Source organism: Pseudomonas fluorescens, assembly GCF_000802965.1.
Lineage (GTDB): Bacteria > Pseudomonadota > Gammaproteobacteria > Pseudomonadales > Pseudomonadaceae > Aquipseudomonas > Aquipseudomonas fluorescens_A.
In genome coordinates this window covers 1-57,671 of sequence record NZ_JSAK01000011.1, presented here as the reverse complement: position 1 = coordinate 57,671, position 57,671 = coordinate 1, and the positions used below count along the sequence as shown (strand labels likewise).

Annotated in this window: 50 protein-coding genes and 1 pseudogene (1 of these 51 running past the window's edge); 31 read left to right on the top strand and 20 right to left on the bottom strand. The window is 60.6% G+C overall.

Features of this window, described 5'->3' with window-relative positions; all coding sequences use genetic code 11:
• Both NL64_RS10510 and NL64_RS10505 read right to left on the bottom strand, forming a co-directional pair.
• A protein-coding gene (locus tag NL64_RS10510) for a DUF72 domain-containing protein (protein WP_034148060.1) crosses the window boundary here: on the bottom strand, positions 1 to 17 show its 5' portion. It extends 910 nt beyond the left edge of the window; 17 of the gene's 927 nt are visible here — the first part of the coding sequence; its start codon is at positions 15 to 17; its stop codon lies off the left edge, out of view.
• A gap of 178 nt (positions 18 to 195) precedes the next feature.
• On the bottom strand, positions 196 to 1,398 hold the full coding sequence (locus NL64_RS10505; protein WP_034148059.1) for an MFS transporter: 1,203 nt from the start codon (positions 1,396 to 1,398) through the stop codon (positions 196 to 198).
• A 345-nt stretch (positions 1,399 to 1,743) separates the two neighbouring features.
• Between NL64_RS10505 and NL64_RS10500 the strand changes: the two genes are divergently transcribed.
• Positions 1,744 to 3,876: a mechanosensitive ion channel family protein gene (locus tag NL64_RS10500; protein WP_034148058.1), complete on the top strand. Its 2,133-nt coding sequence runs from the start codon at positions 1,744 to 1,746 to the stop codon at positions 3,874 to 3,876.
• A gap of 114 nt (positions 3,877 to 3,990) precedes the next feature.
• On the opposite strand, the gene NL64_RS10495 is transcribed toward NL64_RS10500, so the two are convergent.
• The gene (locus NL64_RS10495; RefSeq protein ID WP_034148057.1) at positions 3,991 to 8,295 is read right to left on the bottom strand and encodes a DEAD/DEAH box helicase; all 4,305 of its coding nucleotides are present in this window, start codon (positions 8,293 to 8,295) and stop codon (positions 3,991 to 3,993) included.
• 309 nt (positions 8,296 to 8,604) lie between these two features.
• Between NL64_RS10495 and NL64_RS10490 the strand changes: the two genes are divergently transcribed.
• Both NL64_RS10490 and NL64_RS10485 read left to right on the top strand, forming a co-directional pair.
• Complete coding sequence (locus NL64_RS10490; RefSeq protein WP_034148056.1) at positions 8,605 to 9,489, top strand: sugar nucleotide-binding protein; 885 nt, start codon at positions 8,605 to 8,607, stop codon at positions 9,487 to 9,489.
• Positions 9,482 to 10,411: an NAD-dependent epimerase/dehydratase family protein gene (locus NL64_RS10485; protein WP_034148055.1), complete on the top strand. Its 930-nt coding sequence runs from the start codon at positions 9,482 to 9,484 to the stop codon at positions 10,409 to 10,411. Before NL64_RS10490 ends, NL64_RS10485 begins: the two co-directional genes overlap by 8 nt.
• 92 nt (positions 10,412 to 10,503) lie before the next feature.
• Here the strand turns inward: NL64_RS10485 and NL64_RS10480 are convergent, their stop codons facing one another.
• From NL64_RS10480 to NL64_RS10460, 5 genes are all read right to left on the bottom strand, one after another.
• Entirely contained in the window at positions 10,504 to 11,202 is a 699-nt protein-coding gene (locus NL64_RS10480; protein ID WP_034148054.1) for an OmpW/AlkL family protein, read from the bottom strand.
• A 222-nt stretch (positions 11,203 to 11,424) separates the two neighbouring features.
• A complete protein-coding gene (locus NL64_RS10475; protein ID WP_034148086.1) occupies positions 11,425 to 11,943 on the bottom strand; it encodes a DUF3299 domain-containing protein in 519 nt (172 codons plus the stop codon).
• Between the two features lie 11 nt (positions 11,944 to 11,954).
• Complete coding sequence (locus NL64_RS10470; protein ID WP_034148053.1) at positions 11,955 to 13,220, bottom strand: ABC transporter permease; 1,266 nt, start codon at positions 13,218 to 13,220, stop codon at positions 11,955 to 11,957.
• A gap of 1 nt (position 13,221) precedes the next feature.
• A complete protein-coding gene (locus tag NL64_RS10465) occupies positions 13,222 to 13,932 on the bottom strand; it encodes an ABC transporter ATP-binding protein (protein WP_034148085.1) in 711 nt (236 codons plus the stop codon).
• Positions 13,933 to 14,063: 131 nt separating this feature from the next.
• Complete coding sequence (locus NL64_RS10460) at positions 14,064 to 14,654, bottom strand: DUF2796 domain-containing protein (RefSeq protein ID WP_034148052.1); 591 nt, start codon at positions 14,652 to 14,654, stop codon at positions 14,064 to 14,066.
• Positions 14,655 to 14,788: 134 nt separating this feature from the next.
• Here NL64_RS10460 and NL64_RS10455 point away from each other — a divergent pair, with 134 nt between their 5' ends.
• Complete coding sequence (locus NL64_RS10455) at positions 14,789 to 15,133, top strand: hypothetical protein (protein WP_034148051.1); 345 nt, start codon at positions 14,789 to 14,791, stop codon at positions 15,131 to 15,133.
• An 88-nt stretch (positions 15,134 to 15,221) separates the two neighbouring features.
• Here NL64_RS10455 and trxA read toward each other — a convergent pair whose 3' ends face one another.
• The 3 genes from trxA to NL64_RS10440 form a co-directional block, all read right to left on the bottom strand.
• Positions 15,222 to 16,094, bottom strand: coding sequence for a thioredoxin (gene trxA, locus NL64_RS10450; RefSeq protein ID WP_034148050.1), 873 nt, complete (start codon positions 16,092 to 16,094; stop codon positions 15,222 to 15,224).
• A gap of 123 nt (positions 16,095 to 16,217) precedes the next feature.
• On the bottom strand, positions 16,218 to 16,871 hold the full coding sequence (locus tag NL64_RS10445; protein WP_034148049.1) for a class I SAM-dependent methyltransferase: 654 nt from the start codon (positions 16,869 to 16,871) through the stop codon (positions 16,218 to 16,220).
• Positions 16,868 to 17,332: a YbaY family lipoprotein gene (locus tag NL64_RS10440; protein WP_034148048.1), complete on the bottom strand. Its 465-nt coding sequence runs from the start codon at positions 17,330 to 17,332 to the stop codon at positions 16,868 to 16,870. The genes NL64_RS10445 and NL64_RS10440 overlap by 4 nt, the downstream gene beginning before the upstream one ends.
• 118 nt (positions 17,333 to 17,450) lie before the next feature.
• On the opposite strand from NL64_RS10440, the gene nrdR reads away from it, so the two are divergent.
• From nrdR to NL64_RS10380, 12 genes are all read left to right on the top strand, one after another.
• The gene (nrdR, locus tag NL64_RS10435) at positions 17,451 to 17,915 is read left to right on the top strand and encodes a transcriptional regulator NrdR (protein ID WP_003228656.1); all 465 of its coding nucleotides are present in this window, start codon (positions 17,451 to 17,453) and stop codon (positions 17,913 to 17,915) included.
• Positions 17,912 to 19,045 (top strand): bifunctional diaminohydroxyphosphoribosylaminopyrimidine deaminase/5-amino-6-(5-phosphoribosylamino)uracil reductase RibD, encoded by a 1,134-nt coding sequence (ribD, locus tag NL64_RS10430; protein WP_034148047.1) that lies wholly within the window; start codon positions 17,912 to 17,914, stop codon positions 19,043 to 19,045. Before nrdR ends, ribD begins: the two co-directional genes overlap by 4 nt.
• A 47-nt stretch (positions 19,046 to 19,092) precedes the next feature.
• Positions 19,093 to 19,755, top strand: coding sequence for a riboflavin synthase (locus tag NL64_RS10425; RefSeq protein ID WP_008033746.1), 663 nt, complete (start codon positions 19,093 to 19,095; stop codon positions 19,753 to 19,755).
• 30 nt (positions 19,756 to 19,785) lie between these two features.
• The gene (gene ribBA / locus NL64_RS10420; RefSeq protein WP_034148046.1) at positions 19,786 to 20,877 is read left to right on the top strand and encodes a bifunctional 3,4-dihydroxy-2-butanone-4-phosphate synthase/GTP cyclohydrolase II; all 1,092 of its coding nucleotides are present in this window, start codon (positions 19,786 to 19,788) and stop codon (positions 20,875 to 20,877) included.
• 243 nt (positions 20,878 to 21,120) lie between these two features.
• Positions 21,121 to 21,597, top strand: a complete 477-nt coding sequence (ribH, locus tag NL64_RS10415; RefSeq protein ID WP_003228649.1) for a 6,7-dimethyl-8-ribityllumazine synthase — start codon at positions 21,121 to 21,123, stop codon at positions 21,595 to 21,597.
• A complete protein-coding gene (gene nusB / locus NL64_RS10410; RefSeq protein ID WP_003185935.1) occupies positions 21,594 to 22,094 on the top strand; it encodes a transcription antitermination factor NusB in 501 nt (166 codons plus the stop codon). Before ribH ends, nusB begins: the two co-directional genes overlap by 4 nt.
• Before the next feature lie 18 nt (positions 22,095 to 22,112).
• Positions 22,113 to 23,078 (top strand): thiamine-phosphate kinase, encoded by a 966-nt coding sequence (thiL, locus tag NL64_RS10405; RefSeq protein ID WP_034148045.1) that lies wholly within the window; start codon positions 22,113 to 22,115, stop codon positions 23,076 to 23,078.
• Complete coding sequence (locus NL64_RS10400; protein WP_034148044.1) at positions 23,075 to 23,578, top strand: phosphatidylglycerophosphatase A family protein; 504 nt, start codon at positions 23,075 to 23,077, stop codon at positions 23,576 to 23,578. Before thiL ends, NL64_RS10400 begins: the two co-directional genes overlap by 4 nt.
• A 38-nt stretch (positions 23,579 to 23,616) precedes the next feature.
• Positions 23,617 to 24,354 (top strand): substrate-binding periplasmic protein, encoded by a 738-nt coding sequence (locus tag NL64_RS10395; protein WP_034148043.1) that lies wholly within the window; start codon positions 23,617 to 23,619, stop codon positions 24,352 to 24,354.
• Positions 24,355 to 24,610: 256 nt separating this feature from the next.
• The gene (ribA, locus tag NL64_RS10390; protein ID WP_034148042.1) at positions 24,611 to 25,228 is read left to right on the top strand and encodes a GTP cyclohydrolase II; all 618 of its coding nucleotides are present in this window, start codon (positions 24,611 to 24,613) and stop codon (positions 25,226 to 25,228) included.
• Positions 25,225 to 25,644, top strand: coding sequence for a hypothetical protein (locus tag NL64_RS10385; protein WP_034148041.1), 420 nt, complete (start codon positions 25,225 to 25,227; stop codon positions 25,642 to 25,644). Before ribA ends, NL64_RS10385 begins: the two co-directional genes overlap by 4 nt.
• The gene (locus NL64_RS10380) at positions 25,644 to 26,444 is read left to right on the top strand and encodes a cobalamin-binding protein (RefSeq protein WP_034148040.1); all 801 of its coding nucleotides are present in this window, start codon (positions 25,644 to 25,646) and stop codon (positions 26,442 to 26,444) included. Before NL64_RS10385 ends, NL64_RS10380 begins: the two co-directional genes overlap by 1 nt.
• A gap of 127 nt (positions 26,445 to 26,571) precedes the next feature.
• Here the strand turns inward: NL64_RS10380 and NL64_RS10375 are convergent, their stop codons facing one another.
• The 5 genes from NL64_RS10375 to NL64_RS10355 all read right to left on the bottom strand — a co-directional run bounded on the left by NL64_RS10375 (position 26,572) and on the right by NL64_RS10355 (position 33,080).
• A complete protein-coding gene (locus tag NL64_RS10375; protein WP_034148039.1) occupies positions 26,572 to 28,458 on the bottom strand; it encodes a TonB-dependent receptor domain-containing protein in 1,887 nt (628 codons plus the stop codon).
• 115 nt (positions 28,459 to 28,573) lie between these two features.
• On the bottom strand, positions 28,574 to 30,472 hold the full coding sequence (dxs, locus tag NL64_RS10370) for a 1-deoxy-D-xylulose-5-phosphate synthase (protein ID WP_034148038.1): 1,899 nt from the start codon (positions 30,470 to 30,472) through the stop codon (positions 28,574 to 28,576).
• Between the two features lie 91 nt (positions 30,473 to 30,563).
• Positions 30,564 to 31,451, bottom strand: a complete 888-nt coding sequence (ispA, locus tag NL64_RS10365; protein WP_034148037.1) for a (2E,6E)-farnesyl diphosphate synthase — start codon at positions 31,449 to 31,451, stop codon at positions 30,564 to 30,566.
• Positions 31,448 to 31,690 carry an exodeoxyribonuclease VII small subunit gene (locus tag NL64_RS10360; RefSeq protein WP_007894317.1) on the bottom strand — a complete coding sequence of 81 codons (243 nt, stop codon included), beginning with the start codon at positions 31,688 to 31,690 and terminating at the stop codon, positions 31,448 to 31,450. The genes ispA and NL64_RS10360 overlap by 4 nt, the downstream gene beginning before the upstream one ends.
• Before the next feature lie 244 nt (positions 31,691 to 31,934).
• Positions 31,935 to 33,080, bottom strand: a complete 1,146-nt coding sequence (locus NL64_RS10355; protein WP_034148036.1) for a Fic family protein — start codon at positions 33,078 to 33,080, stop codon at positions 31,935 to 31,937.
• Positions 33,081 to 33,358: 278 nt separating this feature from the next.
• Between NL64_RS10355 and NL64_RS10350 the strand changes: the two genes are divergently transcribed.
• The 14 genes from NL64_RS10350 to NL64_RS30580 all read left to right on the top strand — a co-directional run bounded on the left by NL64_RS10350 (position 33,359) and on the right by NL64_RS30580 (position 50,023).
• On the top strand, positions 33,359 to 34,147 hold the full coding sequence (locus NL64_RS10350; protein WP_034148035.1) for a YfaP family protein: 789 nt from the start codon (positions 33,359 to 33,361) through the stop codon (positions 34,145 to 34,147).
• Positions 34,148 to 34,183: 36 nt separating this feature from the next.
• On the top strand, positions 34,184 to 35,896 hold the full coding sequence (locus NL64_RS10345; RefSeq protein ID WP_034148034.1) for a DUF2138 domain-containing protein: 1,713 nt from the start codon (positions 34,184 to 34,186) through the stop codon (positions 35,894 to 35,896).
• Complete coding sequence (locus NL64_RS10340) at positions 35,866 to 36,531, top strand: DUF1175 domain-containing protein (RefSeq protein WP_034148033.1); 666 nt, start codon at positions 35,866 to 35,868, stop codon at positions 36,529 to 36,531. The genes NL64_RS10345 and NL64_RS10340 overlap by 31 nt, the downstream gene beginning before the upstream one ends.
• Complete coding sequence (locus tag NL64_RS10335) at positions 36,528 to 41,084, top strand: alpha-2-macroglobulin family protein (protein WP_034148032.1); 4,557 nt, start codon at positions 36,528 to 36,530, stop codon at positions 41,082 to 41,084. The genes NL64_RS10340 and NL64_RS10335 overlap by 4 nt, the downstream gene beginning before the upstream one ends.
• Before the next feature lies 1 nt (position 41,085).
• Positions 41,086 to 42,705, top strand: coding sequence for a DUF2300 domain-containing protein (locus NL64_RS10330; RefSeq protein WP_034148031.1), 1,620 nt, complete (start codon positions 41,086 to 41,088; stop codon positions 42,703 to 42,705).
• Between the two features lie 3 nt (positions 42,706 to 42,708).
• Complete coding sequence (locus NL64_RS10325; protein WP_034148030.1) at positions 42,709 to 43,521, top strand: YfaP family protein; 813 nt, start codon at positions 42,709 to 42,711, stop codon at positions 43,519 to 43,521.
• 209 nt (positions 43,522 to 43,730) lie between these two features.
• Complete coding sequence (locus NL64_RS10320) at positions 43,731 to 44,990, top strand: tyrosine-type recombinase/integrase (protein WP_034148029.1); 1,260 nt, start codon at positions 43,731 to 43,733, stop codon at positions 44,988 to 44,990.
• Complete coding sequence (locus NL64_RS10315; protein WP_034148028.1) at positions 44,983 to 45,486, top strand: hypothetical protein; 504 nt, start codon at positions 44,983 to 44,985, stop codon at positions 45,484 to 45,486. The genes NL64_RS10320 and NL64_RS10315 overlap by 8 nt, the downstream gene beginning before the upstream one ends.
• Before the next feature lie 140 nt (positions 45,487 to 45,626).
• A complete protein-coding gene (locus NL64_RS10310; RefSeq protein ID WP_253277083.1) occupies positions 45,627 to 45,794 on the top strand; it encodes a helix-turn-helix transcriptional regulator in 168 nt (55 codons plus the stop codon).
• On the top strand, positions 45,794 to 46,093 hold the full coding sequence (locus NL64_RS10305) for a hypothetical protein (protein WP_034148026.1): 300 nt from the start codon (positions 45,794 to 45,796) through the stop codon (positions 46,091 to 46,093). The genes NL64_RS10310 and NL64_RS10305 overlap by 1 nt, the downstream gene beginning before the upstream one ends.
• A 3-nt stretch (positions 46,094 to 46,096) precedes the next feature.
• On the top strand, positions 46,097 to 47,167 hold the full coding sequence (locus NL64_RS10300) for a toprim domain-containing protein (protein ID WP_052321236.1): 1,071 nt from the start codon (positions 46,097 to 46,099) through the stop codon (positions 47,165 to 47,167).
• The gene (locus NL64_RS10295; protein ID WP_034148025.1) at positions 47,164 to 48,852 is read left to right on the top strand and encodes a DUF3987 domain-containing protein; all 1,689 of its coding nucleotides are present in this window, start codon (positions 47,164 to 47,166) and stop codon (positions 48,850 to 48,852) included. The genes NL64_RS10300 and NL64_RS10295 overlap by 4 nt, the downstream gene beginning before the upstream one ends.
• Complete coding sequence (locus NL64_RS10290) at positions 48,849 to 49,421, top strand: hypothetical protein (RefSeq protein ID WP_034148024.1); 573 nt, start codon at positions 48,849 to 48,851, stop codon at positions 49,419 to 49,421. Before NL64_RS10295 ends, NL64_RS10290 begins: the two co-directional genes overlap by 4 nt.
• Positions 49,418 to 50,023 (top strand): hypothetical protein, encoded by a 606-nt coding sequence (locus NL64_RS30580; protein WP_253277082.1) that lies wholly within the window; start codon positions 49,418 to 49,420, stop codon positions 50,021 to 50,023. The genes NL64_RS10290 and NL64_RS30580 overlap by 4 nt, the downstream gene beginning before the upstream one ends.
• 136 nt (positions 50,024 to 50,159) lie before the next feature.
• On the opposite strand, the gene NL64_RS30095 is transcribed toward NL64_RS30580, so the two are convergent.
• Positions 50,160 to 50,432, bottom strand: a complete 273-nt coding sequence (locus tag NL64_RS30095; protein WP_155292744.1) for a hypothetical protein — start codon at positions 50,430 to 50,432, stop codon at positions 50,160 to 50,162.
• A 683-nt stretch (positions 50,433 to 51,115) separates the two neighbouring features.
• On the opposite strand from NL64_RS30095, the pseudogene NL64_RS29525 reads away from it, so the two are divergent.
• Positions 51,116 to 51,274 (top strand): annotated as a pseudogene (locus NL64_RS29525) (HU family DNA-binding protein); the annotation flags it as partial.
• 79 nt (positions 51,275 to 51,353) lie between these two features.
• Here NL64_RS29525 and NL64_RS10270 read toward each other — a convergent pair.
• From NL64_RS10270 to NL64_RS10260, 3 genes are all read right to left on the bottom strand, one after another.
• Complete coding sequence (locus NL64_RS10270) at positions 51,354 to 53,567, bottom strand: UvrD-helicase domain-containing protein (RefSeq protein ID WP_034148023.1); 2,214 nt, start codon at positions 53,565 to 53,567, stop codon at positions 51,354 to 51,356.
• A 2-nt stretch (positions 53,568 to 53,569) separates the two neighbouring features.
• On the bottom strand, positions 53,570 to 54,433 hold the full coding sequence (locus NL64_RS10265) for a hypothetical protein (protein WP_034148022.1): 864 nt from the start codon (positions 54,431 to 54,433) through the stop codon (positions 53,570 to 53,572).
• 719 nt (positions 54,434 to 55,152) lie between these two features.
• On the bottom strand, positions 55,153 to 57,261 hold the full coding sequence (locus NL64_RS10260) for a hypothetical protein (protein WP_034148021.1): 2,109 nt from the start codon (positions 57,259 to 57,261) through the stop codon (positions 55,153 to 55,155).
• Positions 57,262 to 57,671: the final 410 nt, after the last annotated feature.

Below are 57,671 nucleotides of genomic sequence, written 5' to 3'. Positions count from 1 at the left end.
ATGTGAATCGCCGCCATGTCGCCTCCCGTCTGACTGCCCCCTGATCTTTTGATGACTGCGGGGCGGTGGCGAAAGTTTCGGCGAGGCTACGGACGGTCAAAGCGAAACACCTGTAGGAGCTGCCGAAGGCTGCGATCTTTTGATCTTGAAGAACAAAATCAAAAGATCGCAGCCTGCGGCAGCTCCTACAGGGGATCAGTGGCCGGCGACGATGCGGGTTGAGCCTTGGGAATAGACCGGGCCGAGGCGATCCAGACGTCCGCTCCACGCGGTCAATGCCAACGCCACCAACACCACCAAACCACCGATCCACGCGGTATGGATCAATCCCATGTGGGCGACGATCAAGCCACCACCCCACGCGCCGCCAGCAATACCGAGATTGAACGCGGCGATGTTCAGGCCGGACGCCACGTCCACCGCATGGGGCGTGTGATGTTCAGCCTGGCGCACCACATACACTTGCAGCCCCGGCACGTTGCCGAACGCCACGGCGCCCCAGACCAGCACGGTGGCCAGTGCCAGCCATGGGTTGCCGGCGGTGAAGGTCAGGACAAACAGCACGGCGGCGAGCAGGGCGAAGATGATTTTCAAGGCGCTGATCGGGCCGCGTTTGTCCGCCAGCTTGCCGCCCCAGATGTTGCCGACAGCCACCGAGACGCCGTAGACCAACAGCACCAGGCTGACGGTGCTGGCGCTGAAGCCGGAGATGTCCTGAAGGATCGGCGCCAGGAACGTGAACGCGATGAACGATCCACCGTAACCGACCGCCGTCATGGCGTAGACCAGCAACAGGCGTGGCTGCTTGAGCACTTGCAACTGCTGCAACAACGAAGCGGGTTTGCTGTGGGCGATGTTTTTCGGCACGTAGAGCAGGCTGCCGATAAAGGCAATGACACCCAATGCCGACACGGCGAGGAAGGTTTCACGCCAGCCGAAATGTTGGCCGATAAAAGTACCCAACGGCACGCCGGTAACCAGTGCCACGGTCAGGCCGGTGAACATGATGGCGATGGCGCTGGCGGCTTTTTCCTTGGACACTAGACTGGTGGCGATCGTCGAGCCGATCGAGAAGAACACCCCATGGGCCAGCCCGGTGACGATTCGCGCAATGATCAGCGATTCATAACCTGGCGCTTTCCAGGCCAACAGATTGCCGAGGGTAAACAGCACCATCAGCGACAACAACAGCAATTTGCGCGGGACTTTGCCAGTCAGGGCGGTCAGCACCGGAGCGCCGACGGCGACGCCCAGCGCGTACAGGCTGACCAACAGGCCGGCGGACGGCAGACTGACCCCGAGGTCGGCGCCGATGGTCGGTAACAGGCCAACGATGACGAATTCGGTCGTCCCGATGGCAAAAGCGCTGAGGGTCAGCGCGAGCAAGGCAATGGGCATGGCTGCAACTCCGGTGGGTTGATTCGATGGCGCGCAGTGTCAGGGTTTGGGTTGTGCGGAAAAATACAGGGATGAGCATTTGATATTTGCGTGTAGATCAAATATTGCAGGTGACACGGGAGCACTGTGGCGAGGGAGCTTGCTCCCGCTCGGCTGCGAAGCAGTCGCAAAACCAATGTATGCGGTGTGTCTGAAGCAACCGGTTTGGGGGCGCTTCGCACCCCAGCGGGAGCAAGCTCCCTCGCCACGGAAGCGTCAAACACCCGATCATCTGTGGGCCAACAGCGAACTTGCCCGGCATTTTCCGATCAGTTCCTTACAGTCTTGTCCAAGGGAGCGGGTACGTTGATCAAGCTCAAGACCGCGATGCTATTGGGGGCGCTGCTGTTTTTCGGCAGCGAGGAACTGGAAGCAGCAGCAATACCAGGCGTGCCGGCAGCCACCACCACCGCGACACCGCCAGCCCATCCGCAACCGTTGGTGCAGGGCGGGTTGCTAGGCGCTATCAGTTCGAGCATCGATGGTATCCAGAACAAGCTCAATCTCAACAAGGACCTGCTCGACGCCTGGCGTTTGCGCGCTGACCGTGCCGCCGATGAGGTGGATCAACTGGTCAATCGTCCATCGGCCCGTTCGAGCTGGGCCGTGGCCGGGGATTTTCTGCTGCTGACGGCGGTGTGGGTCGGTGTTTTCGGGCTGCTTTGGCTGTTCGGCAAGTTCTTGACCGAACGCCTGTGCCGCCATCGACTGCTGCTCAGTCGAGAGCGTGGGCAGGCGTTGCTGGGTTATGTGTTGCCCTACAGCATTCCGGCGGTGATTAGCTTGCCGCTGACGATTTATGTCAGCCAGTTTTTGCCTGTTTCGGCCGGCCGCGCACTGGCACTGTGTTTGGCTTATGCCACCAGCAGTGGTGTGTTCGCCGCGTCATTGGTGATGTCCCTGGCGGTGCTGTTCAACGTTGGGCACAAGCGCCGGGCGGTACAGATCATTCGCCATGACAGCCCACGGCCGCTGTTCGCGATCGGTTTCCTCGTGGCCCTGAGCGATGCGTTGACCAGCCCGCAGATCGCCCATCAATTGGGTAACAACCTCACCAGCAGCATCGCGGTGTTTACCGGTCTGGCGGCCTCGATTTCCTTTGGTTTGCTGGTGATCCGCATGCGCCGCCCGGTCGCCCATGTGATCCGGATTCTGCCGCTGGCCCAACGTCGATCGCAGCCAGCGTTGCGCGAAACCCTGCGGATTTTTTCCGGGCTCTGGTATTGGCCGATTCTGTTGATGGTGCTGGTCTCGATCATCAACCTGATTGGCATCGGCGATGACAATCAGCAAGTGCTGCGCAGCGCGCTGTTTACTACGGTGTTGCTGATTGCGACGGTGTTTCTCAGCACCACGCTGCACCATTTGTTCAAGACCCGCAGCGAGACCGACGTACGCCGCAATGGCGCCTACAAAGAACGCTTTCTGAGCCTTTCCCACGCGTTACTGCGCATCGCCATGGCTATCGTGTTCATCGATATCCTCGGGCGAATCTGGGGCGTGTCGCTGTTCGAATTCGCGGTGAGCAATGCGGTGGGTCGGGCGATCAGTGATTCCCTGAGCCACATCGGGCTGATCTTCCTGGTGACCTGGATGGTCTGGGTTGTGCTCGACACGGCGATCCAGGAAGCCCTGAAACCTCCGGCCAGCAAACGCGGCGCACGCCAGCCGAGTACGCGGGTGAAAACCATCCTGCCGTTGCTGCGCAACGCGGTCAAAATCATCCTGGTGGTGATCTGCGCCATCACCACCATGGCCAATCTGGGCATCAATGTTGCGCCGTTCCTGGCCGGTGCCGGGGTCATCGGTCTGGCGATCGGTTTCGGTTCCCAGCAACTGGTCCAGGACGTGATTACCGGGTTGTTCATCATCATCGAAGACACTCTGTCCATCGGCGATTGGGTGGTGCTCGACTCCGGGCACGCCGGTACCGTCGAAGGCCTGACCATCCGCACCTTGCGCCTGCGCGACGGCAAAGGGTTCGTGCACTCGGTGCCCTTTGGCCAGATCAAGGCTGTCACCAACCAATCGCGGCAATTTGCCTATGCGTTCTTCTCGGTGCAGTTCACTTACGACACCGATGTCGACAAGGCCATCGAACTGATTCGCGAGGCCGGGCATTCCATCAGTGACGACCCGTTCCTCAAGTACAACCTGCAAGGGCCGCTGGATGTGTTCGGCGTCGACAAGATGGACCTCAACGGCGTGGTGCTGACGGCGCAGTTTCGTACCGTGTCCGGTGGGCAATATGCGGTGAGCCGGGCGTTCAACCAGCGTTTGAAAAAGCTTGTGGATAACAGCCCGTGGGTGCATTTCGCGCAGACTTATCCACAGCAGGTTTTGATGCCGAGGCAACATGCGACTGAGCCGTTCCAGGATGGGACGGCTGAGCCGGAGCATTCGGCGGTGTTATTGCCGGAGGGGGCACGGCCTCAGTAAATGTGTCGGTTGTGATGGCCTCATCGCTGGCAAGCCAGCTCCCACAGGGTTTTGTGAACAACAGAAATCTCTGTGGGAGCTGGCTTGCCAGCGATGAGGTCCGCCCAGCCAACATCAATGCCGGATCAGTTTGCTGTGTACTTCAGCACTGGCCTGCTGATCCAGTTCCAGCCAAAAATACGGCTGACCCGCAATCTGCCCAGCCGCCGGCAAACCATCGCGATACACCAGCCGATTACTCGCCAGCGCCGGCACTTTCACGCCGGGTAACAGCGTGCCGGCGAGGTTCAGCGGATCGACCCCGCACACCGCGATCAAGCTCCCGTCATGGGGTCGACGCCGTACCTCGCGTAGCAGTGGAATCGCCTCGGGCAACGCGAACTGCTCGCCCGCCAAACCACTGACAAACCGCCCGCCGCGAATTTCTCCCCGGGCTTCCAACCGATGGAAGGTACGCAGCAATTCCCGCCAGCTCGGCAGCCAGTCCGCCTCGCGCTCCAGCAAGCGCCAGAACACTACGCCGTAGCGGCGCAGCAGCGTCATGGCGATGTGTTCCAGGGTCTCGGCAGGCGTGGGCGCCGGACGTTGGTTATCCACAACCGGCGCGCCAACACCACGTCGCAACAGCGCCCAGCGCCCGGCATCGTCCATGCCGCCGACAAACGCGCCGCGCCCACGTCGGCTACTGCGCTGCTGGCGCTTGCTGGCCGGCGTGATCAGCGCCCGCAGGCCGGCGAAGCTGTCGGCATTCACCAGCCCGGCGCCCACCAATTCCTGCAAGGCGATTTCCAGTTCCGCGCGCAGCAGATGCGCCTCGTGAATCAACTCATCGAAAAACAGCGCGCCGTGTTGGCTGAGCGCGGCGTGGACCTTTTGTGTTTTCGGCGACAGTTCGCTGACTGGCGTCTGTTCGGTCAAGTCGCTCCAGAGCCCGACCCGATTGCGCGGCAACAACAGAATCGGCGTGCTGCGCAGGGCCGTGCCGGTGCTTTTGTTGCGCGCAGTGAGCCGAGTCCAGACCAGTTTGCCGCTGCGGCACAGCTCGTCCAGCCAGGTCGGCGAATAATCCTTGAGACGCGCTGGCAGGACGTCGCTGTCCCAGGCCGACGCGGCGGCGGGGTAGCCTTCGAACTGCGCGATGATCGCCGGCAACACCGCGTTGCCCTGGCCGCGGGTGGCGCTGGACAAGTGCTGCCAGTCGAACAGAAAACGCATGAAATCCTGCAACGCCACCGGCTCGATTTCCCGGCGCAGGCGCTTGACTGTGTAGCGGTGAATCCGCGCCAGCAGATGCCGTTCGCACCATTCATCTTCATGGCTGCCCGGCGTGAAGCGGCCGCGCAATACATAACCTTCGCGCTCCAGATGCGCCAGTGCGTGGGTGACTTGTGTCGTCGGCAATAGCAGCGGTTCGGCAATCGCCGGCAGTCGCAGGGGACCAAACGCGCTGAGCCGGGCGCGAATTACTTCGAGTACGGCGTCGTCTGCTTGCCAAGCTTCATCGAATCCCGGCAACGCCTCCAGCGGCGGCGAAAAAATGGCCTGTGGATAAATCGCCCGCAGGCAGGTCAGTCGTTCCCGCGCCAGCCAAAGTGAGTGATTGATGCGACAGGCACGGCCGCTGTCGGCCAGGGCATTTAACCAATCGAGCCAACCGGCGTTGGCGCTGGCTTCGGCCTCGGTGATGCAGGCCAGGCTCATCAACGCCTCGTGCATTTCGTCGACGCTACCTGGTGCCGGCCATGCTTCTTCGCCCACGGCGGCAATCGCCTCGGCGTCCAGTGCTCCGAGGTCGTCGGTGGACTGTGGATCGCTCCAGCGCCGGTTGATAACGGCTTGGGTCCGGCGCTCTTCCAGCGGCGCGTCGTCAAGAAAGGTGTAGGGCCGGGCGCTGAGAATTTCCGCCGCCAGTGGCGAAGGCGCGGGCAGGTCGCGGCTGATCAACCGCACCTCACCACGCTCCATGCGCCGCAACAAGGTCAGCCAGCCTTCGCTGTCCATCGCTTCGTGCAGGCAATCGTCGAGGGTTTGCTCCACCAGCGGGTGGTCGGGAACTTCCCGTTCGCCGACGAGGTTTTCCACGCAGGCAATCTGATCGGGAAACACACTGGCGATCAGGTCCTCGCTTTTCATCCGTTGGATCTGCGGCGCAACTTTGCGCCCGCCGGTATAACGCGGCAACGCCAGGGCCACGCCGGCATTCCAGCGCCAGCGCACACCGAACAGCGGCGCATCGAGCACGGCCTGGATCAGCGTGTGCTCGGCGCTGTTGCTGTGCAGGTAACGCCAGACGTCATCCAGTTCAAAACTGTGGCTGGTGGACAGCGACAGGACGATGGCGTCCTCGCTGGCGGCGGCCTGCAATTCGAAGTTGAAGGTGCGGCAAAAACGCTTGCGCAGAGCCAGGCCCCAGGCGCGGTTGATGCGGCTGCCGAACGGGCTGTGGATGATCAGTTGCGTACCACCGGACTCGTCGAAAAACCGCTCCATCAGCAGCGTGTCTTGTGAGGGCAGGGCGCCGAGGGTCTGGCGCGCACGGGCGAGGTATTCGACCAGTTGTTCGGCGCTGGCCAGGTTCAAACCGAGGGTGTCGGTCAGCCAGTCGAGGCTGGGCTGCAAGTTGCCCGGCGTGGCACCGAGCAGTTCATCAAGCTGCGCTTGCAAGCGGGCCACGGCAAATGACAGTTCGGCACTGCGCCCCGGCGCTTCGCCGAGCCAGAATGGAATGGTCGGTGGCTGACCGTGGGCATCTTCGACTCGAACCTTGCCGGTTTCGACCCGCAGGATCCGGTACGAGGTATTGCCCAGCTGGAACACATCGCCGGCAATGCTTTCAACGGCAAAATCTTCGTTGACGCTGCCGATGTTCAACGCTTGCGGCTCCAGCAGTACGCTGTAATCGGCGTTGTCCGGAATGGTCCCGCCGCTGGTCACGGCGGTCAATTTGGCACCCCGACGACCGCGCAGGGTACTGCTGACGGCGTCGCGGTGCAGGTACGCGCTGCGGACACCCTGGCGCCCGTTGTAGCCTTCGGCGAGCATCTGTAGCAGCGCTTGATAGTGCTTTTCGTCGAGCGCGGCGTAGGGTGAAGCCTGACGGAACAGTGCGAGCAACGCGTCCTCCGACCACTCCCGGCAACTGACTTCAGCGATGATCTGTTGCGCCAGCACGTCCAGCGGCGCTTCGGGAATCAGCAGCGTGTCGAGTTCGCCCCGACGCACGCAGTCGAGCAGGGCAGCGCATTCGATCAGATCGTCGCGGGTGGTGGCGAACAAGCGGCCCTTGGGCGTGCCACCGACCTGGTGCCCGGAGCGACCGACTCGTTGCAGAAACCCAGCAATAGAGCGCGGTGAGGCAATCTGGCAAACCAAATCGACATCGCCAATATCGATGCCCAGTTCCAGCGACGCCGTGGCGATCAGCACTTGCAGTTCGCCGCGCTTGAGTCGCTGCTCGGCGTCCAGGCGAATCTCCTTGGCCAGACTGCCGTGGTGCGCGCCCACGGCGTCCTTGCCGAGGCGTTCGCTCAAGTGTCGGCTCAAGCGTTCGGCGAGGCGTCGGGTGTTGACGAAAATCAGCGTGGTGCGGTGTTCGCGGGCGAGGGCGGCGAGGCGGTTGTAGACCAGTTCCCAGACATCGTTGGCCATCACCGCCGACAGCGGCACGGGCGGCACTTCGATGCCCAGGTCTCGCGGGCGGGCGTGGCCGATGTCGATGATCTCGCAGGGGCGATCACGACCAACCAGAAATCGAGAGACCGCTTCGATGGGTTTTTGCGTGGCCGACAGCCCGATGCGCACCAACGGCTCAGTACACAGCGCCTGCAGGCGTTCGAGGCTCAGGGCCAGGTGACTGCCGCGTTTGCTGGCGGCGATGGCGTGGATTTCATCGACGATCACCGTGCGCGTGGTCTTGAGCATTTGCCGTCCGGAGTCGGAGCCGAGCAGCACGTAGAGCGATTCCGGGGTGGTGACCAGAATATGCGGCGCTGTTTTGCGCATCGCCGAGCGGTCTTTTTGCGGCGTGTCGCCGGTGCGCACGGCGGTGGTGATCTGCAAGGGCGGCAGGCCCATGGCGTGCAATTGCTCGGTGATGCCGGCCAATGGATTTTGCAGGTTGATGCGGATGTCGTTGGACAGCGCCTTGAGCGGCGAGACGTAGACCACCAGGGTCTCGTCAGGTAAACCTTCAGGGTGCTCCAGGCCTCGATGGACCAAGTCGTCAATCACGGCGAGGAACGCGGTAAGCGTCTTGCCGGATCCGGTGGGCGCGGCGATCAGGGTCGAACGGCGCTGCCGGATCAACGGCCACGCCCGGGCCTGGGCGGCGGTCACCGTCGCGAAGGTCTTGCTGAACCAGGCGCTGACGGCGGGGTGGAAGCCTGTCAGGGCACTGTCTGCGGGGATGGGCAGGTTCATGTGCTGATTTATGCGGGTGGGGCGGGGAAGTTGCAAGTACCGCTCGGTTGTCACAGCCCCTGTGGCGAGGGAGCTTGCTCCCGCTGGGCTGCGAAGCGGCCCCAAATTGTTGGCGACTGCTTCGCAGTCGAACGGGAGCAAGCTCCCTCGCCACTGGGGCTGCATTGAAATCCCGCACATCTACACTTTACGGATGACGGTTGCGCACTAAACCCGCAAAATGCAACGATTCCGGCATCTATCGACGACAGCGCCCGCAAGCGTTGTCGACAAAGCCATTGTTTCAATCAGATTGGGCCTGCTGACTCTATGCGAATGCGCCTTATGTTACTGGGCGGCGGAAATGCCCTTGGGCAGGCGCTGATTCGCCTCGGTGCGGAGGAAGACATCGGTTTCCTCGCCCCCCGCCCACCCCAAGACGGCTGGGATGCCGCGAGCCTGACGCAACTGCTCGACGACACCCGCCCGGACGCGTTGATCAACCTCGCCTACTACTTCGACTGGTTCCAGGCCGAGGCGGTCAGCGAACAGCGTCTGGCCGGGCAGGAGCGGGCGATCGAGCGCCTGGCCGAACTGTGCCAGCACCACAACATCGTTCTGCTGCAACCGTCGAGTTATCGCGTGTTCGACGGTTCCCGCGCGACCGCCTACAGCGAAAAAGACGAGCCAGTGCCGCTGGGCCTGCGCGGTCAGGCCTTGTGGCGGATCGAACAGAGCGTACGCGCCACGTGTCCGCAACACGTACTGCTGCGTTTCGGCTGGCTGCTCGATGACAGCCCCGACGGCACCCTTGGGCGCTTCCTCGGCCGGGCGGAAAATCCGGAAGAGCTGCTGATGGCCGACGATCGTCGCGGCAATCCGACCCCGGTGGATGACGCCGCCCGGGTGATTATTTCGGTACTCAAGCAACTCGACTGCGCCGCGCCGTTGTGGGGCACCTATCACTACGCCGGGCATGAGGCGACGACGCCGCTGGCGTTGGGTCAGGCGATCCTCACCGAAGCGCGCGCCCTGCATCCGCTGGCCATCGAAGCCCCGACCGCCCAGGCCCATGCCGCGCGGCCGGACGCCGCCGAAGAACCGCAACACGCGGTGCTGGCCTGCAAGAAAATTCTGCACACCTTCGGGATCAAGCCACGCGCCTGGCGTGCGGCGCTTCCCGGCTTACTGGACAGGTTCTATCGTCATGGCTGACCGCCCCGTTTTAATCACTGGCGGTGCCGGTTTCATTGGTTCGCACCTGACCGACGCGTTGCTTGCCAAGGGCCATTCGGTGCGGATTCTCGATGACCTGTCGACCGGCAAGCGCAGCAATCTGCCGCTGGACAATCCCAAGGTCGAACTGATCGTCGGCGACGTTGCCGATGCCGCGTTGGTTGCCCAAGCGATGCTCGGTTGCAGCGCCGTGGCGCACCTGGCGGCAGTGGCCTCGGTGCAGGCTTCGGTGGACGACCCGGTGAAGACCCATCAAAGCAATTTCATTGGCTCGCTGAATGTCTGCGAAGCCATGCGCCAGACCGGCGTCAAACGCGTGCTGTTTGCTTCCAGCGCGGCGGTCTATGGCAATAATGGTGAAGGCGAGTCGATCAACGAAGACACGCCCAAGGCACCGTTGACGCCTTACGCGTCGGACAAACTGGCCAGCGAGCAGTACTTCGATTTCTATCGGCGCCAGCATGCCCTGGAACCGGTGATTTTCCGCTTCTTCAACATCTTCGGGCCGCGCCAGGATCCGTCCTCGCCGTACTCCGGGGTGATCAGCATTTTCAGCGAACGCGCGCAGAAAGGTCTGCCGATCACCGTGTTCGGTGACGGTGAACAGACGCGGGATTTTGTCTACGTCGAGGATCTGGTCGACTTGCTGGTGCAGGCCATCGAGAAAACTCAGGTGGAAGAGGGCGCGGTCAACGTCGGCTGGAACCAGGCGACCAACCTCAAGCAAATGCTGGCAGTCCTTGAAGTCGTGGTCGGCAAACTGCCGCCCGTGAGCTACGGCCCGGCGCGCTCCGGTGACATCCGTCATTCACGGGCGGACAACCGGCGCTTGCTGGAACGCTTCGACCGTCCGCAGCAGACGCCGATGAGTGTCGGGCTGGCGCGGTTATTGGGCCAATAGAAAAAGGCGCCTGTTGAGGCGCCTTTTTTTGTTGCTGATCGTTCCCGACCACAGAGCATGGAACGATCAATTCACCACCACGTGAATGTTCTTTAGAACTTGTAACCCAACCCCACCATGTAGATGAACGGGTCGACATCCACATTGACGCGGGCGCGTGTGCCGGGTGCGACCGCGTCGTTTTCCGCGGTCGCACGGGTGTCGATGTCGATGTAGCGCACCTGGGCGTTGAGCATGATGTGGTCGGTGATCATGTAGTCCGCACCAACCTGGAACGCCATGCCCCAGGAGTTTTCTGCCTTGAAGTTGCTCCAGCCTTTGGCCTGGGCTTCGCTGCCGACATGCTCGTCGTAGATGTACGTGTAGTTGATACCGGCGCCGACGTACGGCTGAAAGTCGGATTTGGAATCCAGCGGGTAGTACACAACGCTGAGGGTCGGTGGCAGGTGTTTCAGCGTGCCGAGTTTGCCGTTGGCCGCACCAAGGGAGGTGCCCTTGAGTTTGACGTCATGCTCGAACGGCGTGGCCGCGAGCAACTCGATCCCCCAGTTGTTGGTGATCATGTAGGCAACGTTCAAACCCAGCTGAGTGTCGCTGCTCATGGTCGCCTTGCCACCCAGGTCGGCGCCGCTCAGCGGACCCTGATCGACCTTGACCGAGGAACTGTCGGCTTCCGGGTTGACGGTAATTGCACCGGCACGAAGGATGAGGTCACCGGCTTCGTGGGCGTGGGCGAACGGGGCTGCAAGCGCTAGCGCTACCAGCGAGGCGCCGAGCAAGGACTTGTTCATGGGAGCTCCAGAGGACGTTAAAAATGTTCGATGACCAATAATAAGGCGGCTAACGATTCGATCTTTTGATGCAGCTCAATGAAATCGTGATGGCTGTGGTTTTTGTGGTGTTTTCAATGGCCTCATCGCAAGCCGGCTCGTTCCCACAAGGGAAATGCGATTCCCCATGGGAGCGAGCCGGCTCGCGATGACTATAGATCAAACATTTCGTAACGCCCGGAATTACTCCGGCAGTTCATACACATAAATCTTGTCCGCCTCCATCTGATACCCGGCGTCCGCGAGTTCGCTGGTGGACGGTTTGACCTGCATCGCGCCTTCGATCCAGTACGGCTGATACAACTCGTCGAGCTTCACGCCGACTTCGCTTTTGACGTGCACGATCTGGTTCGACGGCGGTGGCGGCACATGGATGCAAGCGCCGAAATACGGCACCAGCAGGAACTCGGTGGTGCGACCTTCCTCGCTCACTTCCAGCGGCACGATGTATCCCGGCAGACGAATGTTCTTCCCATCGAGCGCCTTGACCACCGGCGCGTTGGGCATGTCCTGCCGGGCCGCTGGCGCCGACTCGGCGGACAGGGCGTCACTCATTTTCGACATGTCATGCAACGGTGTCATGTTCGGCACTTCCGCCGGGGCATCCGGCGGGATCATTTCCGACCAGGTCAGCTCTTTCGGCTCGGCCGCCCACAGGGGCAGGGCGACCAGCATCAACAGCGCAAGCAGAGCGCGGGGCATTTTCAACATCCTCATAAACGGATCGACAGGCCATCGGCCAGGGATTGGCGATACGCGCGCCAGGCCGGCACGCTGCCCATCAGCAGCGCGGCGATCAGGATGCCACCGAGCAGCGTCCATTCATATTCGCTGGGCCAGGCCAGCGGTAAAAACAGGCCGTAATTGGCTTGCACATAACCCTGGGCGGCGGCGATGCCCACGTAAAGCAGGGCAACTCCGGCGACCACGCCGGACAGTGCCAGGGCGAACGCCTCTAGCACCAGCAGCGTCGCAACATGCCACGGCCGCGCGCCGACCGAACGCAGAATTGCCATCTCGCGCCGACGTTCGTTGAGGCTGGTTAGGATCGCCGTGAGCATGCCAATCAACCCGGTCAACACCACAAACAACGACACCACGAACAAGGCTTTTTCCGCCGTGCTCATCAAACTCCACAACTCTTGCAGCGCCACGCCCGGCAGGATCGCCAACATCGGTTCGCCACGGAATTCGTTGATTTCGCGCTGCAAGGCGAAGGTCGAAATCTTGCTGTTGAGGCCGAGCATGAACGCGGTGATCGCCTGCGGCGTCAGGTCCATGTTGCGCGCCTGATCGGCGCTGACTCGGCCCTCGCCACGGGCCGGAACGCCGTTGTGCCAGTCGATGTGAATCGCTTCCATGCCGCCGAGGCTGATGTGTAACGTGCGATCTACCGGCGTGCCGGTGCGTTTGAGAATACCGACCACGGTGAACGGTTTGTCGTCGTGCTTGACCAGGCTGATCGCCGCCACGCCGTGGGCCAGCACCAGTTTTTCGCCGAGCTTGTAGTGCAGCGCCTCGGCCACTTCTGCACCGAGTACCACTTCAAACGGATCGGTGGCGAAGGCGCGGCCATCGGCCAGTTCCAGGTGTTGCTGGCGGCCGTATTGGTAATGCTCGAAGTAGGCTTCGGTGGTACCCATCACGCGATAACCGCGATGGGAATCGCCGAGGGACATCGGGATCGCCCACTTCACTTTCGGGTTGTTGGCGAAGTGTTCGAAGCTGTCCCAGCGGATGTTGTTGGTGGCGTTGCCGATGCGGAACACCGAGTACAGCAGCAGGTTGACCGAACCGGAACGGGCGCCGACGATCAGGTCGGTGCCGCTGATGGTGCTGGCAAAACTGGCCTTGGCCTCGGTGCGCACGCGTTCCACGGCCAATAGCAGGCAGACCGAAAGGGCGATGGCGAATGCGGTGAGGATCGCGGTGAAGCGGCGGTTAGCCAGGCTGGCCATGGCTAGACGAAACAAATACATCTCAGACCTCGGACGGGGTGGCGGCGCGATTGAGTTCGGCCAGCGACAGGTGGCGGTCGAACAGCGGCGCGAGGCTCTGGTCATGGCTGACAAACAACAGGCTCGACCCGGCGTCGCGGCATTCGGCGAACAGCAGGCGAATGAAGTTTTCGCGGGCGTCGTAATCCAGGGCCGAAGTCGGTTCATCGGCAATCACCAATTCTGGCTGACCGATCAATGCGCGTGCGGCGGCGACCCGTTGCTGTTGGCCGATGGACAACGAATCGGCGCGGCGGCTGAGGATGCTTTCATCTTTCAGGCCTAAATGCGCAAGCAGGGTGGCGGCGGCCTGATCGACGCTGCCGTGGCGCTGGATCGCCCGTTTCGCCCGCAACTTGGAGAAGTGGCATGGCAGTTCGACGTTTTCACGCACCGACAGAAACGGCAGCAAATTGAACTGCTGGAAAATGTAGCCGGTGTGGTCGACGCGAAAGTGATCGCGGGCACCGGCGGAGAGTTCGGTCAGTTCCTGGCCGAGCAGGCGAATGCTGCCGCGATTGGGCTTCTGCACGCCGCCGAGCAGGCCGAGCAGGGTGGTCTTGCCGCTGCCGCTGGGGCCTTTGAGGAACAGGGTTTCCCCCGGTTCCAGGCGAAACGCCGGAATGTCCAGCAACGGCGGGTGACCGGGCCAACTGAACCCCAGGTCGGACAATTCGATGAGTGCTTGGGTCATAGCGCCGATTTCATAAATGTTGATGACCTGTGTAGGAGCCGGTTTGCTGGCGATGGCTACGACGCGGCCTGTAAATTGAACCGCGTTATCGTTCATCGCCAGCAAGCCGGTTCCTACGGGATAGGGTGATTTCAGAATTTGAGGGCAGCAGCCTTCGATGTCACTTCAACCCCTTGCTGCCCGCTCGGGCCGATCAGTTGTAGCTGAATTTTTTGGGTGGCCGGGAAAGTGTTGAAAATATTCGCCAGATCCAGGGTTTTCAGCGCACCCGGCGTGGCGCAGGTGAAGTGGTAGTGGGCGTGGATTTCGCTGTGGTCGTGGTGATGCTCGTCCTTGGCGTCTTCGTCATGATCGTCATCGGCATCCGGTTTGCCGCCGAACAGCGGGCTTTCCAGTTCCTGGCTCGCCACCACGCAACCGGCGGCTGTTGGCAGGTTGAACAGCGCCAGCGGTTTTTCGAGTTGAGCGCGAACGGCGGCGACTTTGGCTTTGTCGGCATCGCTGGTGGCGGCATGTTCGAAGCCCACCAGGTTCATTGCCGGGCTTTCCAGTTCCAGCTCTAAAGTCTGACCGTCCAGCGCCGCGTTCAGGCGACCCACGCCATGTTCGTGAGCGCTGAGGCTGCCGTGCTCATGGTCGTGATCATGATCATGCTCGTCAGCCGCGTGTGCGACGGCCAGCGGCAACAAGGCAAATGGCAAAGCGAGCAGCAGACGGCGCATGAGGAATCTCCGGAAGTAAAATGAAAAGATTGTTATGTAATCTTATAACGTAAGTGCGGAGAGTTTGACCGTCTGCTTGGCGTTGCACAAGTCCCATGGGAGCATGCAAGTCAGAAATGTGCAGGAGCAGACCTATGTTGCGAATTCGCGGAAGCATCGGCGACTGGCCGGTGGATTTGACCCTGGAAATGGATGACGCCGACTGGGCGCGGCTCGGCGCGCAGTTGCAGGTGGAAAAAACCGAAGTCACTGCGACGCCGGCACCCAGGCCGCTGAATCAGGATGATGCACCGTGGCAGATCGCCAGGGATTTGCTGCGCAAGGCGGGGCAGTTGAGTGGGCCGGATTTGCTCGAACAACTGGAAGGGTTGACCGGCAGCGCGGCGGCGGGAAAACGCCTGTTGGTGCGTTTGCGCCATAGCCCGGATGTGAAGGTGGAAAGCGGCGCAGATACGCCGCTTTACCGCTGGATCGAATAAACCGCAAAAGATCGCAGCCTGCGGCAGCTCCTACAGGAGGAACGCATACCCCTGTAGGAGCTGCCGCAGGCTGCGATCTTTTGCTCTTTTAATAAAGCGCAGCAAACAACTTGCGACGGTACGTGGTCACCAACGGGTGATCGTTACCCAGCAATTCGAAGACCTGCAGCAAAGTCTTGTGCGGCAAGCCTTCGCTGTAGCTGCGGTTGCGGACGAACAGCTTGAGCAGGCCATCCAGCGCGGCGTCGTACTGCTGACGGGCCAGTTGCTGAACCGCCAGTTGATAGACCGCTTCATCGTCCTGCGGATTTTTTGCCAAACGCGCTTTCAAATCGGCGGCGTCCGGCAAGTCCTTGGCCTGGCCAAGAAACTTGATCTGCGCCTTGGCACCGGCCAATGCAGCCTTGTGTTCATCACTCTTGACCGCGTCGAGCACGGCTTGCGCTTCGTCCAGTTCGCCACGCTCGGTGAGGCAGCGCGCATAGAGGATTAGCGCCTTGGCGTTGGTGTTGTCTTCGCCCAGCAGCACTTTGAGGATGGCTTCGGCGTCGGCAAAACGACTGTCGTCGAACAGCGCCTGGGCCTGTTCGAACGGATCGGCGGCGGCCGGTGGTGGCATTTGCACGTGTGGCTCAAGCAGCGCCCGCACGGCCGATTCCGGTTGTGCACCGGCAAAACCGTCGACCGGCTGACCATCCTTGAACAACACCACGGTCGGCAGGCTGCGAATGCCGAAACGAGCGACGATGTCTTGTTCGATGTCGCAGTTGACCTTGGCCAGCAGCAATTCGCCCTGATAGCTCTCGGCGATGGTCTGCAGCATCGGCATCAGCACTTTGCACGGCGCACACCATTCGGCCCAGAAATCCACCAGCACCGGTTTGTGGAAAGAGTTCTCGATCACCGACTGGTCGAAATCGGCAGTCGTGGCGTCGAAGATGTACGGCGTTTCCTGACTCATGGGCAATCTCGTAAAAGCGTGGATAGATGCACTATAAGGCGTGGCGCAAAAGATCGCAGCCTTCGGCAGCTCCTACAGGTTAAACCGTGTTCCCCTGTAGGCGCTGCCGCAGGCTGCGATCTTTTACCGGATTGCGTGGTAGAGGCTCACATGCCGAAACTCTTCCGGCTCGGCCAGATCCGGCAAGGTCATCGCTTCGAGCATTTCAATGCGCCGATACAGCGGATGGCGAAAATCCCTCACCCGCGAATCGGCCACCAAGGCTTCCTTGCCACGACTCAAGAATTCATCGAGTAACGGCAGGTTTGCCCGGTCGTACAAGACATCGGCCACCAGGATCAGATCAAAGCGATCGGCTTCGGCGAAAAAGTCGCTCGAGTAGGTGAACTGCACGTCATTGAGTTCAGCATTCGCCCGACACGCGGCAATCGCCAGCGGGTCGAGGTCGCAGGCCACCACTTCCCGTGCGCCAGCCTTGGCCGCGGCAATTCCCGCGACGCCGGAACCGGCACCGAAATCCAGCACCCGTTTGCCTTTGACCCACTCCGGGAACTCGGCGAGATAACGCGCCACCGCCAAACCGCTGGCCCAACAGAAACTCCAGTACGGCGGCTCATGCAGGATGCGCCGAGTTTCTTCCGGGCTGAAAGCGCGGTCCATGTTGTCGCCGTCAATCAGCCACAACTTCAGATCGGTTCCCGGCAGCTCACACGCTACCAGCCGTGCATCGCCCAGCAGTTCACCCAAGGCCTGTTGCAGGTCGAGCGGTGCACTCATGGGGCTTTGACGAATTGCAGCTGGCCCAACGCCTGAGTGGTCGCTTGGGAAATCACTTGCGACGGCAAATGCAGGATCAACTGACCGGACTGGCTGGCGCGACCACGCAGTTCAACGCGGGCACCGGCCGGAAAGGATTCCGGGTTGAAGCGCAGGTGGAACGGCAGAATCTGATTGGTGCCGATCAGGCTGGAACTTGCGAGCAATTGTTGCGGGCGGTCTTTTTCATCGATCACCAGCAATGCCAGCTCGACTTCGGCACCAGCCGGCACGCCTTGCAAGGTGCCGCTCAATTCACGCTGATACGCCGGCAGCGGCCCGAGGTTGGCCGATTCCCTGGCTTTCTTCTGTGCCTGCTCCGGCGCGGGGCCCGGGGTCGGCGGCTGAGGCTTGGGTGCGTCGCTGCTGCAGGCCACCAGCAGGCTGAAAACACTGAGCAAAACGAGCGGTCTTAGGGACATTTGCGGCTCCGGCAAGACGTGATCCATATATAGCCAGTCTGTATACCGCAAACCCTATGGCTTGTCTTGCCACGGGGATGCGCTACCATGGCCCTCCCTTTTTTTGTTGCCTGCCACCATGCACTGTCCCTTCTGCGGTGCCAACGACACCAAGGTCATCGACTCGCGTCTGGTCGCCGAGGGCGAACAGGTGCGCCGCCGGCGTGAATGCCTGGCCTGCGGCGAGCGTTTCACGACGTTCGAGACGGCTGAACTGGTGTTGCCGCGCCTGATCAAAACCGACGGCAGTCGCCAGCCGTTCGACGAAGAAAAACTCCGCGCCGGCATGCAGCGTGCGCTGGAAAAGCGCCCGGTGAGTGTCGAGCGTCTAGAATCGTCGCTGGTGCACATCAAACACAAACTGCGCGCCACCGGCGAGCGCGAGGTCAAATCCCTCGTGGTCGGCGAACTGGTGATGGCCGAGCTGCAAAAACTCGATGAAGTCGCCTATATCCGCTTCGCTTCGGTGTATCGCCGCTTCCAGGACCTCAACGAGTTCCGCGAAGAGATCGATCGCCTGGCCCGTGAACCGGTGAAAGAATGACCACGTCCACCGAGCAATCCATCCTCGACGCCCATTACATGGCCCGCGCGCTGGAACTGGCGCGCAAAGGTCATTACACGACGCACCCCAACCCTAGGGTCGGTTGCGTCATCGTGCGTGACGGGCAGATCGTCGGCGAAGGCTGGCACGAGCGGACCGGTGAGCCCCATGCCGAAGTCCATGCCTTGCGCGCCGCCGGTGAATTGGCCCGGGGCGCGACGGCTTACGTCACTCTCGAACCTTGCAGCCACCACGGCCGTACGCCGCCATGCGCCGATGCGCTGGTGAATGCCGGTGTGGCACGGGTTGTCGCGGCGATGCAGGACCCGAACCCGGAAGTCGCCGGTCGTGGTCTGCAACGCCTGGAGCAGGCCGGTATCGCCACCGAAAGCGGCGTGCTGGAAGGCGAGGCGCGCAAGCTCAATCAAGGCTTCCTCAAACGCATGGAACACGGTTTGCCGTTCGTGCGGGTCAAGTTGGCCATGAGCCTCGACGGTCGCACGGCGATGGAAAGCGGCGAGAGCCAATGGATCACCGGCCCGGCGGCGCGTTCGGCGGTTCAACGCCTGCGCGCCCAGGCCAGCGTGGTGTTGACCGGCGCCGACACGGTGCTGGCGGACAACGCCCGCCTGACCGTGCGCGCCGATGAACTCGGCCTGGACGCCGAACAAACCGCCCTGGCCATGAGCCGACCGCCGCTGCGCGTGCTGGTCGACGGTCGCCTGCGGGTGCCGCTGGATACGCCGTTTTTCAAGGCCGGTCCGGCGCTGGTTGCCACCTGCGTGGCAGTCGAAGAGCAATATGCCAACGGCCCGGAATGCCTGATCGTGCCCGGCTACGACGGTCAGGTCGACCTGCATCAGCTGCTGGTCGAACTTGCCGCTCGTGGGGTCAACGAAGTGCTGGTCGAGGCCGGTCCGCGTCTGGCCGGTGCGTTTGCCCAGCTCGGGTTAGTGGACGAGTTCCAGATTTTCATCGCCGGCAAGTTCTTGGGCTCTTCGGCGCGGCCGCTGCTGGACTGGCCGCTCGCGCAAATGAAGGATGCGCCGGAACTCAAAATCACCGAAATTCGTGCGGTTGGCGATGACTGGCGAGTCATCGCCATTCCTGTGCCAGTAGCGAGCGTATAATTCCCGGCCATCGCTACAGCGCTGGCTTTGTTCTCGAGGAGAACCTCATGTTTACCGGCATCATCGAATCCATCGGCAGTATTCGTGCATTGACCCCAAAGGGCGGTGATGTACGGGTTCACGTCGAAACCGGCAAGCTCGACCTGAGCGACGTCAAACTGGGCGACAGCATCGCGGTCAACGGCGTGTGCCTGACCGCCGTTGAACTGCCGGGCAACGGCTTTGCGGCGGACGTCAGCCGCGAAACCCTCGACTGCACCGCCATGAACGACCTGAAAAGCGGCAGCCCGGTCAATCTGGAAAAAGCCCTGACCCCGACCACTCGCCTCGGCGGGCATCTGGTCAGCGGTCACGTCGATGGCGTGGGCGAAGTGGTTGCCCGCACCGAGAACGCCCGTGCCGTGGAATTCCGCATCCGCGCGCCGAAAGAACTGGCCAAGTACATCGCCCATAAAGGCTCGATCACCGTCGACGGCACCAGCCTGACCGTGAACGCAGTCGATGGCGCCGAGTTTTTGCTGACGATCATTCCGCACACCCTGAGCGAAACCATCATGGCGTCGTATCAGCCGGGTCGCCGGGTGAACCTGGAAGTGGACTTGCTGGCCCGTTATCTGGAGCGCTTGCTGTTGGGCGACAAGGCCGCAGAGCCGACTTCCAGTAACATTACCGAAAGCTTTTTGGCCGCCAACGGCTACCTCAAATCCTGAGCTCTAATTTCGAAAGAAGGGGGGTGCCTTGTGGCGCTCAATAGCATCGAAGAACTGGTTGAAGACATCCGCCAAGGCAAGATGGTCATCCTCATGGATGACGAAGACCGCGAGAACGAAGGCGACCTGATCATGGCCGCCGAATGCTGCAAGCCCGAGCACATCAACTTCATGGCCAAGCACGCCCGTGGCCTGATCTGCATGCCGATGAGCCGCGAGCGCTGCGAACTGCTCAAGCTGCCGTTGATGGCGCCGCGCAACGGTTCCGGTTTCGGCACCAAGTTCACCGTCTCGATCGAAGCCGCCACGGGCGTGACCACCGGCATTTCCGCCGCGGATCGCGCACGCACCGTACAAGCGGCCGCCGCCCGTGATGCCAAGGCTGAAGACATCGTCAGCCCTGGCCACATCTTCCCGCTGATGGCCCAGGCTGGCGGTACGCTGGCCCGCGCCGGCCACACTGAAGCCGCGTGCGATCTGGCGCGCATGGCCGGTTTCGAGCCAAGCGGCGTGATCTGCGAAGTGATGAACGACGACGGCACCATGTCCCGTCGCGCCGAACTGGAAGCTTTCGCTGCCGAACACGACATCAAGATCGGCACCATCGCCGACCTGATTCACTACCGGATGATCCACGAACGTACCGTTCAGCGGATTGCCGAGCAGCCACTGGACAGCGAACTGGGCCAATTCAACCTGGTGACCTATCGTGATTCCGTGGAAGGCGACGTGCACATGGCACTGACCCTGGGCAACGTCTGCGCTGAAGAGCCGACCCTGGTTCGCGTGCATAACATGGACCCGCTGCGCGACCTGCTGATGGTCAAGCAACCGGGCCGCTGGAGCCTGCGCGCCGCCATGGCTGCGGTCGCCGAGGCCGGTAGTGGCGTGGTGTTGTTGCTCGGTCACCCGCTGGATGGCGACGTGTTGTTGGCGCACATCCGCGAAACCGCCGACCACGCGGTCGTGAAAAAACCGACCACCTACAGCATTGTCGGTGCCGGTTCACAGATCCTGCGTGACCTCGGTGTGCGCAAAATGCGCCTGATGTCGGCACCGATGAAATTTAATGCGATATCCGGTTTCGATCTGGAAGTTGTAGAATACGTGCCCTCCGAATAATGCACCGGGTTTTGGCATCGTTGTTCACTTAAGGCTTGTTTGATTTATTGTGGCGAGGGAGCTTGCTCCCGCTTGGGTGCGCAGCGCCCACAAGAGGCCGCTACGCAGCCAGCGGGAGCAAGCTCCCTCGCCACGACGATTTATAAGTGAACACCGATGTGGGATCCGGCGCTGTATTCGCGGTTCAAATATCACTGAGGGACGCGTACGAGACGCGTCCCGGCTCTTTAAGAGATCTAACGAATGACCCTGAAGACCATCGAAGGTACCTTCATCGCCCCTAAAGGCCGCTACGCTTTGGTAGTGGGCCGTTTCAACAGCTTCGTCGTTGAAAGCCTGGTCAGCGGTGCAGTTGATGCCCTGGTTCGCCATGGCGTGAGCGAAAGCGACATCACCATCATCCGTGCGCCTGGCGCCTTCGAAATCCCGCTGGTTGCGCAGAAAGTCGCTCAGAAAGGCGAGTTCGCAGCAATCATCGCCCTGGGCGCAGTCATTCGTGGCGGTACTCCGCACTTCGAATACGTGGCGGGCGAATGCACCAAGGGCCTGGCCCAGGTGTCCATGGAGTTCGGCGTTCCGGTCGCTTTCGGCGTCCTGACCGTTGATTCCATCGAGCAAGCCATCGAACGTTCCGGCACCAAGGCCGGTAACAAAGGTGCCGAAGCTGCCCTGTCCGCTCTGGAAATGGTCAGCCTGCTGGCGCAGTTGGAGGCCAAGTGATTAGCGACGAAAGCGATCGTTTCAACCCGCGCGATCCAAAGCCTGCGGACGCCGGCAAGCCATCGAAAAGCGTCAAGCGTCGCGAAGCTCGTCAGCTCGCGACCCAAGCGCTGTACCAATGGCACATGGCCAAGCAATCGCTGAACGAGATCGAAGCGCAGTTCCGGGTCGATAACGATTTCAGCGATGTCGATGGCGCGTACTTCCGCGAGATCCTGCACGGGGTTCCGCAGTTCAAGACCGAAATCGACACCGCACTCACGCCTTGCCTCGATTTGACCATCGAAGAGCTGGACCCGGTTGAACTGGCGGTTTTGCGCCTGTCCACCTGGGAACTGCTCAAGCGCGTCGACGTGCCGTACCGCGTTGTGATCAACGAAGGTATCGAGCTGGCGAAGGTCTTCGGTTCCACCGACGGCCACAAGTTCGTCAACGGTGTACTCGACAAGCTGGCCCCGCGTCTGCGTGAAGCTGAAGTGAAGGCGTTCAAGCGCTGATTGGCGTTTGAATCAGCAATGGGCGAGTTTGAGCTGATCCGCAATTTCTTCGCCGCCGCGCCTTGTGCGCAGGGCGGCGAAGGCGTTGCCCTCGGGATCGGCGATGACTGCGCCTTGCTGGCTGTTCCCCCAGGGGAGCAGTTGGCGATTTCCACCGACACCCTCGTGGCCGGTGTGCACTTCGCAGATCCTTGCGACCCCTTTCTGCTCGGTCAGCGCTCGCTGGCCGTGGCCGTCAGCGACCTGGCCGCCATGGGCGCCACTCCCGTTGCCTTTACCCTTGCCCTGACCTTGCCGACGGTGACCGCCGATTGGCTGGATGCCTACGCCCGTGGTTTGAATCGCATGGCGCAAAGTTGCGGCGTGGCATTGGTGGGTGGCGACACCACTCGCGGGCCGTTGAGCCTGACCGTGACTGTGTTTGGTCGAGTGCCGTCCGGCCAGGCACTGACACGCAGCGGCGCGCAACCAGGCGACTTGCTGTGTGTCGGTGGCGGCCTGGGCAATGCTGCCGGCGCGTTACCACTGGTGCTGGGCGAGCGCAGCGCTGATGCGGCCATCGCCGATACGTTGCTGGCGCATTACTGGTCGCCACAACCGCAACTTGGATTGGGCCAGGCATTGCGCGGCAAGGCGACTTCGGCGCTGGACATCTCCGACGGCTTGCTCGCGGACTGTGGGCACATTGCCCTCGCGTCGCAGGTCGGACTTCAGGTGGACATTGAGCGCTTGCCGTTGTCGAAAGCGCTGGTTGCCTTCCTCGGCCAGTCGGGCGCACAAATTGCGGCCCTGAGTGGTGGCGATGATTACGTGCTGGCCTTCACCTTGCCGTCCGGCGAGTTACCGGCGTTGCTGGCTGAAGGCTGGCCAATCCATGTGGTCGGGCGAGTCGTTAGCGGGCAAGGCGTGACACTGCTGGACGCCGCTGGAAAAGACATCACCCCGCAGAGCCGGGGCTATCAACATTTTCGGGAGACACCGTGACAGATCATCCCAAACAGGTCCCGGCGGAATTCGTACCGCCGTCGGTCTGGCGCAATCCATGGCACTTCCTGGCGTTCGGCTTCGGCTCGGGCACCTTGCCAAAGGCACCGGGCACCTGGGGGTCGTTGGTCGCGCTACCTTTCATCCCGTTGTGGCAGATGTTGCCCGATTGGGGCTATTGGCTGATGCTGGGCATCACCATGCTGTTTGGCTTCTGGCTGTGCGGCAAGGTGGCCGATGATTTGCGCGTGCACGACCACGAAGGCATCGTCTGGGACGAAATGGTCGGGATGTGGATCACCCTGTGGCTGGTGCCGGAAGGTTGGCAGTGGTTGCTCGCGGGTTTCCTGGTGTTCCGCTTCTTCGACATTCTCAAGCCATGGCCGATTCACTGGGTCGACCGGCATGTGCACGGCGGCGTCGGGATCATGCTCGATGACGTTCTGGCCGGGGTGTTTGCGTGGTTGGCGATGCAAGGACTGGTGTGGTTTTTCGCCTGACCAGAGAGGTTTTGGGGCGTTAAGTGGGAGAACTAGGGATGGCTCTACGCGGTTTGATGGTGATGGTGTTCGCGTTGTGTTGCTCGCTTGCCTGCGCGGGGGAGGCCGCGCCGACGCCGTCGGTGATTCACCTGGCCAGCGAGGACTGGGAAGACTACACCGCTGCCGACGGTCATGGGCTGGGCTGGGACGTGCTGCGGCAAGTCTTCGAGCCGGCGGGCGTCAAACTGGATATCCGCACCGAGCCTTACGTGCGCTCCATGGGCCTGGCCGAGCGTGGTGAAGTGGATGCCTGTGTCGGTTCCTATCGTGACGAGTCGGATGAGCTGCTTTACCCGCGCTGGAACTTCGACACCGATCACATTTATGCCCTGGGCCTGACCACCAGTCCGGTGCCGACCCGGGAAACCCTGGGTAATTTTCGTCTGGCCTGGGTCCGCGGCTACGACTACCAGCATTACCTGCCCAACGTTCGCCGCTATAACGAAGTGCTACGGCGTACCGGCATCGTCTCGATGCTGACTCAAAATCGTGCCGATTTTTACATCGATGCACTGACTGAAGTCGATTACGTCGTCAGACGGGCGAAGGATCCATCGCAGTTGCGCCGCACCCATATCGCCGAATTGCCGCTGTATCTGTGCTTTGCCAAGACCCCGCAGGCTCGCACGCTGATGGCGTTGTTCGACCAGCGCATGGAGCAACTGGTGAAAAGTGGCGAGTTGAAGCCGATCTTCGAGCGCTGGAAACAACCCTATCCATTTGAAGAGCATTAACACGGATTTTACGGTCGTCGGCGATTACCCCCTGTAGGAGCGAGCCTGCTCGCGATAGCGGACGTCCAGTTGACGAATATTTGTCTGACACACCGCTATCGCGAGCAGGCTCGCTCCCACAGGGGATGGTGTAATCAGGGTGGACATCAAACTTTTTGATAGTTATCGCCGATAATTCAGCCTAAGCGTCGTCAGGAACCTGCTGTTACAATGCCGGCCTGCGAATCTTCAGACTCTTTAGATCAGGAGCACACCGGTGCCTGTCGTTTTTGTCGCCGCTTCCAAGCTGCCAACGCCTTTTGCGCAATTCACCATGCACGGCTTTCTCGATGAAGCCACCGGCCGCGAGCACGTCGTGCTGAGCCTGGGTGAGATCGCCGACGGTGCCCCGGTACTCGGCCGGTTGCACTCCGAATGCCTGACGGGCGATGCCTTGTTCAGCCAGCGTTGCGACTGCGGTTCGCAACTCGAAGCCGCGTTGCAAGCCATTGCCCGCGAAGGTCGCGGCGTATTGCTGTACTTGCGTCAGGAAGGCCGTGGCATTGGCCTGCTGAACAAGATCCGCGCGTATGAGCTGCAGGATGGCGGTGCCGACACCGTCGAAGCCAACGAGCGCCTGGGTTTTGCCGCCGACCAGCGTGATTACGCCATGTGCCTGCCGATGCTGGAACATCTGGGCGTTAAGTCCCTGCGCCTGATGACCAACAACCCACGCAAGGTCAAGGCCTTGACCGATATGGGTATCGTGGTCGCCGAGCGCGTGCCGTTGCACACCGGCCATAACCCGCACAACAAACTCTACCTGGCGACCAAGGCCAGCAAACTCGACCACATGATGGGCAACGAACATCAGGGCGAGGTAGGCCGGGCGTGACCCGCGGTCAGGTGCGGCGTCGACTGTCCGTCAACTGGTGGCAATACCTGGCGCTGGCCTTGGTGCCGCTGTTCGTGATCAACGGCGTGTTCGGCCAGGGCGAGGCTATCTTGCCGGTGCTGGCGATGCCGTTGTTCATCGCCGGTGTGGCTTCGATGTTTGTCAGCCTGAAATTTTTCGGTGGCTACAAGCATGCATTGATCGCCACCCAGAAAGCCCTCGATACCCCTGAAGAACCCGCCGCCTGGATCAGCCTGGCGGCCAAGCGTCGTACGGCATTTCTTGCTGCCGGTTTGCCAGCATGGATCGGTGCATTGGCGGTGTTCGTCGGCCTCGAAGCAGTGCCGCTGTTCCTGCTGGCGCTGTCGACCACCGTGCTGTTTTACCTCTACCGTATCCCGCGTCAACTCGGCTGATGCGTCCTGTCTGGCTGGCGGTTTTGCTGCTGGCCGTCAGCGGCTCGGCAGCGGCAGTCGAACGGGTGGTCAGCCTCGCGCCGTCCCTCTCTGAAATCGTTGTCGAGCTGGACTCTGCGGATCTTTTGGTGGGTGTGCTGGATGCTGGTGAGCGTCCTGTGCAACTCAAGAACCTGCCATCCGTTGGCCGCTACGGCCAGTTGGACATGGAGCGACTGCTCAGCCTGAAGCCGGATTTACTGCTGCTCTGGCCCGGCAGCGTCGGCCCGGCCCAGCGTGAACAACTCAAGCGCTTGAACATCCCGACCTACGTCGCCGAACCCCACAACTTGGAACAGCTCACTGCGCAGATTGAGGCGATAGCCAAGCAGCTCGGGCGGCCTGAGCGTGGGGCTTCACTGGCGGCGGGTTTGCGTCAGCGGCTGGATGATCTGCGCCAACGCTACCGCCGGGATCAGCCGTTGCGGGTGTTCTATCAGGTCTGGGATCGACCGTTGTACACCGTTGGTGGCGGGCAGATCATCAGCGATGCGCTGGAAGTGTGCGGGGCGAAAAACGTGTTTGATGACCTGACACTCCCGGCGCCGCAAATCAGTGTGGAAGCGGTGCTGCAGCGTAATCCCGAAGTGATTCTGGCCAGTGATCAGGCGCAGTTGGATGCGTGGAAGGCGTGGCCGCAGGTGAGAGCAGTGGAGCAGGGGCAATTGCGGCTGGTGACGGACAAAGGCCTGGAGCGGCCGAGCGGGCAGATGATCGAGGCGACGGCCAAGTTGTGCGAGTTGATCGCACCAGAGCGCTGAGATGGCACCCCGCCCCCTGTAGGAGCTGCCGAAGGCTGCGATCTTTTGATCTTGCTTTTGACAGATTCGAAAGCGCCGAGGATCAAGATCAAAAGATCGCAGCCTGCGGCAGCTCCTACAGGTGATCTCAGCGGACTTCAGGTGTCCACGTCACCCCAAACATCCATGCCCGACCTTCCTCGCGATACCCATATTGGCTGCCTTCATGGCTGTACAACGCCCGGCTGTAATCCTTGTCCAGCAGGTTATCGACCTTCAGTTCCAGTTTGATCTCGCGGTTGAGCTCCCAACTGCTGCGCAGCCCCAGCAACGCATAACCACCCAATGGCTGCTGATTGTTCAGGTCGTCATAGCTGCTGCTCACCGCTTGCCAGCTCGCACCCAAGCCCAACCGGTCAAACTGTCGGTCCAGATCCCAGCTCAATGTACGTCGAGCCCGACGGGCCAAGGTATGGCCGGTGTCGCGGTCACGCGGGTCGATGATCGCCACGCCAAGGTTGCTCTGCCAGCCGAACAGTTCCTGCTTCAACGCCGCTTCGAAGCCGTTGATCCGTGCCGAGGCGACGTTCTGCGGGCGCGAGTTGCTACCGAAGATGATCGCGTCTTCCAGGTCCGTGCGGTACAGCGAAGCTTCGAGGCGACTGTTCTCAGTCAGCTGACTGCGCCATTGCAGCTCATAGCTTTTTGAGGTTTCAGGCTTCAGGTCCGGGTTGCTGAAGTCCGGGTAGTACAAGTCGTTGAAGGTCGGCGCGCGGAAGCCTTCGCTGTAGCTCAGCAGCACGTCGTTGTCCGGGTTCATCGGCAAGGTGAGGGTGCCGCTCCAGCTGTTCTGGCCGCCGAACTGCTGGTTCTGGTCGCGGCGCAGGCCCAGTTCGGTGGAGAAACTGTCGGTCTGAAAGCGATGCTGGATAAACGCCGCGCGGTTCCAGCGGCTGTCTTCGTCGAAGTCCGTGGTGCTGTTGACCCGGTCTTCGTACCAGTCGCCGCCGAGGATCAAGCTGTTGCGTTCATTGAGCTTCAGATCGTTCTGCCACGTTACCGAGTCGCGGTAGGTGTTGAACACGCTGCGTTCATCGCTGAGTTTGTCGAAGGTTTTCTCGCGGTTTTCGCTGTGGCCGAATTCGATCCGGGTTTTCCACAGGTCATTGACCCGCGCGTCCACATAGCTGCTGACGCTGCTCACATCGAATTTGTTGTACGGCTGCTCCTGGACTGACTCGAAGGTATTCAGGTCGAAGCGGCCGAACGGGTTGTCGTATTCACTTTTGCCGCGGTTATCCAGCACGTTGGCGCCGATTTCAATGTCATCGGTCAAGGCATGGCTGAGGCTCAGGCTGAACGATTTATTACGGTACGCGTCGTGATCGCTGTCGCTGGGATAGGACTCATGAGTGCGGTCGATCCCAGCGGTTTCATCGAGGCTGGCGCCGAGGTTGAAGCGGGTCTGCGCATCGCCGCCGGACAAACCGACGCTACGCTCCCAAGTCTGGTTGCTGCCAAAACCTACGTGCATTCGGGGTTGCAGGCCTTGTTCGCCGCCGCGCCGGGTGAAGATCTGGATCACCCCGCCAATCGCATCGCTGCCGTAAATCGCTGAACGGGAACCGCGCAGCACTTCCACGCGCTCGACCTGTTCGATATTGATGTGTTGCAGGTTGCTGTCGCCGGACGTCGAGTTGCCGATCCGTTGTCCGTCCACCAGCACCAGACTCTGGGCCGATTGGGTGCCACGGATATACACCCCCGGCAGGCTGCCACGGCCGCCGGTTTGCGCGATTTGCACGCCCGGTACGCGACGTAGCAGGTCGGTGACGCTGTTTGGTTGCAGTCGGTCGATGTCTTCACGAGTGAACACGGTGTTGGCGGCGCTGCTGTCATTGCGTGCCTCGACCTGACGGTTGGCGCTGATCAGTACGTCCGGCAGCTTCAGGGCCTGGTCGCGTTCGAAGGAGTCGGCCAGCAGGGGGCCGGACGGCAGAAGAGTCAGCGTCAGGGCGAGGCGAGAGAGTTTCATAATTTATTCGTGAAAGCGAAGGAGTACACAGTCCCTGTAGGAGCCGGCTTGCTGGCGATGGCGTCCTTGAAAACGCCATCGCCAGCAAGCCGGCTCCTACAGGGGTGAGATCGGGTTACAGGTTGAGCAGTTGCAGGCGCGCGCGGATCGATGCCTCGATCCCGGCCTCATCCAGCCCGCACTCGGCCAGCATCTGCGCAGGCTTGGCGTGTTCGACGTAGATGTCCGGCAAGCCCAGGTGCAGCATCGACTTGAGAATATTCTCGCGAGCGAGGAACTCACTGACCGCTCCACCGGCACCGCCCATGATCGCGTTTTCTTCGACGGTCACCAGCAACTCGTGACTGGCGGCGATTTTGCGTACCAGTTCTTCGTCGAGGGGTTTGACGAAACGCATGTCGACCACGGTGGCATCCAGCGTCTCGGCGACTTTCAGCGCTTCGGCCAGTTGCACGCCGAACACCAGCAGGGCGACTTTGTTGCCCTGACGACGCACCACACCCTTGCCGATCTCGATTGGCTCGAGGTCTTTCTCGATGGTCGCATTCGGGCCGTTGCCACGCGGATAACGCACAGCCGCCGGACCTTCGTACAGATGGCCGGTGGTGAGCATTTTGCGCAGTTCGTTTTCGTCGCTCGGGGTCATCACCAGCATGCCGGGGATACAACGCAGGAACGACAAATCGAAGCTGCCAGCGTGGGTCGGGCCGTCTTCACCCACCAGGCCGGCGCGATCAATGGCGAACAGCACGTCGAGGTTTTGCACAGCGACGTCATGCACCAACTGGTCGTAACCGCGTTGCAGGAAGGTCGAATAGATCGCCACTACCGGTTTCGCGCCTTCGCAGGCCATGCCGGCGGCGAGGGTCACTGCGTGCTGCTCGGCAATCGCCACGTCAAAGTAGCGCAGCGGGAAGCGTTCGCTGAAGGCCACCAGGTCGGAGCCTTCCTTCATCGCCGGGGTAATCCCGACCAGACGCGGATCAGCCGCGGCCATGTCGCACAGCCATTCGCCGAACACGCCGGAATACTTCGGACCGCTGGCTTTTTTCGGCGCGGCGGCAGGAGCATCCAGTGGTTCGAGTTTGGTGATGGCGTGGTAACCGATCGGGTCGACTTCCGCCGGGGCGAAGCCTTTGCCTTTCTTGGTGACGATGTGCAGGAACTGCGGGCCTTTCAGATCGCGCATGTTGCGCAGGGTGGCGATCAGGGTCGGCAGGTCGTGGCCATCGATCGGGCCGATGTAGTTCCAGCCCAGCTCTTCGAACAGCGTGCCGGGAACCAGCATGCCTTTGGCATATTCTTCGGTACGACGGGCGATTTCCCAGGCACCGGGCAGGCGCGACAGCACTTTTTTGCTGCCCTCGCGCATGCTCGCGTAGGTGCGGCTGGAAAGGATTTTCGCCAGATAGTTCGACAGCCCGCCGACGTTGCGCGAGATCGACATGTCGTTGTCGTTGAGGATCACCAGCATGTTGGCATTCACTTCCGGCGCATGGTTCAGCGCCTCGAAGGCCATGCCGGCGGTCAACGCGCCGTCGCCGATCACCGCAATCGCCTTGCGATCACTGTTTTGCAGGCGGGCGGCAATCGCCATGCCCAGCGCGGCACTGATCGAAGTGCTGGAGTGGCCGACGCCAAAGGTGTCGTACTCGCTCTCGGAGCGACGCGGGAAGGCGGCAATGCCGTCCTTCTGGCGCAGGGTGCCCATGCGGTCGCGACGACCGGTGAGGATCTTGTGCGGATAAGCCTGATGACCCACGTCCCACACCAGCCGGTCGTCCGGGGTGTCGAAGACGTAATGCAGCGCGATGGTCAGCTCGATCACGCCCAGGCCGGCACCAAAATGCCCACCGGTCTGACCGACCGTGTAGAGCAATTCCAGGCGCAACTCATCGGCCAGGGTTTCCAGCTCGGCTTCGCCTAACCGGCGCAGGCCGTCCGGCGTGTTCGCGCGGTCGAGCAGGGGCGTGGTCGGGCGCTTGCGGGGAATCTCATGAAACGTCGTGGGCATCAGGCGAATCGTTATAGGTATAAAAGATGCGGCAGTTTACCTGATGCATCGGCCCCTGCCCACGCGTTGGTCTTTTTTGGCGGATACGCCGTCAGCTGCGGCGCTCGACGATATACCGGGCCAGATCACGCAACGGCTCGGCCGCCGCGTCAAACGGTCGCAGCGCGTGCAGGGCCTGGTCACGCAGTTCCAGGGCGTAGGCCTTGGCGGCGTCGAGACCAAGCAGGGCCGGGTAGGTCGGCTTGTCGCGGGCGATGTCGGCGCCCTGGCGTTTGCCAAGGGTTTCGGTATCGCTTTCGACGTCAAGAATGTCGTCCTGGACCTGAAATGCCAGGCCGATGGCCTGTGCATAACTCTGCAAGGATTTCAGTTCATCTTTCTCGGCACGGCCGCTGGCCAGGGCGCCGAGTTTGACGCTGGCCTCGATCAGCGCGCCGGTTTTGTGCCTGTGCATGTATTCGAGGGCTTTCTGATCGAGCTTCAGACCGACCGAACCGAGGTCGATCGCTTGACCGCCAACCATGCCCGCCGGGCCGGCCGCCAGCGCCAGAGCGCTGACCATTTGCAGGCGAATCTCTGCATCGGCATTGCTCAGGCGCGAGTCGAGCAGGGCGCTGAACGCCAGGCTCTGCAAGCCGTCGCCGGCGAGGATCGCGCAGGCTTCATCGAATTTCTTGTGGGTGGTCGGCTGGCCGCGACGTAAATCGTCATCATCCATGGCCGGCAAATCGTCGTGCACCAGCGAGTAGGCGTGGATCAGCTCTACGGCGCAGGCTGCGCCGTTGGCTTGCTCGGGCTTGCCACCCAGCGCTTCGCAGGCCGCGTAGGCCAGCAATGGACGAACGCGCTTGCCGCCGTTCATCACGCTGTAACGCATGGCTTCGTACAACCGCGCCAGCTCAGGGCTCGGGGCGGTGAACAGGGTTTCCAGCGCCGCATTGACCCGGGCCTGGCTGGTCGCCGAATACGCTGCAATCATTCTGGCTGGTCCGCGTCGAAGGGTTCCTCGGCCAACTCGCCATCACGTTCGAGCAGCACCTGAACCTTTTGCTCGGCCTGGGCCAGCGCCGCCTGGCAATCGCGGGTCAGACCGATGCCCTGCTCGAAAGCGGTCAACGAGTCTTCCAGCGACAATTCACCATTCTCCAGACGCTCGACCAGCGTTTGCAGGTCAGCGAGGGATTGTTCGAAATCCAGTGCAGCTTTTTTGCGGGCCATGGCGGCGATTTCCGGTTGACGTTAAACCGGCGCGACACTAGCAGACATGGGGTTTATGGGCAAATGAGCGGGGTGATTTGGCAGCTAAACCCTGTGGCGAGGGAGCTTGCTCCCGCTGGGTTGCGCAGGGGCCCCAAAAGGGCACAACAGTTTTAGCTGACATGCCGCATGCAATGGTTTTGCGACTGCTTCGCAGCCGCGCGGGAGCAAGCTCCCTCGCCACAGGGTTCAGCGTTGACCGGGATTATGGTGTTGAGTCATATGGATAGTGAATTCGGTAGCGAGTACTGCGACCGCCACCGGGCAGGCGTTGCAGGCAGCCCTTATCCAGCAGTTCGGCCAGATGACGGGTTGCGGTCGCTTTAGATACCTTTGCCACGGCTTGATACTGAGACGCGCTGATCCCGTCTTCGAATCCGCGCTCCCCGCCATCCAGTAGGCGACTGAGTACCTTGGTCTGTTCAGTCGACAGTTCAGACTCCCGATGCGCCTGCCAGAATCGCGCTTTGCCCAACACCGATTCGATCCGAGCCATGGCCTGCTGCAAGCTGCGTAGCAAGGTCTGTAGAAACCACTCCAGCCATTGAGTGATGTCCAGGGTAGATTTCTGACTGTTTTCCAGTATGCGGTAATAGCCGGAGCGATCTTCCAGGATGCTCGACGACATGGCGTAGAAACGGATCGCCTGATCCTCGCCCTGGGCCAGTGCAAGGTCGGTGATTGTGCGCGTCAGTCGACCATTGCCGTCATCGAAAGGGTGCAGCGTGACGAACCAGAAATGCGCGATCCCGGCCCGCAGCAGCGGATCGAGCCCCGCCAGATTTCGGCTACTGTCGAACCAGCTGAGAAATCTCTCGAGTTGACGCTCAAGCCCCTGGCGCGGCGGCGCTTCGAAGTGAACGGTCGGCCTGTCTAGCCGACCGGACACCACTTGCACTGGGTCATCGCCGCGCAATGCGCCCACTCGGATGCGCCGGGTGGCGAGGTCGGTGTCTTGATCGGAAAACAACCACTCGTGCCAATCGAGCAATCGTTCCAGCGTCAGTGGCTGGGCGAACTGTTGCGTCGCATCGAGCATCAACTGCGCAAGGCCTTCGCTGCGCTGGCTGACGGTATTGCCGTCGGTCAGCTCCAGCCCCAAGCGGCGCGCCAATGAAGAACGTACTGAGCCGACGTTCAATTGCTCACCTTCAATCGCGGACGAGGTGACAATGTTTTGCAGCAATGCGTCCAGCTCACTCTGGGCGCTGAGCGAAGTCCCCACGGAACTGGCCATGCCCATCAATCGACCTTGTGCCTGAACGCAGTTGCGCAGAAGCGGCGCCAATTGTTCGGCGTGCCAAGTGAAATTCGGCCAATCGGGCTGCTGCCAGATCCAAAAAGGTGCCATTGAGATCGCTAACCTCGAATTGAGTAAGCCAATTAGAATGGCTATTCGGCTCATATAGCGAGCCGAATATGCGGCTTATTCGGCTCACAGTCCAGTCGCGACGTGATTGCCAACGCATTTTCAGATGTATCTGATTGTGAGGAACCGCCGCAGCGTCTAACCTTCGCGGCCAATACGACCCGACAGTCATGGGTCTTTCAGACGAAACGCAGTCTTCGCATCTGCAACGCGCCTAGGATCAGGCGCAAGGTTTCGTCAGGCATGGCAGGAGGCATCACATGCGCTCATTTCTTTTGCTGCTGATCGGGTTGGCTTGCATGCCGGTTCTGGCCGCGCCGAGTGCCGAATTATCGGAACCGGTAGGCGGCTGGCGCTACAACGGCTTGCTGGACCGCACGGAAAACCCGCAAGTCGCCTATCCCACGCCACCCATCGACCGGGGCGTGCAGCGTAATCGCACGATGATCCAGGGCCAGCTCAAGGCCATTGGCAATCAGCGCGGGCCGCACACATTGGCGGTCAACGGCAATCCCTTGAACCTGTACACCGACGACCAGGGGCGTTTCGCCCGGCCGTACGCGTTCGGTGCCGGTTCGAACAGTGTCGAAGTACGCAGTGGCGAAGGCCAGTCGCTCAAGCGCGTTCAATTTTATGAAGCCAACAACCTGCGCACGCCGGCGCGGATTCGCGTGGTGCTGGGCTGGGATGACCCCAAGGCCGAGCTCGACCTGCACATCGTTACCCCGGACGGCCAACACGCGTTCTGGGCTCACTCGGCGCTGACCAACGGAGGTGGCCTCGATCCGGACGGCGTCGACGGACCCGGCCCGGAAATGTTCACCATGACCGCGCCGTTGCATGGCACCTATCTGGTTTACGTCAACTATTGGGGCAACTTCGGCAGCGGCGGCTATAACTTCGATGAGACCAGCAACCAGAACGAGGTGATCACCTCGCAAATCAACCTGGTCCTCAACGAAAACACCGTCGACGAAAAACGCGAAACCTTCACCGTGCCCCTGCGCGCGATCGGTGATCTGCTGCTGGTCAAGACTTTCAACTATTAAGCATCCCGCACCACGGATGACATCGGGTTTTGTGAAATGAGCGATAACACTGTTTCCCCGGCTGCCGAAACACCGAGCGCCAAGCCGTCCCGCCGCTGGCCGGCCATCGTGGCAGGGTTGTGTCTGGTGGCAGGCGTGGCTGCTGGCATGGGCTGGTTCATGCAAAAAAGCAAGGCACCCGCTCCGCAACTGGCGGCGGAAAAACTCGGCATGAGCCGCCCCGATGGCTTGCTCGAAACCCACTCCTTGAGCCAATTGCCCAAGGACCTGTTGGCGGTGCCGTTCCTCAAGGAAACCCTGACTGAGGATTTCGTCTTCTATTACGAAACCCATGCCGATCGCCTCGGGCTGATTGGCAGTCTGCGGCGGATCATTTACGAGCATGACCTGAAGCTGCAGGACAGCTTGATCGAGCAGCTATTCGATCAACCGGCGGACGTGGCGCTGTGGCGCGGGGCGGATGGCCGGCTCAAGGATTTCCTGCTGGTGATGGATCGCGGTGGGCTGGCCAAAGTCTTGGAGCCGCTGGCGAAAGTGGCGCTGGATGATTCGCAGCTGAGCAAAATCGCGGACGTGAAAGTCGGCGCCGATGACGTGGCGCTCTATCAACTCACCTACAACGCCAGCAAGGCACTGCTGTTCGCCTCCCATGGCGACAAACTGGTGGTGCTGTCGAACCCGACCAGACTTTACGATCCGCAAAGTGGCGCGACGCAGGAGTCGGGCGGCGTCTCGACCCAAGCCATCGCCGCACTGCTCAACGGCGACAAATTGTTCCCCGAAGCCTTCGGTCTGCAACCTCGCACGCCTGAGGTGAGGCAACGGCTCTCGGTCAATGCCAGTGTGTTGGCGATGGGTTACCAGCGCTTCATCCCGAACTTCGCTGGCTTGCGTTTCGACATGGACGACAAAGGCTGGCACAGCTTCCTCGCCATGGATGAACTGGACGATCAACCGGACTTCGATTTCAAGCCAATCTGGCAAGCCATGCCGATGGGCGCCAGCGCTTGCGTGGCCCTGCCGCTGGCCGCCGAACAACAGAAGCCGCTGCTGGTGAAACTCGGCGCCGAAGAAACCGTGGCCCAGGCGCTCACCGATCACATGGCCGGTGCTGCCGGTCTGTGCTGGTACGCCGATTCGCGGCTGTATACGCCGCTGCTGGTGGCCAGCCTGAATGACAAGGACAGCGCCAAACTCGATGGCGATCTGGGCAAGTTGTTTGGCTCGATGGTGGGTGCCTATGAAGCCAAGGTCGATGAGCATGCGTTTCCCGTGGTCGAGAAACAGGAAGGCGAAACTCACCAATGGCAGCGTCAGGTCAGTTCCAACTTCGGCCCTTACAAAGCCAAGGACGCCGAGAGTCCTGACGCAATTACCGGCAAGGCTTTCATGCGTGTGAGCCTGGCGCGTCACGGTTCGACGCTGCTGTTTTCCCTCGACGACAGGCTTGTGGACAAGGCCCTCGGCACCCTCGACAAACGCTTCCCGCCAATGGCCGATGTGGTGCCCAAAGACCTGCTGATGCCGGTCTACTTCGGTCCGGATTCCATGGCGCAACTGATGCAGCAGGAAACCCTCGACAGCCTGCCGCAGGACATGGAGCCGGTGTTCTACAACGCCGCGCAAACCTACCTGATCCCGAAATTGCGCAAGCTTGGCGGTTACGGAAAATACGCCCTGACACTCCCCGAAGGCAGCGAGCCGGATGGTCATTGGCAATGGTTGCCGCTGGAGTGGAAAGCGCTGTGACGGCACTGATCCGAAGCCTCGGCCTGCTGGCATTGCTGCTGGGCAGTCGCGCGTTCGCCATGGAAACACCAGCGCTCGACCCGCAGCAATCCCAGGTATTCCGCGCCTGGTTCGTGCGCATCGCCCAAGAGCAACTGAGCCAGGGCCCGAGCCCGCGCTGGTATCAGCAGGACTGCGCGGGGCTGGTGCGTTTTGCCGCCAACGAAGCGCTGAAAGTCCATGACGAAAAATGGCTGCGCAGCAATGGCCTGTCCAATCGCTACCTGCCGCCGGATCTGCAACTGAGCGATGCCCAGCGCGGCCTCGCCCAGCAATGGCAGCAGGGCGGCGGCAAGGTCGGGCCGTACGTCAACGCGATCAAATTGATCCAGTTCAATAGCCAGCTGGTCAGCCGCGATGTGTCTCAAGCGAGACCTGGCGACCTCATGTTTTTCGATCAGGGCGACGACCAGCACCTGATGATCTGGATGGGCCGCTACATCGCCTATCACACCGGCACCACCACACCCACCGACAACGGCATGCGCTCCGCAAGCCTGCAACAACTCATGACATGGAAGGACACCCGATGGATACCCGATGCAGCCAACCCCAACTTCATCGGCGTCTATCGACTGAATTTTCTCGCCCAATGATCGGTGCCCGCATGTTGCGTTTCCTGCCTCTGCTGTTGGTAGTGCTGCTGCCTTTGTCGACGGTCCATGCCGAAGACACGGTCGAGCCGAGTGGCTATACGCCGGTGGCCGGTGAAAGTTTTTTCCTGCTGGCAGACAGCAGTTTTGCCAGCGACGAACAGGCGATGGTGCGACTTGAAGCACCGGGTCGCGACTATCGCCGGTTCCGCATGGAACCCTACGGCGGCGCCGACATTCGGGTGTATCGAATCGACAAGCCGCTGGACTTCCTCAAGCGCCAGAAGAACCTGCACCGCGTAGTGAGTGACGGCCAGTTCAAGGGTGAAGGGCTGTCGAACACGCTCGCGTACTTGTGGGACAACTGGTATCGCAAATCCCGTCGCGTGATGCAGCGGGCGTTCAACTACGAGTCGCGCAAACAGGTCACCGAGGAAGTACCGGAACTGAAGATGGGCGCCGCCATGGTCGCGCCAACGCCCTATGACGCGCAACCGCAATTCGCACTGATTCCGGGCCTGCCGGTGGTCAGCCAGTTTCGCTATCCGCTGTGGCAAGCGAAGCCGATCCAGCCGCCCGAAGGCGTGAACCTCGCCGGTTCTTCCAGTGAGTTCGTCAGCGTCGCGCCGGGTAACGTCTACATCCCGTTGGGCAACCTGAAACCGGGTCTGTACTTGGTGGAAGCGCTGATCGGCAAGTACCGCGCGACCACCATGGTCTTCGTCTCCAACACCGTGGCCGTGAGCAAGATTGCCGGCGATGAATTGCTGGTGTGGGCCGCGCGCAAACACGAAGGCAGTTCGGTGCCCAAGGTCAATGTGCTGTGGACCGATGGCCTCGGCGTGATGAGCAGCGGCGCCACCGATACCGATGGTTTGCTGCGTCTGAAACACGTGAGCCCCGAGCGCTCGTTCGTGATCGGCGAAGACGAAGAGGGCGGTGTTTTCGTCTCGGAAAACTTCTACTACGACAGCGAAATCTACGACACCAAACTCTATGCCTTCACCGACCGGCCGCTGTATCGGCCGGGGGATTGGGTGTCGCTGAAAATCGTCGGCCGCGAGTTCAAGAATGCCCGCGATTCGGTGCAGCCAACGGCTGCCGACGTCAATGGCACGGTGCTGGATGCGACCGGCACGGCGCTGCAATCGTTGGCGCTGAAACTCGATTCCAAGGCCGGTACTCAAGGTCGTTTCCAGTTGCCGGACAATGCGATAGCCGGCGGTTATGAGTTGCGCTTCAGCTACAAAGATCAGGTCTACAGCAGCGCCTTCCGCGTGGCCGAGTACATCAAGCCGCACTTCGAAATCTCGCTGAACCTGGCCAAGCAGGATTACCGCACCGGCGAGCCGGTGAAGGGCAATCTGGTGCTGCTCTATCCGGACGGTAAACCGGTGGCCAACGCCAAGTTGAGCCTGAGCCTGCGCGCCCAGCAACTGTCGATGGTCGACAACGAGCTGCAATACCTCGGGCAATTCCCGGTGGAACTGACCAGCACTGAACTCACTACCGACGCCAAGGGCAATGCGACCCTCGACCTGCCGGCCGCGGAGAACCCGAGCCGCTACATGCTCACCGTATTCGCCAGCGATGGCGCGGCGTATCGGGTCAAGACCACCAAGGAAATCCTCATCGATCGCGGTGCGGCGAATTTCCGCTTGAGTGCGCCGCAGCGCTTCAGTGCGGTGGGCGACAAAGTGGCGTTCAGCTACGTCGGCGAAGGTGAGAATCAAGCGGTTACGCCGAGCAGCTACGGCTGGGTACGCCTGGAAGATCAGAGCGCCGGCGAAGGCAAACTGGCCGCCACCGATAAGGCCTTCACACTGGCCTTCGATCGTCCCGGCACCTACAACCTGACGCTCAAGGATGACCATGGCCGTACCCTCGGCGCCACCGGTCATTCAGTAACCGGCGACGGCGTCAAAGCAGTGCCCGGCACGGTGGAAATCGTCCTCGACAAACCCGAGTACGAGGCCGGCGATGAAGCGCTGGCGCTGATCACCTTCCCCGAGCCGATCAGCGATGCACTGCTGTCACTGGAACGCGACAAGGTCGAGGCCACCGCGCTGCTGTCCAAGGGCGGCGACTGGCTGAAGATGGAAAAACTCAGCGACACCCAATACCGCGCGCGCATTGCGGTGAAGAACAGTTTTGCGCCGAACCTGACGTTCTCGGTGCTGTACACCAAGGGCGGTCAGTACAGCTTCCAGAACGCCGGTATCAAGGTGATCACGCCGCAAATCGACGTAGCCATCGCGACCGATAAAGAGACCTATCAACCCGGCGACACCGTGTCGGTGGACCTGAGCACGCAATTCGCCGGCAAACCGATTCCGGCGCACCTGACGGTCAGCGTGGTCGACGAAATGGTTTACGCGTTGCAACCGGAGGTCGCGCCGACCATCGACCAGTTCTTCTATCATCCGCGCCGCAACAACGTGCGCACCAGCGCCAGTCTGTCGTTCATCAGCTACGACGTGGCGCTGCCGGGCAGCCCTGGTGCGCCGGGCAAAGCCAACCGCAGCGAGCGCGGCGTAAAGGTACTGGAGCGGCCGCGTCGCGAAGACGTCGACACCGCTGCATGGCAGCCGGAATTGCTGACCGACGCCAATGGCAAAACCCGTTTCACCTTCAAGATGCCCGACTCGTTGACCCGCTGGCGCATCACTGCGCGGGCGATCGCCGATGACGGTCAGGTCGGGCAGAAAAAGCAGTTCGTGCGTTCGGAAAAACCGCTGTACCTGAAGTGGAGCGGGCCGAGTAAATTCCGCACGGGCGACAAACCGGATCTCGGCGTGTTCGCGTTCAGTCAGGCGCAAAACCCGGTCAAGGCTGAGCTGGTGATTCATTACGCAGGCAGCGAACAACGGGTTCCCGTCACGCTCAACAGCGGCATCAACTACATTCCTCTGCCGGCGTTTGCGTTGACCAATGGCGAGTGGACGGCGGAATTGGTAGAGGACGGCAAAACCGCCGATGCCCTGACCGTGCACCTGACCGCGACCGGCGAAGGTTGGCAGGTCACGCAAAACCAAAGCCTGGACGTTGCCACTGGCGATACACCGCTGACCTTGCCGGCGGACGCGACGGATATTCGTCTGCGTCTGGATGACAGTCCGCAAGCGTTGTTCCGCTCGGCGCTCGATGATCTGCTGAGCTACCCCTATGGCGGCGTCGAGCAAACCGCCAGTCGTTTACTGCCCTTGAGCATCGCTTATCCAGCCTTGTCGTCGAACCCGCAGATCCGCGACCGCTTGCGCCTGATCATGCAGAACAGCCGCTTGCGTCTGGTGCAAATGGCCGGGCCGTCGGCGAGTTTCACGTGGTGGGGCATGGACGGTGAGCCCGATGCGTTTCTCACCGCGTACGCTTATTACGCCGACTGGCACGCCAGCAAAGTGCTGGAGCTGAGCCTGCCGCCGGAGCATTGGCAGCGGGTGCTGGAGGTCTATGCGAAACAGGCGAAAAACACGCCGCTGTTGCAGCGGGCGCTGATCCTGTCGTTCGCCAAACAGATGCAATTGCCGGTGAACACTTTGCTCAGCGGGCTGGTGGCGGATCTGGCGAAAGCAGGCGAGGGCAACGCGGCGAATCTGATGGAAGACGGCGAAGACAGCCTCGTCATGAGCGATCCGGATTCAGCGCTGGGTCTTGCCGCTGCCCGGACGTTGACGGCATCTTTGGCCAGGCAATCGAAGGTCACTCTGCCGGAGGCGTTCAACCGGCAACTGGCCGACGCTCAACAACGATTGGCGGTCAGTTCCCAGCCGTTTGCAGAAGCGCTGAATCTGTCGCTGCAAGCCTTCGATCAGACCCGAGCGCAAACGTTGCTGCAACGCTTGCTGCCGCAGCAATCGACGCTGGAACGTGCGTTGGCACTGACCTGGTTGCAACGCAGCATCGAACAGGCTTCACCGACCATCGCACTCGCTCCGGGTGACGGCTGGAAGAAAAAATACGGCGATACCGGCGAGCTGTATTGGACATGGCAGGGTGCTGCAGCGGTGCCAGCGGTGTTGTCGCTGAGTGGGGTGCAAGAGCGTCCATTGCGTGCCGCGTTGAGCTTCCAGACTCGGCAACCGTCGGTTGATCCGATGGCCGTGACCATCACCCGTCGCTTGTCGCGTCTGGTGCCGGGCGATGAAGCGTTCACCTTCAAACTCGAAGCGGTCGGCACTCAGCCGTTGTCCAGCGACAGCCTGTATCTGGACGAAGTGATCCTCACCAGCAAGGCCGCTAAACCGCTGCGCTACGGGATGCTCGAAGTGCCGCTGCCACCGGGTGCGGATGTCGAGCGCACGACGTGGGGCATCAAGCTGATGGGCAAGGCCGGCACCGAACCGACAGCGCTCGAGAAAGCACGATTCGAGCCGGGGCAACTGGCCTATGCCGTGCCGGTGGATGCGCTGAGCGGCGAGTTGCGCTTGCGGCATCTGGTGCGTTTCTCGCAGAAGGGTCAATTCAACCTGCCACCGGCGCGCTTCACGCAGGTGTACGCGCCACAGCATCAGGCGCAGGAGCAGAAACCGGCGCTCGGTCAGGTCACGGTCCACTGACATGTTTCGGCCTCTGGTCTGTTGGCTGCTGTGTTTGATTCCTGCGCTGGCCACGGCGCAGGAGGAGCCGCTGCGGCTGGGTTTCAAAGGTGAATTGCTGTCGTTGAGCCGGACCCAGGTGATTTCACGCGAGCCGTTGGCGGCTGATGTGCAGGCGCCATTGGGCAGTTTGTGGAAGTTGTTCGTTTACGCTTGGCTGGTGGATACCGGGGCTCATGAGGCACCTTACGAATGTCGCGGGCAGTCGAAGGAAGAGGTTTATTGCTGCACCGCGGGTGGCAAGATCGAGCGCGGTCAGGCGTTGGTGAAGTCGTGCGGCTTGTACTTTGAGCCGGCACGCTTGGGCATTACCGGTGCTGACTGGCGCAGCTATTGGCAAGCGCGACAGGCGCCGGAGTGGTTGCTGGATTTGCCATCTTTACAGCCTTCGACGCGCGTGTCGGTGGCTGGATTGTTACGGGAGCTGGCATTGATGCCCGCGCAGGATCAGGCGCGGCGAGTGTTGCTGGACGTGGTGCTCAATGCCGCCGACGGCAACGTGGTGGGCGAACTGGGCGGCGGGTTGCGGGTGAAAACCTGGAGCTGGTTGGGGGATCAGGATCCATCGTCACGTCAGGGCGGATTTGCCGGTTGGACGGCGGATGGCACTCCAATCTGGGCCGGTGGGCGTGGCACCAGTCAAATGGTGCTTCGTCATTATGGTGCGGCGTTGGCAACGGTGTTGCCGACAGGTTGGCCGGCGGAGACGGGGCGTTGTGTCGAAGTCGGATTGTTTTCCCGCTATCCGATCGGGCGCGTTGTAGCGGGAGATCGTGTGGTTTCTGACGGGCCATTACAGGGCGATTACCGCGTCGAATTCACCAACGGCAATCAACTCGATATCCACAGTGACGGCGAGCTGTTCTTGTTGAATGACAAGCTCGTCGCCCGCCTGGACCGCGAAGAGTACGTCGCGCGTGTGCTCCAGCGTGAAGCCAGACCGGAACCGGCCGAGGCTGCCAAAGCCCTGGCCGTTGCAGTCCGCACCTACCTCCTGCAAAACGCCACCCGCAACGGCGACTGCCTGAGCATCGACGACAGCAGCAGCCGTCAGCGCGTCGCCCCGCGCCCGGCCTCCGCAGAAGCCCGCCGCATTGCTGCGTGGACCAGCGACCTGGTGTTGGCCGGCAGCACCGTCACCTACCATTCAGATCAAGCAGGCCCGGACAAATTGTCCTGGCAGCAAGCGGTCGAGCAAGCCAACGCCGGTCAGCGCTACGACGCCATTCTCCTGCACGCTTACCCGCGCGCCAGCCTCAGTCGCTGGGACAATCCCGTCGCCTCCTGCGAAGCACTGCCCGCCGCCCAGGACTGGCTGCAGAAGCAGCGCCGTGGCTGGCGCCCACGGCTGGAAAGCGAAACCGGCTACAACGAAGTCAGCACCTTCGCCGTCTGCCGCCTGACCTTCGGTCGTCCCTATGTCGATCGCGAACGCCAGCGCATCTACGTGCGCGGCGTGCTCTCGCTGCAAGACCGCCTCGACCTGACTCACGAATACCTGCACCTTGCCTTCGAAGCACACCCCAACGGCCAGGATGAAACCTACATCGAAGGGCTCGCCCGTCAACTTTTGCTGGAATAGACCATGACACTTCGTTATCCGACGGTCTTGTTGTTGCTCTGCACGTTCGCCGTGGTATCGCCGGCAATGGCTGCCGACAGCGTCAAACTGGATACCCCTGCCGGCGGCTGGCGTACTGGCACGCCCGAAGGTGAAGGCGAACGTTTTCGCCAAACCGTCAACTACCCCGCTTCATCGGTGAACACCCCGGCAGGGCAGGCCAACACCGCACGCATCGCCGGGCAGATCAAAGCCGTACCTAAATCTGAAGAGCCCGGTCGGTTGATTGTGAACGGTGTCAGCATGCCGCTGAAAATCGACCCGACCGGCCGCTTTGATCGGCCGTTTTCATTCCCCAACGGCAGCAACAGCGTTGAAGTCCGCAGTCCCGATGGCCAACAACGCCGTCGTGTTCAGTTTTTAAATGCCAGCGGTGGCTCAACACCGGCGAAATTGCGCGTGTTGCTGGCGTGGGACAGCGATGGCACCGATCTGGATCTACACCTGATCACCCCCGACGGTGCCCACATCTGGTACGGCGACCGCGTCGCGCCCAATGGCGCTGCACTCGACGTCGACGTGACCACCGGTTACGGCCCGGAAATCTTCGCCATGCCGGCGCCGATGAAGGGTCAGTATCTGGTGTATGTGAATTACTTTGGCGGCGGGTATCGCAGTGATGAAGAAGGGCAGGAAGAGGCGGTTCAACCGCTGACCACCGCGCAGGTGACGGTGATAACCGAGGAGGGCACGCCGAGCGAGAAGATGGAGACGTTTCTGGTGCCGATGCGAGCGGTGGGGGAGTTGACGTTGGTTAAGGGGTTTAGTTATCCGTGAGTGTCATTGCCGGATTACGTTTCTGTCAGGCATTAAAAAGCCGGCTTGTGGCCGGCATTTTTGTGGTCCGAGGTTTTTCGTGGGTGTTCTATAAGTCTAGATTTTACAAGGGTTTAAGCCTACTATCAGTCCAGATATGTCCGACATCGAACGCTGTAAACCGCGATTAAGGTGTGGGTCAAGGTGTGGGTCGGAATGATGGGGACTTTATGGGCAAGCTGACAATTAAGGCAATCGAATCACTTGTTAAATCTGGAGATGCAGGAAAAACCAACGACGGCGATGGTTTGTATTTCCAGATAAGCAAAGCCGGAGTACCCAGCTGGATTTTCCGTTACAAACTGGCGAGCAAAGGCCGTGAGATGGGCTTAGGCCCTTATCCAACCGTTACCCTTGCGAAGGCTCGCGAACTGGCCGCAGATCAACGAAAAGTTTTGGTTGCTGGAGGTGATCCTCTTGCCACCCGGGATGCCGAGCGAGAAGCCAAGCGTGAAGCTGAACGACAGGCACAGGCGCGAGGTGTGACTTTCGAGACGTTGGCGACCGAATACCGGAACGCCCACGGCACTGACTGGTCCGAGAAATGGCGTAAAGGCTGGCTGCGAAAGTTGGAGCTATACGCCTTCCCCGTTATCGGCAAGCTGTCGACCAGCGACATTCAAGTCGAGCACGTCTTGAAGGTGTTGCAGCCGATCTGGGCGACCAAGACCCGTACCGCCGATGAAGTGCGCGGTCAGATTGAACAGGTATTGGACGCGGCCAAGGCCCGCCGCCTGCGCGATGGGGACAATCCAGCGCGCTGGCGCGGACACCTGGATAATCTGCTAAGTAAGGCTGAGAAGAAGAAGGCTCGCAAGCGTCAGCACTTTCCTGCTATGCACTGGGGCGACGTACCGGGGCTTATGGTCAAGCTGGTGCAGAGCGAGACGCGCGCCGGCATGGCAGCTCGCCTGCTTATCCTGACCGGCGCACGTGCGCAGATGGTCCGGCTTGCCACTTGGGCGGAATTTGATTTGCAGGGTGGTGTCTGGTCTCTGCCCGCCGAGCGCATGAAGATGCGTCAAGCCTTCGATATTCCCCTAGCTCCCCAGGTTGTCGAGCTTCTCCAGCTGCTGCAGTCGATGCCATCCATCACTGAGGACAGCCCATATCTATTCCCTGGCCAAGGAAAAACCGGCGTCATGCACGCTAACGCCATTCGCAACCTGCTACATAGTCTCGACCATGCCGATATTACTCGACATGGCTTCCGGGCGAGCTTTCGCGACTGGGCAAACGAGTGCACCAACTATCCTCGAGAAATCTGCGAGCTGGCTTTGGCTCACGATGAGCGCGATCAGACCGAGGCTGCTTACTCCCGATCCGACTTCATCAAGAAGCGTCGCGCCCTTATGGACGATTGGGCAAACTACGCGACCAAACAACCAGCACATAACGTCGTTCCGATTCGGAAAATAATCCATGACTAAGCATACCGAACTCGATTTGAATCAAGAGCAACAAGGACCTAAGTGGGCAGACGCAACACCTGATGACCTTGAAGTGGGGCTTTTGTGCGCGCTGGATGGCGAGACTTACGCAGAGCGATGCCTGATCGAGTGCTTCCTCGAACAAATGACCGCTGGTCTGCCATATGACACGAGTGTGTTCACGCGCTATATCACGGAGGTTTTCAAGCAAACCTTGGAGCGAACAGCCGGTAAGGAGGATGCAACGCTGCTACTGCGTCGAGGACGTGGACGCCCAGAGGACGCCAGCAAAATTGAGCGGGACTTCGGCCTATCAGCAGCTGTTGTACTCCTTATAAGAGACGGGCTTGGCTGGGAAGCAGCCTGCAACGATGTCGCTGACCGCTATGGGGTTTCGGAGCGCCAAGTACATCGCGCACTGGAGAAGCATCGAGACGACGCTGAGAAACTTATCGATACCGAGCTTCATGGCCTGCTGGATGGCTTCGAAGGTTAAACCATTAAATGCTCCGATTTAGTGGTTTAGCTCCCTCTGTTTCGCTCACATAGTTTAGGCATCGTCCGCTTCACTACGAGGTGGCTCCAGAGATAACGACGATGACCGTAACAGTACAATCTCCCCGCTGTATCTGGCGCATGACAACGTTGAAGGCTAAAACCGGCCTGGGTCGCACCACGATTTACGATTTGATGAAGGATGGCCGTTTCCCGAAATCCCGCCGCATCGCTGGCGCTCATGCGGTCGGCTGGGATTCTCTGGAAGTCGAGGCGTGGATTGCCGAGCAATTGGGGGTTCGCCAGTAATGAAAAACGACCACTCCCTTTGCCGGCTACGTACCCGCACCCGCGGCCAGATTGTCAGTCCGGTCAACCGCCTGCTCCTTGGTGAATCCGTCTTCCCCCTTCTGATTACAACGGCGCAGTTCGCTCTGTACTGGCTGGTCTTGTGGGCGGTGATGACCAATACCGGCCACCGTATCGAGGATCGTCAGAGCTTCATCTACGACGAGATCCACTCGCTGCTTGATGGTTATATTTGCAGCGATAACATTCCGTCCGAATACGTGGTGTTCGGTGACTTCCTGACCCCGCAGGAGGAGTAACCCATGCGTACCCAACAACCCACGAATCAACGCGGGGCGGTAGCGTTCGGCCTGAAGAAAGTCGGCGCTGGCGGGTTTGCACTGATGCCGATCCATATTGAGTTTCAGCGCATCGCTGATGCGGCTCTGCTCGCTGCCGACAATCTGCTGGCCGACTGGCTGCCGGATGGCACTCGCAAGGGCAAAGAGTATTGGGCAATCAATCCGGTGCGCGGTGACCGCACGCCCGGGTCGTTCAGCATCGACTGTCACACCGGCAAATGGCACGACTTCGCCAGCGGCGATAAAGGTGGCGACCTCGTTTCGCTGCTGGCCTACCTGCGTGGCTGCCGGCAGATCGATGCCGCTCGCATTATCGCCGGGCAACTGGGGCTGCCGTTCGGAGATGACCACGAGCGTGACCTGCTCGCCGAGGAGGTCGCGCGGCAGCGTTACGCCCGCCAGTGTGAGCAGCGTAAGCAGCAAGACGATGAAAAAATGCGGGCCAAGTGGGAGCAGGCCGCCGCTCGTGCACGTTGCGACTGGGCACTCGCCGGGCCGGCTGATCTCAACCATCCGTACCTGGCCCGCAAGCGCATCAAACCCCACCATCTGCGCCAGCTCGGCAGCGAGTTACTGGTTCCCATCTACTGGCGCGGCGAATTGGTAAGCCTTCAGCGCATCAAGGTCAATGGCAACAAGCTTTTCCTTCAGGGTGGCCGGATCACCGGTTGCTATTGCCTGTTCGGGCGTATCGAGCCCGGCGTCGAGCTGTTCATCGTCGAAGGTATCGCCACGGCTGCCACGCTTCACGAGCAGACCGGCAAGCCGGTCGCCGCTGCAATGAACGCCGGCAATTTGCTGCCGGCTGGCTTAGAGCTGAAGCACAGCTATCCCGATGCCGTGCTGATCGTCGGCGGCGACGATGACCGCGCCAAGGAAGTCGAGGGCAAGCCCAACACGGGCAAGGTGGCGGCCGTCCATGCGGCTGCGATGCTCAGCTGCGGGTACGTCCTGCCAGCCTGGCCGGAGGATGCGCCGCGGCATTTCTCCGACTTCAACGATTTGGCCGTCTGGCGGGAGGGCCGGGTATGAACGACTCCCTGATGACCGAAGTTCAGGCCCCGGTAGTGTCGGCACCTAAGCCGCTGCTGCCGGACGTCGTGCCGCCGACGCCCTATCCCTTGGACGCTCTGCCCGACATCCTTCGCGGCGCAGTCGAGGCGATTGTCGAGCATGCAATGGTGCCTGCCGCCATCGCTGGGCAATGCATTGTCGGCGCAATCACGCATCTGGCGCAGACGCGTGTCAACGCTTGGCACCCCCTGGGTAAGCCGGAAGGTGCGCCCTGCATGCTGTTCATGCTGTCGCTGTTCGATTCGGGGGAGGGCAAGTCGATCGCGCGTGAGCTGGCCTTCAAGACGATTGACGAAGCGGAGAAGGAGGCGCGTGCCCGCCACCGCCAAGCCTGCGCCAAGATTGAGGCCATGGCTGCCGGCCTGAAAGGCAAGGCGCGTGAAGAGTTCCTGGCGGCAAACCCGCTGCCGCCCGACCCGAAGACCCAATACAGCGATGCGACTTACGAGCCGTTGGTCGGTGACTTCATCCGGGGCAAGTCTGCTGCAAGCTGGGACACGGACGAAGGCGGGCAAATGCTCTGTGGTCACTCGCTCAAGGCTGACACCGTGGCCGCGACCCTCGGCGGCCTGACTACAGTCTATTCCTCAGGGAAGTTCGAGCGCACCCGCTCGCGCAGCAACCTGGAAGGCTCCGGCGTGGCTGACAACCGCCGCCTGAGCATTCGCCTGATGGTGCAATCGGTGGTCGTGAAGGAGGCACTGAGCAATCCTCTGTTGGTCGGGCAGGGCTTTCTTGCGCGCTTCCTGCTCGCCGCGCCGGATAGTCTGGCCGGCAACTGCTTGATCACCGTTGATTCGCTGAAGCGCAACGCCTACGCAGACCCGCGTCTGAAAACGTACTGGTCGTGGCTTAAAAAGATCGCCGCCAGCCCGGAGTATATCGACCCAGAAACCGGCGAGGTCGCCCCGCCCGTTCTGGCGCCTGATGAAGAGGCTAAACAGGTATGGGTGGACTTCCGCAACGAGATCGAACGCGAGCGCGGGCCGCTCGGAATGTTCGCTGACCTGAAGCAGTTCGCCGCCCGCTGCGCCGAGCAGGCGTTGCGCCTGGCTGCCGTGCTCGGCTGTTTTGAGGGTGTTAAGCATATCGATGCCGACTGCATGCGCCGCGCTTGCATGCTGGCGCGCTACTCCCTCTCCGAGTGGTCGCGCTACATCGATGCAGGCGCGGTTGATCCGGAGCTGAAGCGCGCCGCTGAACTGATGAGCTGGTTGCGCGACCCTAAGCACGCGGCAAAGTGGCAAGTGTTTCATGTCAATGATCTGGGCAAGTCTGGGCCGCCTGCGGTTCGTAAGGCCAAGGTGCGCGACAAGGTGCTGGCCGTTTTGTTGAAGTATCACCACCTGCTGAGCAGCGACGGCAAGCAATTCAGGATCAACCCCCTTGCGGAAGTTGCGGATTCTGCGGAAACCCAGAAACCGCGCGGTTATACGACTGCGGAAGATATGCGGAAAGTTGCGGAAATTGCACGGTTCCCCCGCGCAACCCATCCAGCATCCGCAGAGCTTCCGCAAACTTCCGCAGATCTTCCGCACGCTGAAGCCAAGAAATTTCAAGGCCTTCCGCAGAATCCGCAGAATCCGCAGCTCCCTGCGTTCGCAAACACGCGTAGCGAACAGCCTTGGGAGCGGGAGCTGTGAGCGCCGCCGAGCTGATGCACCGTGCTAGCGTGGCGGGCGTCGAGATGGCGGTCAGTCAGGAGGGTCGTCTCAAACTGCGTGCTGACTTCGAGCCGCCCGCAGAACTGCAGGCCGAACTGGCTGCACACAAGGTCGAGATCATCGCCGCACTGAACGCCGCTAACGATCCTGTCCCGTCGAGCGCCTGGCTTTCCCGTGTCGCACGCCTGCTTGAGACCTGTCCTGCCGTACTGCTGGAAGAGGGGCATTTGGAGTCACACGACCTTGTCGAGCTGGCCGATGCGGACGTCGTGCTGGTGGCCGACATCATCCGCGCTAGCCCGGCGTGGATCGGCCGGCCGCAGCGGGTCGAGCAATCGGTCGAGGTCCACGCCGTGGAGGAAGTTAAGTCGCAGCACATCATCCGCACCGCCGCTACGGCGTCAAAGGCATGGCGAGATGCTGCTGCGGCGTACAACAACCACTGGATGAGTTGCCCTGACTGTTATGCGGCAATTGGTCGTTACTGCGCGTCTGGCGTTGATCTGCGCCAGCGTTATACCAACACCCCGATGGAGGCGAGCAAATGAACGATGCCCCGGAAGTGAAGTTTGTAATTGAGGAGAATGAGGAAAAGGCCAATGCCCGCAATTACCTGACTCCGGAGTGCCTGAACGCCGCATTACTTGTCAGCAGTAACCTGCTCGGCAAGACGCCGTTCCCCGAGGTTGTCCTCGAACTGGGTCGACAGACGACTGCAATCAACCGCGGCGACATGACCCGAGCAGAAGACATGTTGGTGTCGCAAGCGCACTCTCTGGATGCTCTATTCGTGCATCTTGCGAGTCGGGCACTGTCGTCTAAAAACATGGACGGGCTGGAGTCCTACATGCGTCTCGCACTCAAGGCCCAGAACCAGGCCAGGGCTACCTTGCAGACACTGGGCGAACTTAAAGCTCCCAAGCAGATCGCTTTCGTGAAGCAGGCGAACATCGGCAATCAGGTCCAGGTCAACAACGGCATCCAAGAGAAGCCCGCGCGCGCGCGGAAAACCAAAAAAGCGCAGAACGAACTATTGGAGGTTGAGCATGGCGAACGGCTGGACACCCGAGCGACGGGCACGGCAGGCGAAGCTGATCCGGCAATGGCGACCTTGGGAACAAAGCACCGGACCGCGAAGCGCCGAGGGTAAGGCTGTTGCATCGCGCAATGCATGGGATGGCGGGATGAGGCCGTTGCTGCGAGACCTGGCCGAAGAGCTGCGAGAGCAGGACAAGATTCGTCGCGAGATTCTGGACTGAGCGAAGCGCCAAGGATGGCGTTTACTCTCAATCCACCTCATGACGGCGCGCTAAGTAGCGCCGAACCCGTTCATTGCTCCAGTCGTTGGCTCGACCGAGTATTTCGTCCCGAATGTAATCGACCACATCGCCTTGGAACACCGGGTAGGACTCGCGTTCACCTTCCAGTTTGCAATCCCAAAATTCGCCTTCGCGAGTCAGCAGCCATTGAGCGTCCAGCTCGTAAGGCTGCCAGTCATTCGAGATATGTCCTCTAAGCAGACGCCCCCTACCTGCCCCGAGTTTATTGGTGCGTATCACTTTGAGTTATCCCGACAAAGTGCAACGAAAAACACATTTCCTAAGCCCTGAAATCAAGACTCGTCCGTCCCATTTTGTCTTGTTATGTGTAGTACCTGAGGTGCACCTAAAAAACCTGCGCTGGGGATATGACGACACCGCTGATGGGGGCGCCAAATGATAGCAGCCTGACGGTAAAGTCTGGTGCTCCTCTGCTGCAGGGCATCACAGGCCCGATAAACATCTGGTCTGCCGTCCAACTGCCGATGTTTGAACTCGAGCTCTAAGGCCTGTCCGTCATGTGTCATGAGCAGTTTTGATCCTGGGCGAAATCCACGGTACTCCTCGGCGCCGGAAAGCCCCCAACGGCGCTGTAATCGCATTTCAAACCACGCATCGAGTGCGGCAAGGCAACGTGCATGAGTAAGGTATACATTGCGCGTCTGCAGCCCAATGATGCTGCACGCAATTACACCTCGTGCTTTATGGTACCGCTGGGATACAACATGTCAGCCACCTCTAGCAAGGCCAGCTCGGTGGCGCGAATACCAGTCGGTTGAGTCAGCCACAACAACATCACATCACGCTCCGGCAAACGGCCAGTGACTTATGCAACGCGAATCAGATGTTTGAAAAATTGGTTATTAACGACGTCGCCGAACGCACCAGCATGAGTCAATCCGAAGCCGATCGCGCGATAGCGCGGGAATGACGTTCCGCTCGTTGGCTTCGGCACCTTCTCAGTTCGTGCGCGATCGGCCAGGACCGGTCGCAACCCGCAAACCGGTAAAACGATCAAGATCCCGGCCGCCAATGTCCCCTCGTTCAAGCCCGGCAAAAACCTCAAGGACTCGGTGAACTGACTGCAACACCGCGCCAGAAAAAACAAAAGGGCCCGAGCGGGCCCTTTTGCTTGTCAACAATATATCGGCTCGAGGAACGTCAGTTAACGCGCTGCAACGTTCCGTTGGCCAGCGGGGCGGCCAACAGTTGGCTGGGCCCGCCGTGCTCCTTAGAGCTCGATATCAGGACCTTGCGCGCTGCCCGGCTGGCTCCGAGGTAGACGCGTGACACGTATCGGCGGCGCGAGCCCTGGCCTTGGTCTTCGTCATAGTCCGCGCTATCCGAATGGATGAGGAATACAGTGTCGAACTGCAACCCTGCCACAAATTCTGGCATGCTGAAGACGCACTTGTTCTTGGCGTTGCGTAACTCCTTGAGGTCTTCGCGGGTGGTTATCGCCACGACTCTTTCCCGTACCCGCCCGGCAACACGAATCTTGTCGAATAGCGCCTCATTCAGGCAGAGCACTGCCACCTGGCTACCGCCACCGTCAATGCTACGCCCTCTGCGGATGGCCTGGTCAAGGACGCCGTCGATCAAGTTGATATCGGTATCGTATATGGTCAGGGTCGGCGTTTCGCCATTTTCCTGCTGCGACTCGGCCACGTAAGTCGCGTACTCGCCCTCCAAATCCATGGCTGGGAAAGAGGCGTCCAGGTCGCGCAGGAGCGCGGTGATCTGCGGCGTTGACCGGTAGACCTGCTTAAGCTCAGTCAATACAGACTCCCCAACGCCCGGGTTACGGAATCTCTCCATTCCACCGCTGATGGCGACGTCGTTTGTGGCCTGCTTTATGTCGTAGGCCATGAGTAAGGGCCATCGGCCGGAAACCTGCGCCCGCGTCTTGAACAGGTTGTGCAGCAACATGGCCTCGGCGCGGGTAAAGTAGTGATATTCGTCGACGAACACCAGGTCAAAGCCATCGCGATCCCGCAGCGCCCCCCATTCATGGGTACCAATGTACCGATCGAAGTCGGCGATCATTTGGTCCATGCTCAGCATCTGCTCAGTACGCAGTAGCGCCCGGTAGATGTCATGAATCTCCAGCACCACGCGCCGGTGGGCTTCGTTGGGCAGAACCATCTGCCAGAGCTCTCTAGAGCCCCCACGCGCATAACGGTTGCCTTCGGTGGTGTCCTTCTTGATCGACTCCAGGTCAAGCACACAGGCGAACTCGTTCATGAGTTCGTCAATGAGTGTGGCGTCGGCCCCGTGATTCACCAAACGCTTCTGGAAGTCAGGACAGCCGGGGAAAAGGTCAAAAACAATACGAGCATCTTTCAGGACCTGGTCGATGGCCTGCTCAATGAGCATCCGCTGGTATTCGCGCCCTTCACGACCGTCCAGCGACAAGGGCCTCAGGCCCTTTTTCTCGTAACCTAACTTCTCCTGTGCCAGCTCGTAGATCGTACCGATCCAAAGCCTGGGCTGCTCGTAGGAGCATTTCAACGATGTCCAGCGTTCAGTGGGGTCAAGTGCGTGGAGCATGCCACGCACGACTGTGTGGGCCAATGCTGAGCTGTGGGTAAGGAAAGCGAAGGTTTTATTCCCGTCTGTGTCAGCGTAGAGATCGCGCAGGCACTTCACGACCATCGATTGTGTCTTGCCGGTACCGGCTGCACCACGCAATCGCACCGGCCGGTCATGCGGTCGATCGACAAATTCACGTTGCTCACGGTTCAAACGATGCAGATACCACTCCTCCAGTGTTCCCGCACTCGCCAGCCGGACACCCAGGGTCTCCGACAGTAGGACTCCGAAGTTACCAACTTGGGGAGGCGGAGGGGCGTCGGTCAGTAGGGCATCGGGGATACCTTCGATTGCGAGCTGATACAGCGCATCGTCTTCTGGCACTCCATCCAACTCAGCAGGGTTGCTAGTAACAGCAAACGCGTAGAGATTGCCGGTGCCGTCCGGCGATTGATCAAAGTAAATTCGCTGCAGGGCGGCTCGGGAAGCCTGTGCGAAAACCGAAAGTCGAGACCCGGCGTGATAAGGCTGCCACTGGATAGGGATAGCTATGCTGCGATCGAAGTGGCGCAACGCGACACGGATCACTCGCTCAAAGGCGGTGCATAGCCTGGCAAGGCCTGCAGCAGGCCCGAAAATACCAGTGTTGATTACCAGGTAGCCGTCTTCGAGTTCGGCATTTTCGGATAGCAGGTAGACGATGCCATTCGCCTCCACACGGCGAAGCCCATCGGAGTTCTGTGGCACTTCGAACTTCTGCAGCCAAGCATCCTCTACGAACGCCCGGTCCAGAATGCTGATCGCCTTCTGGTCAACTACAAGTGCGGATACGGTCGTCGTCATCGTCATGCCTCCTGGACTTTTTTCTTGAAGAATTCCTCGACCGTAAGCTCAGTCGCCGTCTCGCAGGCGGATTCGAAGGTCGTAGGCATACCGATACGGGAAAACAAGAATGCGAGCTTTTGTGTGATCGAGAAACGTATGCCATCGTTGAGGCGCCCTACGCGATGGAATGCGTCCGGGTGGTCATGGATGCGCGCATCCTGCTCGGTGAAGTACAAGTCTGAGGCCATAATGGACCACATAGAGCGCAGCATCACCACAAAACCCAGACCGCTCTGCCGAGGCAGCTCCGGGAGCACGAAATAATCCTGGAAGCCACCGCTGTCCTTGAAGGCATCTCGTACGTAGTCCTGCTGGGTTTTTTCGTCTGTACCGTAGAGGTTCCAGGCGCCTTTCAACCGGCTGAAAGCGGTCTGGGTTTCGTCGGAGCTCACCGTCAGCGCGAAGGCCTGTAGGTTGCGTAGCTGCTTGTCATCTGCGGCAGGGGATTTGACGGTGACGCTCTCCAAGATTTCTTCGGCAGACTTACTGCGCAGCCATAGCACCAGGTTCTCATGAGTCAGCGCTGTAAGACCAAGATCCCGTTTGCGGATCTGGCCGTTCAGATATTCCAGCATTCCCTTGGAACGCTTTTCCGAGAGCTTTCGCAGCTGCTCCTGAGCCCAGGGACCTTCCACATAGGCTGTCATGGGCACAATTTCCAGCCACGTATAGCGGTTACCCGCCTTGCGCTGAGCAATGTCGCAATCGGCCGTTATCACGATCCCCAGCGTCTCGGTCTCCCCGTTCGTGGGATTCACCTTGCGGATGATGTCGCCTTGGCGCACCTCCTCCGTGTCTTCGATCTGCGTGAAAAAACCCAGCATGTAAACGCGCCTCTGAAAGGATCAATGAGCCATTTTGACAAGCCATGTTAGATGCTGGCAAATCGCCTAGAATTCCGGCAGCAGGCTGCGAACCCGAGAGCTAGCAAACCGCGTGCCGAGATTGGCTCGACTAGTCCTGACGCTTCATCACGTCGCCGCCGCTATCCGCATGCTCACGGCTCAACTGCAGGACCTGCACAGACCACTCCCCTAACCGTCTCAGTACGCCCGAAACGCTTCACTTAAAACCAGTTTGAGGAAAATTGAAGGCACTGCTCCACTCATTGGATTAGTGCGAAATTGCACTCTACTTGAACACCCGCTTGCGTTCGACCTGACCAGTCTTTTGCATTCGTTCTGACCACCGATTGCGTCGAGCTTGACTAGGCACGCATTGTCGCCAAGATCGGCAGAGAACGGCCATAAGCAGTCAATCCCGGCGGACCGCTTTTGACCCAAACCGGAAGATCACTTTGCATATTTGAATGCCCGGAGAAGGCTGAACTGAGTCATTCCTCAACTACAGTCCGAGCATCCGCTACGCCCATCACAAGACGTTCGACAATCAGCAGTCGCTCAATACAGAGCGCTTGCCTCCGAACGGCTCCGACATGGAGATTGTCACAAATGGATATTTCCACCGCCGTAACCCGCGACTCCTTAGAGCCAATGGAAGTCGGGGCGGAGTGCACTGGCAGCACGGCCCAATGCCGGGACCATCAACCCGATTGGCGGCGAACCTCGATCTCGACGATGTGGCGAGGCGTTCGCCCAAGCCGGGGATTGCCGTTGGCAACGGCGACGATGCCCTCATCTTCGTCGCCAGCCCACAGGCCCACTAGGTCGTGAAGAAAAAAATCTGCATAGGAGCAGCTAGCGTCCCGCACCTGAGTCGCCACGACCGAGGCCTTGCTCGTGTGCAGCTGGGTCAAGTTCCTGACAAGCCGGGCCGGGGCAACCCAAAGCGTCCGGCGCGCCGAGGCCGGCGTCGCGAACAAGTAGTAGGCGTGCTCTGACTGCGTGAGCATGTCCTCGCATTGCTTCAGGTCGATGCCTATGGTCGAACTGAAGCCCTTCCCCGACACAGTGCCGCTGCGCTTTTTCACCTGCACAAGGGTGGCCCGCTGGATCACCGTTTTGCCCTCGTCCACTATACGGGTCAGGAACAGCACATCCGCCCCCAGAGGAGCCCCGGCAGGCGTGCTGGCCCCTTCCTCCCGCTTGCTAGGCTGGCGCACCTTCACCGATAGGCTCGGATACGTACCCCGCGTCGTGGCCGAGAGCTGGTGCAACTGGCGGCTCGCGTTGTCAATTGCCCCCTTCGTAAGGGCCAGGAGGCGTGCCGTATGGGCCTCCTCGTCCTCTCCCCATGTCGCCAGAAACTCGCGGCAAAACTCTTCCTCGATCTGGCTGAGAGCCCTATGGATGAGGCGCTCCACGGATGGGTCGCCCAGCCAGGTTTGTGCGCCGACGCTGGGTAGCACATAGGCATCCTCGCCCTGGCCTACCGGCGCCTCCAAGTCCAGTGCACCTTGCCCGGACCGCACCAGCCCCTTGGCCCTTAGCTGCTTCTGTCTTGGACCAACGCTAGCGAGCCGGTTCGCAAAAGCCAAGTGATCCTCATCGTCCATCAATCGCAGTAGCACCGGCTCGACTTCGGCAAACGCCGTCTGCTCGAGCCAAAGGCAGGCGAAATCGAGGAGACCCTGTGCCAGCTCTGGCTCCTCCCTCACCTGGTCGAAAAGATCCTGCCGCCAAGCCTCGCGGGCGGCAGGGCCTAGTTGGCTCCACACTGCCTCTCGGTCCCACGCCCCGGAAGGCAATTCTCTTAGACCTGCAGCAACGCTTTGCTGGCCGGATCGCGCTGAGTCCCCGAACCCGTGCCAGACCACGGCAAGCGCTAGATCCGAGGGCATGGTGTCCGCCAACAAACTAATAAGCGTCGAGCAGGCTTTGGCAACGCATTCCTTAAAGTTGTCTTTCTTCTCTGTCTTCGGACGAGTGTGCCAGCGCTGGAACAGGTTGCGCACATCGTCCGCCACGATCGTGTGGCAATGTTGGACCAGTTGAGGAAAGACCGTCGGATCGGCTCGTTCAAGAACCTGCTCACAGGCCCACCGGGACGTCTGCACCGTCGACGAGTTCGCAAACAGCGAGAAGACGAGATTAGGCACTTCTGAGCCTGAAGAGCCGACATGGGTCTCCAAGTAGTCGCGTACATGCTGCCAATGCTGCTCGACCAACTGCTCGAAGGCCCAGCTATTCCTACCGTGACGGGGGGCGACTAGTTGAAGGCTATCGATGCAATCATCCTTCGATGTACTGGTCACCAGCGCCGCCATGATCTCTTGATCGTCCAAAAAGCGAGACCGGTCAGATGAATCGGCATCAAGCAGCCAGCTCACCCATATCTCACGGGGCGCGATCGCCGCCATGATGGTTTCGCGCAAGGCCCAGGAGTCGCCTTGAAGCACGTCCTTCCTGAAGGCCTCCTCGGCAGATTCATAGGCATTCTCGTCCAGGATAGACGATGAACCCTTGATCCCGGTGGATCCGTGCCCGAGGATTGCGAGGGTCAGTGCTATGGGCCCCTGCCGTGCGGCGTACTTGAATTCGAACACAAAGTTCTCACAATCGGTTAGTGACATCCTTAGCCAATTGGACGTAACGCTGGTGTTCTCGGCAGACAGGTGGGCGTAGTCCAGCCGAAGTATGCCCTCGCGGACCTCAAAGTAGCGTCCCAGGTGTTCGACCAGCGGCGGAGCCCAATCGGCCAGAGGGATGCAGGCAACTGCCAGTTCATTGTCGAAGCTAATCTTCACGCTCAAGGCGTTCTCCCTTTTCCTGCGCCTGGCGCGTGCTGGTTGAAAGGAGGGATTCTACCCACAGATCGAACGCAGTGCGTAGGGCCGCTTTGGTTCGTTCACAGCCCGTCATTGTTTGCTAAGGGGATGGGTCAAATCCCGCGCAGATGGTTGGTTCGGTCGAATGCAATGGATGGTGTAGTTGCCCAGGCGTCAGCGAACCTGCAAAAGTGGATCGATTCATCGGCGAGTTCAGGTAGTCTTCCCAAGCCAGTTACTCAAGGACGATACCCATGTCAGATAACTCTGAAGCCAACATAGCCACAGCAGATGCACTCACACTACTCCTGCATAACCAGCACGCCATATGTGCGGCAATTGAGGAGGTGACCAAGTGGCTTTCTGAGAATGGAGTGTAAGGGGCCGGCGAACAC

Bases quoted from the DNA above. Each gene is read 5' to 3' on its own strand.
- NL64_RS10350 (WP_034148035.1), top strand. From the start codon at position 33,359: ATGCGCTCATTTCTTTTGCTGCTGATCGGGTTGGCTTGCATGCCGGTT.
- NL64_RS10445 (WP_034148049.1), bottom strand. From the start codon at position 16,871: ATGAGTGCACCGCTCGACCTGCAACAGGCCTTGGGTGAACTGCTGGGC.
- NL64_RS10310 (WP_253277083.1), top strand. From the start codon at position 45,627: ATGACAACGTTGAAGGCTAAAACCGGCCTGGGTCGCACCACGATTTAC.
- ribD (WP_034148047.1), top strand. From the start codon at position 17,912: ATGACCACGTCCACCGAGCAATCCATCCTCGACGCCCATTACATGGCC.
- NL64_RS10475 (WP_034148086.1), bottom strand. From the start codon at position 11,943: ATGCCCCGCGCTCTGCTTGCGCTGTTGATGCTGGTCGCCCTGCCCCTG.
- trxA (WP_034148050.1), bottom strand. From the start codon at position 16,094: ATGAGTCAGGAAACGCCGTACATCTTCGACGCCACGACTGCCGATTTC.
- NL64_RS10495 (WP_034148057.1), bottom strand. From the start codon at position 8,295: ATGAACCTGCCCATCCCCGCAGACAGTGCCCTGACAGGCTTCCACCCC.
- nrdR (WP_003228656.1), top strand. From the start codon at position 17,451: ATGCACTGTCCCTTCTGCGGTGCCAACGACACCAAGGTCATCGACTCG.
- NL64_RS10270 (WP_034148023.1), bottom strand. From the start codon at position 53,567: ATGACGACGACCGTATCCGCACTTGTAGTTGACCAGAAGGCGATCAGC.
- NL64_RS10305 (WP_034148026.1), top strand. From the start codon at position 45,794: ATGAAAAACGACCACTCCCTTTGCCGGCTACGTACCCGCACCCGCGGC.
- NL64_RS10315 (WP_034148028.1), top strand. From the start codon at position 44,983: ATGACTAAGCATACCGAACTCGATTTGAATCAAGAGCAACAAGGACCT.
- NL64_RS10380 (WP_034148040.1), top strand. From the start codon at position 25,644: ATGCGTCCTGTCTGGCTGGCGGTTTTGCTGCTGGCCGTCAGCGGCTCG.
- thiL (WP_034148045.1), top strand. From the start codon at position 22,113: ATGGGCGAGTTTGAGCTGATCCGCAATTTCTTCGCCGCCGCGCCTTGT.
- NL64_RS10320 (WP_034148029.1), top strand. From the start codon at position 43,731: ATGGGCAAGCTGACAATTAAGGCAATCGAATCACTTGTTAAATCTGGA.
- NL64_RS10335 (WP_034148032.1), top strand. From the start codon at position 36,528: ATGATCGGTGCCCGCATGTTGCGTTTCCTGCCTCTGCTGTTGGTAGTG.
- dxs (WP_034148038.1), bottom strand. From the start codon at position 30,472: ATGCCCACGACGTTTCATGAGATTCCCCGCAAGCGCCCGACCACGCCC.
- NL64_RS30580 (WP_253277082.1), top strand. From the start codon at position 49,418: ATGAACGATGCCCCGGAAGTGAAGTTTGTAATTGAGGAGAATGAGGAA.
- NL64_RS10295 (WP_034148025.1), top strand. From the start codon at position 47,164: ATGAACGACTCCCTGATGACCGAAGTTCAGGCCCCGGTAGTGTCGGCA.
- NL64_RS10460 (WP_034148052.1), bottom strand. From the start codon at position 14,654: ATGCGCCGTCTGCTGCTCGCTTTGCCATTTGCCTTGTTGCCGCTGGCC.
- ribH (WP_003228649.1), top strand. From the start codon at position 21,121: ATGACCCTGAAGACCATCGAAGGTACCTTCATCGCCCCTAAAGGCCGC.
- NL64_RS10480 (WP_034148054.1), bottom strand. From the start codon at position 11,202: ATGAACAAGTCCTTGCTCGGCGCCTCGCTGGTAGCGCTAGCGCTTGCA.
- NL64_RS10485 (WP_034148055.1), top strand. From the start codon at position 9,482: ATGGCTGACCGCCCCGTTTTAATCACTGGCGGTGCCGGTTTCATTGGT.
- NL64_RS10505 (WP_034148059.1), bottom strand. From the start codon at position 1,398: ATGCCCATTGCCTTGCTCGCGCTGACCCTCAGCGCTTTTGCCATCGGG.
- NL64_RS10440 (WP_034148048.1), bottom strand. From the start codon at position 17,332: ATGTCCCTAAGACCGCTCGTTTTGCTCAGTGTTTTCAGCCTGCTGGTG.
- NL64_RS10330 (WP_034148031.1), top strand. From the start codon at position 41,086: ATGTTTCGGCCTCTGGTCTGTTGGCTGCTGTGTTTGATTCCTGCGCTG.
- NL64_RS10470 (WP_034148053.1), bottom strand. From the start codon at position 13,220: ATGTATTTGTTTCGTCTAGCCATGGCCAGCCTGGCTAACCGCCGCTTC.
- NL64_RS10455 (WP_034148051.1), top strand. From the start codon at position 14,789: ATGTTGCGAATTCGCGGAAGCATCGGCGACTGGCCGGTGGATTTGACC.
- NL64_RS10360 (WP_007894317.1), bottom strand. From the start codon at position 31,690: ATGGCCCGCAAAAAAGCTGCACTGGATTTCGAACAATCCCTCGCTGAC.
- NL64_RS10465 (WP_034148085.1), bottom strand. From the start codon at position 13,932: ATGACCCAAGCACTCATCGAATTGTCCGACCTGGGGTTCAGTTGGCCC.
- NL64_RS10340 (WP_034148033.1), top strand. From the start codon at position 35,866: ATGGTTGCCGCTGGAGTGGAAAGCGCTGTGACGGCACTGATCCGAAGC.
- NL64_RS10300 (WP_052321236.1), top strand. From the start codon at position 46,097: ATGCGTACCCAACAACCCACGAATCAACGCGGGGCGGTAGCGTTCGGC.
- NL64_RS10355 (WP_034148036.1), bottom strand. From the start codon at position 33,080: ATGGCACCTTTTTGGATCTGGCAGCAGCCCGATTGGCCGAATTTCACT.
- NL64_RS10375 (WP_034148039.1), bottom strand. From the start codon at position 28,458: ATGAAACTCTCTCGCCTCGCCCTGACGCTGACTCTTCTGCCGTCCGGC.
- NL64_RS10265 (WP_034148022.1), bottom strand. From the start codon at position 54,433: ATGCTGGGTTTTTTCACGCAGATCGAAGACACGGAGGAGGTGCGCCAA.
- NL64_RS10325 (WP_034148030.1), top strand. From the start codon at position 42,709: ATGACACTTCGTTATCCGACGGTCTTGTTGTTGCTCTGCACGTTCGCC.
- NL64_RS10395 (WP_034148043.1), top strand. From the start codon at position 23,617: ATGGCTCTACGCGGTTTGATGGTGATGGTGTTCGCGTTGTGTTGCTCG.
- NL64_RS10425 (WP_008033746.1), top strand. From the start codon at position 19,093: ATGTTTACCGGCATCATCGAATCCATCGGCAGTATTCGTGCATTGACC.
- ispA (WP_034148037.1), bottom strand. From the start codon at position 31,451: ATGATTGCAGCGTATTCGGCGACCAGCCAGGCCCGGGTCAATGCGGCG.
- NL64_RS10345 (WP_034148034.1), top strand. From the start codon at position 34,184: ATGAGCGATAACACTGTTTCCCCGGCTGCCGAAACACCGAGCGCCAAG.
- NL64_RS10490 (WP_034148056.1), top strand. From the start codon at position 8,605: ATGCGAATGCGCCTTATGTTACTGGGCGGCGGAAATGCCCTTGGGCAG.